Source organism: Pseudomonas pergaminensis, assembly GCF_024112395.2.
Taxonomy (GTDB): domain Bacteria; phylum Pseudomonadota; class Gammaproteobacteria; order Pseudomonadales; family Pseudomonadaceae; genus Aquipseudomonas; species Aquipseudomonas pergaminensis.
The window spans coordinates 6,181,672-6,237,355 of the sequence record NZ_CP078013.2 but is presented as its reverse complement, the minus strand read 5'-3'; the positions used below and the strand labels follow the sequence as shown (position 1 = coordinate 6,237,355).

55 protein-coding genes (1 of these 55 cut by a window edge) are annotated in these 55,684 nt (G+C 61.8%); 24 read left to right on the top strand and 31 right to left on the bottom strand.

Annotation, left to right across the window (positions count from 1 at the left end):
• Positions 1–14: 14 nt before the first annotated feature.
• On the top strand, positions 15–527 hold the full coding sequence (locus KUA23_RS28480; protein ID WP_252993191.1) for a dihydrofolate reductase: 513 nt from the start codon (positions 15–17) through the stop codon (positions 525–527).
• 77 nt (positions 528–604) lie between these two features.
• Here KUA23_RS28480 and KUA23_RS28475 read toward each other — a convergent pair whose 3' ends face one another.
• Positions 605–1,996, bottom strand: coding sequence for an L-cystine transporter (locus KUA23_RS28475; RefSeq protein ID WP_078050588.1), 1,392 nt, complete (start codon positions 1,994–1,996; stop codon positions 605–607).
• A gap of 241 nt (positions 1,997–2,237) precedes the next feature.
• On the opposite strand from KUA23_RS28475, the gene KUA23_RS28470 reads away from it, so the two are divergent.
• The 4 genes from KUA23_RS28470 (at position 2,238) to KUA23_RS28455 (ending at position 7,545) form a co-directional block, all read left to right on the top strand.
• Positions 2,238–3,296: an HAD family hydrolase gene (locus KUA23_RS28470; RefSeq protein WP_099493137.1), complete on the top strand. Its 1,059-nt coding sequence runs from the start codon at positions 2,238–2,240 to the stop codon at positions 3,294–3,296.
• Between the two features lie 192 nt (positions 3,297–3,488).
• A complete protein-coding gene (locus tag KUA23_RS28465) occupies positions 3,489–4,022 on the top strand; it encodes an RNA polymerase sigma factor (RefSeq protein WP_252993190.1) in 534 nt (177 codons plus the stop codon).
• Positions 4,019–4,966, top strand: a complete 948-nt coding sequence (locus tag KUA23_RS28460; RefSeq protein WP_099493136.1) for a FecR family protein — start codon at positions 4,019–4,021, stop codon at positions 4,964–4,966. The genes KUA23_RS28465 and KUA23_RS28460 overlap by 4 nt, the downstream gene beginning before the upstream one ends.
• Before the next feature lie 131 nt (positions 4,967–5,097).
• On the top strand, positions 5,098–7,545 hold the full coding sequence (locus KUA23_RS28455; RefSeq protein WP_252993189.1) for a TonB-dependent siderophore receptor: 2,448 nt from the start codon (positions 5,098–5,100) through the stop codon (positions 7,543–7,545).
• A 189-nt stretch (positions 7,546–7,734) separates the two neighbouring features.
• On the opposite strand, the gene ilvD is transcribed toward KUA23_RS28455, so the two are convergent.
• The 3 genes from ilvD to KUA23_RS28440 form a co-directional block, all read right to left on the bottom strand.
• Positions 7,735–9,576, bottom strand: a complete 1,842-nt coding sequence (ilvD, locus tag KUA23_RS28450) for a dihydroxy-acid dehydratase (protein ID WP_078050582.1) — start codon at positions 9,574–9,576, stop codon at positions 7,735–7,737.
• A gap of 290 nt (positions 9,577–9,866) precedes the next feature.
• The gene (locus tag KUA23_RS28445; protein ID WP_252993188.1) at positions 9,867–11,027 is read right to left on the bottom strand and encodes an MFS transporter; all 1,161 of its coding nucleotides are present in this window, start codon (positions 11,025–11,027) and stop codon (positions 9,867–9,869) included.
• Positions 11,028–11,275: 248 nt separating this feature from the next.
• Positions 11,276–12,472 carry a class I SAM-dependent rRNA methyltransferase gene (locus tag KUA23_RS28440; protein WP_003195152.1) on the bottom strand — a complete coding sequence of 399 codons (1,197 nt, stop codon included), beginning with the start codon at positions 12,470–12,472 and terminating at the stop codon, positions 11,276–11,278.
• Between the two features lie 278 nt (positions 12,473–12,750).
• Here KUA23_RS28440 and KUA23_RS28435 point away from each other — a divergent pair, with 278 nt between their 5' ends.
• Both KUA23_RS28435 and mutM read left to right on the top strand, forming a co-directional pair.
• Entirely contained in the window at positions 12,751–13,563 is an 813-nt protein-coding gene (locus KUA23_RS28435) for an HDOD domain-containing protein (RefSeq protein WP_177409538.1), read from the top strand.
• 21 nt (positions 13,564–13,584) lie between these two features.
• The gene (gene mutM, locus KUA23_RS28430; protein WP_028618324.1) at positions 13,585–14,397 is read left to right on the top strand and encodes a bifunctional DNA-formamidopyrimidine glycosylase/DNA-(apurinic or apyrimidinic site) lyase; all 813 of its coding nucleotides are present in this window, start codon (positions 13,585–13,587) and stop codon (positions 14,395–14,397) included.
• A gap of 113 nt (positions 14,398–14,510) precedes the next feature.
• Here mutM and KUA23_RS28425 read toward each other — a convergent pair whose 3' ends face one another.
• From KUA23_RS28425 to KUA23_RS28405, 5 genes are all read right to left on the bottom strand, one after another.
• Entirely contained in the window at positions 14,511–14,762 is a 252-nt protein-coding gene (locus KUA23_RS28425) for a YfhL family 4Fe-4S dicluster ferredoxin (protein WP_003195146.1), read from the bottom strand.
• 102 nt (positions 14,763–14,864) lie between these two features.
• Positions 14,865–15,344 carry a pantetheine-phosphate adenylyltransferase gene (gene coaD / locus KUA23_RS28420; RefSeq protein WP_003176711.1) on the bottom strand — a complete coding sequence of 160 codons (480 nt, stop codon included), beginning with the start codon at positions 15,342–15,344 and terminating at the stop codon, positions 14,865–14,867.
• Between the two features lie 114 nt (positions 15,345–15,458).
• Positions 15,459–17,054: a GMC family oxidoreductase gene (locus KUA23_RS28415; RefSeq protein ID WP_078050579.1), complete on the bottom strand. Its 1,596-nt coding sequence runs from the start codon at positions 17,052–17,054 to the stop codon at positions 15,459–15,461.
• Positions 17,055–17,202: 148 nt separating this feature from the next.
• Complete coding sequence (locus KUA23_RS28410) at positions 17,203–17,748, bottom strand: twin-arginine translocation pathway signal protein (protein WP_078050578.1); 546 nt, start codon at positions 17,746–17,748, stop codon at positions 17,203–17,205.
• Positions 17,749–17,776: 28 nt separating this feature from the next.
• Positions 17,777–19,204, bottom strand: a complete 1,428-nt coding sequence (locus KUA23_RS28405; RefSeq protein ID WP_252993187.1) for a coniferyl aldehyde dehydrogenase — start codon at positions 19,202–19,204, stop codon at positions 17,777–17,779.
• 146 nt (positions 19,205–19,350) lie between these two features.
• Here KUA23_RS28405 and KUA23_RS28400 point away from each other — a divergent pair, with 146 nt between their 5' ends.
• Together KUA23_RS28400 and KUA23_RS28395 are read left to right on the top strand one after the other, a co-directional pair.
• Positions 19,351–20,022, top strand: a complete 672-nt coding sequence (locus tag KUA23_RS28400) for a TetR/AcrR family transcriptional regulator (RefSeq protein ID WP_016976019.1) — start codon at positions 19,351–19,353, stop codon at positions 20,020–20,022.
• Positions 20,023–20,054: 32 nt separating this feature from the next.
• Entirely contained in the window at positions 20,055–20,909 is an 855-nt protein-coding gene (locus KUA23_RS28395) for a sulfurtransferase (protein WP_099493130.1), read from the top strand.
• Positions 20,910–20,945: 36 nt separating this feature from the next.
• On the opposite strand, the gene KUA23_RS28390 is transcribed toward KUA23_RS28395, so the two are convergent.
• The 4 genes from KUA23_RS28390 to KUA23_RS28375 all read right to left on the bottom strand — a co-directional run bounded on the left by KUA23_RS28390 (position 20,946) and on the right by KUA23_RS28375 (position 25,499).
• Positions 20,946–21,950: a hydrolase gene (locus KUA23_RS28390; RefSeq protein ID WP_252993186.1), complete on the bottom strand. Its 1,005-nt coding sequence runs from the start codon at positions 21,948–21,950 to the stop codon at positions 20,946–20,948.
• Between the two features lie 102 nt (positions 21,951–22,052).
• Positions 22,053–22,661, bottom strand: a complete 609-nt coding sequence (rsmD, locus tag KUA23_RS28385) for a 16S rRNA (guanine(966)-N(2))-methyltransferase RsmD (RefSeq protein ID WP_100491942.1) — start codon at positions 22,659–22,661, stop codon at positions 22,053–22,055.
• Positions 22,661–24,151 (bottom strand): M16 family metallopeptidase, encoded by a 1,491-nt coding sequence (locus KUA23_RS28380; protein ID WP_078050573.1) that lies wholly within the window; start codon positions 24,149–24,151, stop codon positions 22,661–22,663. Before KUA23_RS28380 ends, rsmD begins: the two co-directional genes overlap by 1 nt.
• Complete coding sequence (locus KUA23_RS28375) at positions 24,144–25,499, bottom strand: M16 family metallopeptidase (protein ID WP_078050572.1); 1,356 nt, start codon at positions 25,497–25,499, stop codon at positions 24,144–24,146. Before KUA23_RS28375 ends, KUA23_RS28380 begins: the two co-directional genes overlap by 8 nt.
• Positions 25,500–25,730: 231 nt before the next feature.
• On the opposite strand from KUA23_RS28375, the gene ftsY reads away from it, so the two are divergent.
• The 4 genes from ftsY (at position 25,731) to rpoH (ending at position 29,784) form a co-directional block, all read left to right on the top strand.
• Complete coding sequence (ftsY, locus tag KUA23_RS28370) at positions 25,731–27,110, top strand: signal recognition particle-docking protein FtsY (protein ID WP_078050571.1); 1,380 nt, start codon at positions 25,731–25,733, stop codon at positions 27,108–27,110.
• A complete protein-coding gene (ftsE, locus tag KUA23_RS28365) occupies positions 27,107–27,778 on the top strand; it encodes a cell division ATP-binding protein FtsE (protein WP_003234627.1) in 672 nt (223 codons plus the stop codon). The genes ftsY and ftsE overlap by 4 nt, the downstream gene beginning before the upstream one ends.
• Positions 27,775–28,800: a permease-like cell division protein FtsX gene (gene ftsX, locus KUA23_RS28360; RefSeq protein WP_078050570.1), complete on the top strand. Its 1,026-nt coding sequence runs from the start codon at positions 27,775–27,777 to the stop codon at positions 28,798–28,800. Before ftsE ends, ftsX begins: the two co-directional genes overlap by 4 nt.
• A gap of 129 nt (positions 28,801–28,929) precedes the next feature.
• Positions 28,930–29,784, top strand: a complete 855-nt coding sequence (gene rpoH / locus KUA23_RS28355; RefSeq protein WP_003176698.1) for an RNA polymerase sigma factor RpoH — start codon at positions 28,930–28,932, stop codon at positions 29,782–29,784.
• Positions 29,785–29,977: 193 nt separating this feature from the next.
• Here the strand turns inward: rpoH and mtgA are convergent, their stop codons facing one another.
• Positions 29,978–30,700, bottom strand: a complete 723-nt coding sequence (gene mtgA, locus KUA23_RS28350; protein WP_016976027.1) for a monofunctional biosynthetic peptidoglycan transglycosylase — start codon at positions 30,698–30,700, stop codon at positions 29,978–29,980.
• Positions 30,701–30,774: 74 nt separating this feature from the next.
• Between mtgA and KUA23_RS28345 the strand changes: the two genes are divergently transcribed.
• The 4 genes from KUA23_RS28345 (at position 30,775) to trmB (ending at position 33,009) form a co-directional block, all read left to right on the top strand.
• Positions 30,775–31,155: a DUF423 domain-containing protein gene (locus tag KUA23_RS28345; protein WP_252993185.1), complete on the top strand. Its 381-nt coding sequence runs from the start codon at positions 30,775–30,777 to the stop codon at positions 31,153–31,155.
• 71 nt (positions 31,156–31,226) lie between these two features.
• Positions 31,227–31,427, top strand: a complete 201-nt coding sequence (thiS, locus tag KUA23_RS28340; protein ID WP_177409485.1) for a sulfur carrier protein ThiS — start codon at positions 31,227–31,229, stop codon at positions 31,425–31,427.
• A 52-nt stretch (positions 31,428–31,479) separates the two neighbouring features.
• The gene (locus KUA23_RS28335; protein ID WP_078050567.1) at positions 31,480–32,274 is read left to right on the top strand and encodes a thiazole synthase; all 795 of its coding nucleotides are present in this window, start codon (positions 31,480–31,482) and stop codon (positions 32,272–32,274) included.
• Between the two features lie 9 nt (positions 32,275–32,283).
• Positions 32,284–33,009 (top strand): tRNA (guanosine(46)-N7)-methyltransferase TrmB, encoded by a 726-nt coding sequence (gene trmB / locus KUA23_RS28330; RefSeq protein ID WP_100491945.1) that lies wholly within the window; start codon positions 32,284–32,286, stop codon positions 33,007–33,009.
• 144 nt (positions 33,010–33,153) lie between these two features.
• Here trmB and KUA23_RS28325 read toward each other — a convergent pair whose 3' ends face one another.
• The 9 genes from KUA23_RS28325 to KUA23_RS28285 form a co-directional block, all read right to left on the bottom strand.
• Positions 33,154–33,477, bottom strand: coding sequence for a DUF3392 domain-containing protein (locus KUA23_RS28325; protein ID WP_058426549.1), 324 nt, complete (start codon positions 33,475–33,477; stop codon positions 33,154–33,156).
• Between the two features lie 17 nt (positions 33,478–33,494).
• Positions 33,495–34,697 carry a radical SAM family heme chaperone HemW gene (gene hemW / locus KUA23_RS28320; RefSeq protein ID WP_078050565.1) on the bottom strand — a complete coding sequence of 401 codons (1,203 nt, stop codon included), beginning with the start codon at positions 34,695–34,697 and terminating at the stop codon, positions 33,495–33,497.
• Positions 34,694–35,290: an RdgB/HAM1 family non-canonical purine NTP pyrophosphatase gene (gene rdgB, locus KUA23_RS28315; RefSeq protein ID WP_252993184.1), complete on the bottom strand. Its 597-nt coding sequence runs from the start codon at positions 35,288–35,290 to the stop codon at positions 34,694–34,696. Before rdgB ends, hemW begins: the two co-directional genes overlap by 4 nt.
• Complete coding sequence (locus KUA23_RS28310) at positions 35,287–35,721, bottom strand: DUF4426 domain-containing protein (protein ID WP_078050563.1); 435 nt, start codon at positions 35,719–35,721, stop codon at positions 35,287–35,289. Before KUA23_RS28310 ends, rdgB begins: the two co-directional genes overlap by 4 nt.
• Positions 35,722–35,742: 21 nt before the next feature.
• Complete coding sequence (gene metW, locus KUA23_RS28305) at positions 35,743–36,363, bottom strand: methionine biosynthesis protein MetW (protein ID WP_078050562.1); 621 nt, start codon at positions 36,361–36,363, stop codon at positions 35,743–35,745.
• A gap of 7 nt (positions 36,364–36,370) precedes the next feature.
• Complete coding sequence (gene metX, locus KUA23_RS28300) at positions 36,371–37,510, bottom strand: homoserine O-succinyltransferase MetX (protein WP_078050561.1); 1,140 nt, start codon at positions 37,508–37,510, stop codon at positions 36,371–36,373.
• 207 nt (positions 37,511–37,717) lie between these two features.
• A complete protein-coding gene (locus KUA23_RS28295) occupies positions 37,718–38,308 on the bottom strand; it encodes a YggT family protein (RefSeq protein ID WP_058426554.1) in 591 nt (196 codons plus the stop codon).
• A 9-nt stretch (positions 38,309–38,317) separates the two neighbouring features.
• On the bottom strand, positions 38,318–39,136 hold the full coding sequence (gene proC, locus KUA23_RS28290) for a pyrroline-5-carboxylate reductase (protein WP_078050560.1): 819 nt from the start codon (positions 39,134–39,136) through the stop codon (positions 38,318–38,320).
• 33 nt (positions 39,137–39,169) lie between these two features.
• Positions 39,170–39,856 carry a YggS family pyridoxal phosphate-dependent enzyme gene (locus tag KUA23_RS28285; protein ID WP_252993183.1) on the bottom strand — a complete coding sequence of 229 codons (687 nt, stop codon included), beginning with the start codon at positions 39,854–39,856 and terminating at the stop codon, positions 39,170–39,172.
• Between the two features lie 57 nt (positions 39,857–39,913).
• Here KUA23_RS28285 and KUA23_RS28280 point away from each other — a divergent pair, with 57 nt between their 5' ends.
• The gene (locus tag KUA23_RS28280) at positions 39,914–40,948 is read left to right on the top strand and encodes a type IV pilus twitching motility protein PilT (RefSeq protein WP_252993182.1); all 1,035 of its coding nucleotides are present in this window, start codon (positions 39,914–39,916) and stop codon (positions 40,946–40,948) included.
• A gap of 139 nt (positions 40,949–41,087) precedes the next feature.
• On the opposite strand, the gene KUA23_RS28275 is transcribed toward KUA23_RS28280, so the two are convergent.
• Complete coding sequence (locus KUA23_RS28275) at positions 41,088–41,726, bottom strand: C40 family peptidase (RefSeq protein WP_033897060.1); 639 nt, start codon at positions 41,724–41,726, stop codon at positions 41,088–41,090.
• Positions 41,727–41,994: 268 nt separating this feature from the next.
• On the opposite strand from KUA23_RS28275, the gene KUA23_RS28270 reads away from it, so the two are divergent.
• Positions 41,995–42,405 (top strand): NINE protein, encoded by a 411-nt coding sequence (locus KUA23_RS28270; RefSeq protein ID WP_178076816.1) that lies wholly within the window; start codon positions 41,995–41,997, stop codon positions 42,403–42,405.
• 149 nt (positions 42,406–42,554) lie between these two features.
• Here KUA23_RS28270 and KUA23_RS28265 read toward each other — a convergent pair whose 3' ends face one another.
• From KUA23_RS28265 to gshB, 7 genes are all read right to left on the bottom strand, one after another.
• Entirely contained in the window at positions 42,555–43,826 is a 1,272-nt protein-coding gene (locus tag KUA23_RS28265) for a dihydroorotase (RefSeq protein WP_252993181.1), read from the bottom strand.
• Positions 43,823–44,827, bottom strand: coding sequence for an aspartate carbamoyltransferase catalytic subunit (locus KUA23_RS28260; protein WP_025857712.1), 1,005 nt, complete (start codon positions 44,825–44,827; stop codon positions 43,823–43,825). Before KUA23_RS28260 ends, KUA23_RS28265 begins: the two co-directional genes overlap by 4 nt.
• A 24-nt stretch (positions 44,828–44,851) precedes the next feature.
• Entirely contained in the window at positions 44,852–45,358 is a 507-nt protein-coding gene (gene pyrR, locus KUA23_RS28255) for a bifunctional pyr operon transcriptional regulator/uracil phosphoribosyltransferase PyrR (RefSeq protein WP_016976043.1), read from the bottom strand.
• Between the two features lie 72 nt (positions 45,359–45,430).
• Positions 45,431–45,868, bottom strand: coding sequence for a Holliday junction resolvase RuvX (gene ruvX / locus KUA23_RS28250; protein WP_005792259.1), 438 nt, complete (start codon positions 45,866–45,868; stop codon positions 45,431–45,433).
• Positions 45,868–46,437 carry a YqgE/AlgH family protein gene (locus KUA23_RS28245; RefSeq protein ID WP_078050554.1) on the bottom strand — a complete coding sequence of 190 codons (570 nt, stop codon included), beginning with the start codon at positions 46,435–46,437 and terminating at the stop codon, positions 45,868–45,870. Before KUA23_RS28245 ends, ruvX begins: the two co-directional genes overlap by 1 nt.
• 102 nt (positions 46,438–46,539) lie before the next feature.
• Entirely contained in the window at positions 46,540–47,445 is a 906-nt protein-coding gene (locus KUA23_RS28240) for an energy transducer TonB (RefSeq protein WP_078050553.1), read from the bottom strand.
• A gap of 77 nt (positions 47,446–47,522) precedes the next feature.
• Entirely contained in the window at positions 47,523–48,476 is a 954-nt protein-coding gene (gene gshB / locus KUA23_RS28235; protein ID WP_100491949.1) for a glutathione synthase, read from the bottom strand.
• 239 nt (positions 48,477–48,715) lie between these two features.
• Here gshB and pilG point away from each other — a divergent pair, with 239 nt between their 5' ends.
• From pilG to KUA23_RS28210, 5 genes are all read left to right on the top strand, one after another.
• Positions 48,716–49,123, top strand: coding sequence for a twitching motility response regulator PilG (gene pilG / locus KUA23_RS28230; protein WP_010564379.1), 408 nt, complete (start codon positions 48,716–48,718; stop codon positions 49,121–49,123).
• A 46-nt stretch (positions 49,124–49,169) separates the two neighbouring features.
• On the top strand, positions 49,170–49,535 hold the full coding sequence (pilH, locus tag KUA23_RS28225) for a twitching motility response regulator PilH (RefSeq protein WP_014720320.1): 366 nt from the start codon (positions 49,170–49,172) through the stop codon (positions 49,533–49,535).
• A gap of 12 nt (positions 49,536–49,547) precedes the next feature.
• Positions 49,548–50,072, top strand: a complete 525-nt coding sequence (locus KUA23_RS28220; RefSeq protein ID WP_078050551.1) for a chemotaxis protein CheW — start codon at positions 49,548–49,550, stop codon at positions 50,070–50,072.
• Positions 50,069–52,120 carry a methyl-accepting chemotaxis protein gene (locus KUA23_RS28215; protein WP_078050550.1) on the top strand — a complete coding sequence of 684 codons (2,052 nt, stop codon included), beginning with the start codon at positions 50,069–50,071 and terminating at the stop codon, positions 52,118–52,120. The genes KUA23_RS28220 and KUA23_RS28215 overlap by 4 nt, the downstream gene beginning before the upstream one ends.
• Positions 52,121–52,289: 169 nt before the next feature.
• Positions 52,290–55,684 carry the 5' portion of an Hpt domain-containing protein gene (locus tag KUA23_RS28210; protein WP_252993180.1) on the top strand. The gene runs 2,425 nt beyond the window's last position, so only the first 3,395 of its 5,820 coding nucleotides appear in the window; it begins with the start codon at positions 52,290–52,292; its stop codon lies off the right edge, out of view.

The window sequence follows — 55,684 nt, the reverse complement described above, 5'->3', positions numbered from 1 at the left end:
GTATTCTCGTCGCCATGAAAAAAACTCTCCCTTTAAGCCTGATCGCAGCCCTCGGTGAAAACCGTGTGATCGGCGTCGACAACAGCATGCCCTGGCATTTGCCGGGGGATTTCAAATATTTCAAGGCCACCACGCTTGGCAAGCCGATCATCATGGGGCGCAAGACCTGGGATTCCCTGGGCCGACCGTTGCCGGGGCGCTTGAACATCGTGGTTAGCCGTCAGACCGATCTGGCGCTTGAAGGTGCGGAAGTTTTTCCGTCACTGGACGCGGCGGTAGCGCGCGCTGAGGAATGGGCCAAGGCGCAAGGCGTGGACGAGCTGATGCTGATCGGCGGTGCGCAATTGTATGCGCAGGGGCTGGAGCAGGCGGATCGCCTGTATTTGACGCGGGTGGCGTTGAGTCCGGAAGGGGATGCTTGGTTTCCGGAGTTTGATGCGGGCCAGTGGAAGCTGGTGTCGAATGTCGAGAATGCGGCTGAGGGAGATAAGCCGGCGTATAACTTCGAGGTTTGGAAAAAGGCCTAGGAGCATCGCCGGCAAGCCGGCTCCTACAGTTGATTGCGTTACCCTGTAGGAGCCGGCTTGCCGGCGATAGCGGTCTATCAAGCCTGCGCTAACTCCGCATGCTCATCCGCATTCAACAACGCCTTATCCGTCTGCCCCATGACCTGGCTGGTGATCGCACCGGCGGTCATCGAGCCATTCACGTTCAATGCCGTGCGGCCCATGTCGATCAGTGGCTCCACGGAAATCAGCAGCGCCACCAGTGACACCGGCAAGCCCATGGCCGGCAGCACGATCAGCGCGGCGAAGGTCGCACCGCCACCCACGCCGGCAACGCCTGCCGAACTCAAGGTCACAATCGCCACCAAGGTCGCGATCCACAGCGGGTCCAGTGGGTTGATGCCCACGGTCGGCGCGACCATCACCGCCAACATTGCAGGGTAGAGACCGGCGCAGCCGTTCTGGCCGATGGTCGCGCCAAACGATGCGGCGAACCCGGCGATGGATTGCGGAATGCCCAGGCGACGGGTCTGCGCCTCAATGCTCAGCGGGATCGCCGCCGCGCTGGAGCGGCTGGTGAAGGCAAAGGTCAGCACCGGCCACACCTTGCGGAAGAAACGCAGCGGGTTGATCCCGGCCAGGGACAGCAGCAGGCCGTGCACCACAAACATCAGGCCCAGGGCCAGGTACGAGACCACGACAAAACTGCCGAGCTTGATGATGTCTTGCAGGTTGGAACCGGCGACCACTTTGGTCATCAGCGCCAATACGCCGTACGGGGTCAGCTTCATCACCAGGCGCACCAGGCGCATCACCCAGGCTTGCAGGGTGTCGATGGCGTTGAGGACTTTCTGGCCTTTTTCCACGTCATCCTTGAGCAGTTGCAGCGCGGCAACCCCCAGGAAGGCGGCGAAAATCACCACGCTGATGATCGAGGTCGGCTTGGCCCGGGCCAGGTCGGCAAACGGGTTGGCCGGCACGAACGACAGCAGCAGTTGCGGGATATTCAGGTCGGCAACCTTGCCGGCGTAATCACTCTGGATCACCTGCAGGCGCGCCATTTCCTGGGTGCCGGCCACCAGGCCTTCGGCGGTGAGGCCGAACAGGTTGGTCAGGCCGATACCGATCAACGCCGCAATTGCGGTGGTGAACAGCAGCGTGCCGATGGTCAGGAAGCTGATCTTGCCCAGGGACGAGGCATTGTGCAGGCGCGCCACGGCGCTGAGGATCGAGGCGAACACCAACGGGATCACGATCATTTGCAGCAGTTGCACGTAGCCGTTGCCGACCAGGTCGAACCAGCCAATGGAGGCTTTGAGCACTGGGTTGCCGTCGCCGTAGATCGTGTGCAAGACAGTGCCAAACACCACGCCGAGTACGAGGGCAACCAGCACCTTCTTGGCGAGGCTCCAGTGTGTGCGACGAGTTTGTGCCAGGCCCAGCAGCAGGGCCACGAACACCAGTAGGTTGAGAATCAGGGGCAGATTCATTGAAGCTCCGTTGAGAAGGCAGCCAATCGCGAGAGCCTGCGATTGCGAACCGGAAAGCCTAACAGCTTGAAATATATTGATTTAATACCGATATGGAATGGTGACTGTCGTTTTTGGAATAAGCATCTGACGCGCATGCACATGCCTTTGGCGCGATCACGACGCAAGCGGTCGCGCCCGGGCGGTAACTGTCACAGGGATTTGTTAGCGTCGATGTTTTTAACTCAGGGAGAAAACGCATATGAAGCTCGCTTCTAGATTGTTTGCCGCCGCGCTGTGTCTGGGCCTTGCCGGACAAACCATGGCCGCCACCGAGTTGAAACACTGGCCGGCACCGGCCGCCGAGCAACTGAACAAAATGATCGCCGCCAACGCCAACAAGGGTAATTACGCGGTGTTCGACATGGACAACACCAGCTACCGCTACGACCTCGAAGAATCCCTGCTGCCCTACATGGAAAACAAGGGCCTGATCACCCGCGACAGCCTTGATCCGTCGCTCAAGCTTATGCCGTTCAAAGACACCGCTGACCATAAGGAAAGTCTGTTCAGTTACTACTATCGCCTCTGCGAAGTGGACGACATGGTCTGCTACCCGTGGGTTGCCCAGGTGTTCTCCGGTTTCACCCTCAAGGAACTCAAAGTGCAGGTCGATGAGCTGATGGCCTCCGGCAAGCCCGTGCCGGTCAGCTATTTTGAAGGCGACGTGGTGAAGCAGTCTGAGGTGCAGCCGCCGAAAGTCTTCACCGGACAGGCCGAGCTGTACAACAAGCTGATGGAAAACGGCATCGAGGTGTATGTGATGACCGCCGCTTCGGAAGAGCTGGTGCGCATGGTCGCCGCCGATCCGAAGTACGGCTACAACGTCAAACCCGAGAACGTCATCGGCGTAAGCACCTTGCTCAAGGACCGCAAGACCGGCGAGCTGACCACCGCGCGCAAGCAGATCAGCGCCGGCAAATATGACGAGAAGGCCAACCTCGGCCTGGAGCTGACCCCGTACCTGTGGACCCCGGCCACCTGGATGGCGGGCAAGCACGCAGCCATCCTCACTTACATCGACGAATGGAAAAAACCGGTGATCGTCGGCGGCGACACACCGACCAGCGATGGCTACATGCTGTTCCACGATGTGGACGTGGCCAAGGGCGGCATCCACCTGTGGATCAACCGCAAAGATAAATACATGACCCAACTGAACGGCATGATCGCCAAGCATGCGGCGGCGCAGGCCAAGGAAGGGTTGCCAGTGACGGCGGACAAGAACTGGGTGATCGTCAAGCCTGACGAAATCCAGTAGCCCGACGCAACCTTGTAGGAGCCCGGCTTGCCGGCGATGGCGTCAGTGAGATCAATGCAAGACTCAAGGCCGTCATCGCCGGCGAGCCGGCTCCTACCGAGGTCGGCAAAAATAGATATCAATTGCGAACCAATCTCATCCTCTGCTAGCGTGCGCACTTCCTGAACCCTCCGTTCTTCTCAAGGTAGTGCTGTGCCCTCCTGGAATTCGCAGATCGCGCGCCTGTTCGCGGAGCAGAAGAAAGCCCTCGAAGCCTTCGTCACTCGCCGCACCGGCAGCGCCCAGGTGGCCGCCGACCTGACCCAGGAGTCGTTCCTGCGCCTGGCGCGGCTGGACTCCGGCGAGAAGATCGACAACCTCCCAGCCTTCCTCTTTACCATCGCCAGCAACCTGGTGCGCGATCACCAGCGCCAGGCCATCCGCCGCGAGCGTCTGGATGCCGGCGAGCCCAGCGAAGAGCTGCCGTGTGGCAACCCAGGTGCTGACGAGCAACTGGCCGCCTACCAGCAGGAGCAACTCATGCAGGACGCTATCCTGTCGCTGCCCGAAGCGACTCGGCAGATCTTCCTGCTTTATCATGTCGACGAACTTTCCTACCGCGAGATTGGCGATCGCCTATCGATCAGCCCGCGCAGCGTGGAATACCAACTGCGTCGCGCCTTGATTGAATGCCGCGCCTATATCAAGACGCGGCTCGCCTGCGACACTCGAGGACGTCGGTCATGACTGCTTTACCCACTGGCGACGCGTTGTTCGAAGAAGCGTCCGCCTGGTACTTCCGCCTGCAGGCCGAGGACGTGACACCTGCCGAATTGGACGCCTTCGCCGCCTGGCTGGGGCAGGGCCAGGCCCAGGACGATGCCTGGCAGGAAGTGCAGGCGATGCTGGGTGGTTTGCGAGAACCGGCCCGGGTCATCCGCCGCGCCGAGCAGGCCGCCTGGCGCAAGCCCGCGCGACGTTGGGCCTGCGCCGCCGCGGTGCTGCTGGCGGTGGGGTTGACCGTGCAGAACACGCCTTGGCTCGACCGCCTGCGCGCGGACTACGCCACGGGCACCGGCGAATCGCGCACCGTCGAATTGGCCGACGGCTCACAGTTGCAACTCAATACTGACAGCGCCGTGCAAGTGCGCATAAGCGGCGGTGAGCGTCAGATTCGTCTATTGCGCGGTGAAGGTTTTTTCAACGTGACCAAAGATCCGGCGCGACCCTTCGTGGTGCAGTCCGGGGATGGCTGGGTCAAGGTAGTCGGCACCCAATTCAGCGTCGCGCGGCGTGATGCGCAGACACGGGTGCAGGTGGCGCAGGGCAAGGTACAGGTCAGTGCGGGCAGTGGTGAGCCGGTGTACCTGGAGCCGGGGCGGGCGGTGGAGTATCAGGCGCAGCGGCTGGCCGATGTCCACGGTTTTGATCCGGCGAGCGGCTTTGCCTGGCGGCAACGGCAACTGGTGTTTCGCCAGCAACCGCTGTCGGAAGTGGTCAGCGAGTTGAATCGCTACTGGCCCGGCAAGACTCTGGTGCTGGGCGAGGCGCTGCGCAATCGCGTGGTGTCCGGCGTGTTCGAGATCGACAAACCCGACGCCGTGATCAAGGCGTTGGAATACACCCTCAACCTGCACGCCGAGCATTACACCCCGTATTTACTGGTGCTGCGCGAAGGCAAAGCGTCCTGACTGCAACTTTCTCAAAATAGTTTCAGGGTTTCTCCGCAAGCCATCGTCCTTGATCACTGAGGCGTAAATAGTAAGCACTCTCAAGTAGTGCGGCGCCGATCACAGACTTTTTGCACCGGGGAGCACCATCCATGGCACACCGATTCGCCGCACAGCCCTTGCTGGCACTGGCCATTTCCTTGGCCTGCGGCACCGCACCGCTGTACTTGCAGGCCGCCGAGACCACTCAGGCACAGACCTACCGTTTTGATATTCCAGGGCAGAGCCTGGACGGTGCGCTGGCGGCGTTTTCGGCGGTGACGCGGGTGCAGGTGTTGGTGAGTGGTGAATTGACCCAAGGGGTGGTGTCGCCGGGGGTGAGTGGCAATCTGGGCCAACGTGAAGCCTTGGGGCAACTGCTCGGCGGCACTGGGCTGAGCGCGGCGTTTATCAACGCCGATACCGTCACCCTGGAAAAACGCGTGGACACCGGTGGCGCCCTCGAAGTCGGTGCCACCACCATCAGCGCTGAACGCTTGGGGGCGACCACCGAAGGCACCGGCTCCTACACCACCGGTGCCGTGACCCTCGGCAAAGGCGAGCAAAAGCTCAAGGACATCCCGCAATCGGTCAGCGTCATGACCCGCAAGCAGATGGACGACCAGAACACCACCAAGTTGTCCGAAGTGGTCAAGCGCACCCCCGGCCTGACGGCGACCAAGTCCCCTGGCCCTGGCATGTTTATCTTCTCCCGTGGTTTTGAGGTCGGCACCCTGCAGTACGACGGCGTCGGCATCCCGCGCAACACCTACGCGCTGGGCAGCTACCTCACCGAAAACATGGCGATCTATGATCGCGTGGAAACCCTGCGTGGGCCGGCCGCCTTGCTGCAGGGCGCGAACAGCCCCGGTGGCACGATGAACCTGGTGCGCAAGCGCGGGCAACAGGCGCCGACTGTCACCATCACTGCCAAGGCCGGTTCCTGGGACCACTACGGCACACAAGTGGATGCGGGTGGCCCGCTCAATACCGAAGGCACCTTGCGCGGCCGTTTTGTGGCGGACTACGACACGACCGATTCTTTTGTCGATTACGCCGGCGGTTGGAACCAGACGGTCTATGCCGCGGTGGACTACGACTTCACGCCAGACACCACCGTCGGCGTGGGCATCAGCAACCAGAAAGGGCACTCGCGGCCCAACTTCATGTCGCTGCCCCGGTACGCCAACGGCAGCGATATCGGCCTGTCGCGCTCGACCTTTGTCGGCGCCAGTTGGAACCGCAACGTCAATAACCAGACCCAGGTATTTGCCGATATCGAGCATCGCTTCAACGATGACTGGAAAGTGAAGGCCGCTCTGGTGGCCATGGATGAACACAACGACGCGACCTACCAGGCCACGTGGGACACCATCCCCAATCCCGGTGACACCGGCACCGTGCGCTACGTGGACTGGGTCACTGACTTCAATACCAAGAGTCGCGGTGTGGACGTGTATGTCGACGGCAAGTTCGAAGGCCTGGGGTTGCGGCAGGAGATGGTGCTGGGCGCCAACTATTCCAAACTCACCACGGATGATTTCTGGGCGCGCGCGGCGACGCCGGGGGCGGATATCTTCAACATCGACCACAACCGTCCGCAGCGCGACAAGAACCAGTTGTTCCAGGCAGGGAATGCGACGAAGAGCTGGTATGACATTCGCCAGAAGGGGATTTATGGCACCTGGCGCGTCCAAGTACTGGACCCGCTGACGTTGATCCTCGGTGCGCGCACCAGTTGGTATGACTATTCCTATCAGGACGAGAGCGGTGCCAGGGGGGTGTACGGCGAGCCGACCAGCAGCACCACGCAAAGCAATGGTCACGTCACGCCCTACGCCGGTCTGGTTTATGCGCTCAACGAGCAATGGTCGGCCTATGCCAGCTATACCGACGCCTTTGAGCCCCAAACCAACCTGACCACCTCATTGACCGTGCTCAAGCCCATTGAGGGCCAGAACTACGAGCTGGGCCTGAAGGGCGAACTGGCGGATGGCCGCCTCAATACTTCGTTTGCTGTCTTCCGCTATGACCAGGAAAACCGTGCGGCTCAAGATCTGCAAGGCGGCAAGGTTTGTGGCGGCTGGTACTGCTCGCTCGCGTCCGGCAAGGTTCGCAGCCAGGGCTTCGAGGCCACCTTGAGCGGTGAGGTGCTGCCGGGCCTGCAACTGGTTTCCAGCTACACCTACAACACCACCAAATTCATCAAGGACGACACCTACGAAGGCAAGATCTTCAGCACCTGGACGCCCAAGCACCTGCTCAAGGTCTGGGGTGACTACCAGTTGCCGGGGGACTGGAGCAACGTCAGTGTCGGCGCCGGTGTGACCGCGCAAAGCAGCACCGTCGCCTATGACCGCACATTCAGCGTGCCCGGCAATGCCCTCTGGGATTCGCGGGTGGCCTACAAGATCAACCAGGAATTCACCGTCGCGGCGAACCTGAACAATATGTTCGACAAGAAGTACTACATCCCGGCTTACAACGCGAACTGGGGCAGCAACTACTATGGCGACCCGCGCAATGTGATGTTCACCATGACCTACACCCCCCAATTCTGAGCCATTACGCATAGCCTTATGTGGGAGCGGGCTTGCTCGCGAATGCGTTGGATCAGTCAATGAAGCGTCAACTGACACTGCGCATTCGCGAGCAAGCCCGCTCCCACATTTTGATCTTGAGTGCCCTGAAGGTTTTGATCAGGCAAAAAAATGCCCCGCACTTGGCGGGGCATTTTTTATGCGCGAGGCTTACAGGCCGTCGAGCATCGCTTTGTTGCGCACAGCACCCTTGTCGGCACTGGTGGCCAGCAGGGCATAGGCCTTCAACGCAGTGGTGACTTTGCGCGGACGCTTCTCGACCGGCTTCCAGCCTTTCTTGTCCTGCTCAACCCGGCGCGCGGCCAGTTCTTCATCGCTGATCAACAGGTTGATCGAACGGTTCGGAATGTCGATCAGCACCTTGTCACCATCCTGCACCAGGCCAATCGCGCCGCCGGCAGCGGCTTCTGGCGAAGCGTGGCCGATGGACAGGCCCGACGTACCACCGGAGAAACGGCCGTCGGTCAGCAGAGCGCAAGCTTTGCCCAGCCCCTTGGATTTCAGGTAGGACGTCGGGTACAGCATCTCCTGCATACCCGGGCCGCCTTTCGGGCCTTCGTAGCGGATGATCACGATGTCGCCTTCCTTCACTTCATCAGCGAGGATGCCGCGAACCGAGCTGTCCTGGCTTTCGTAGATCTTGGCGCGGCCTTCAAAGACGTGGATGGACTCATCCACACCGGCGGTTTTCACCACGCAGCCATCCAGGGCGATGTTGCCGTACAGCACGGCCAGGCCGCCTTCTTGGGAGTAGGCGTGCTCGACACTGCGGATGCAGCCGTTTTCACGGTCGTCGTCCAGGGTGTCCCAACGGGTCGACTGGCTGAACGCAGTTTGCGTAGGGATACCCGCTGGGCCTGCCTTGAAGAAGGTGTGCACGGCTTCGTCGTCAGTCTGGGTGATGTCCCACTTGGCGATGCCTTCGGCGATGGACTTGCTGTGCACGGTCGGCAGGTCGGTGTGCAGCAGGCCGCCACGGGCCAGCGAACCGAGGATCGAGAAGATCCCGCCGGCGCGGTGCACGTCTTCCATGTGGTACTTCTGGATATTCGGCGCGACTTTGCACAGTTGCGGCACATGACGGGACAGGCGGTCGATGTCGCGCAGGTCGAAATCGATCTCGGCTTCCTGGGCCGCGGCCAGCAAGTGCAGGATGGTGTTGGTGGAACCGCCCATGGCGATGTCCAGGGTCATGGCGTTCTCGAACGCCTTGAAGTTGGCGATATTGCGCGGCAACACCGACTCATCGTTTTCGCCGTAGTAACGCTTGCACAACTCGACGATGGTGCGGCCGGCCTGCAGGAACAGCTGCTCGCGGTCACTGTGGGTGGCCAGGGTGGAACCGTTGCCCGGCAAGGCCAGGCCCAGGGCTTCCACCAGGCAGTTCATCGAGTTGGCGGTGAACATGCCGGAGCACGAACCGCACGTTGGGCAAGCGCTGCGCTCGTATTCCGCGACCTTCTCGTCAGAAGCGCTGGAATCGGCGGCGATGACCATGGCGTCGACCAGGTCGAGGCCGTGGGAGGCGAGCTTGGTCTTGCCGGCTTCCATCGGGCCGCCGGACACGAAGATCACCGGGATGTTCAGGCGCAGGGAGGCCATCAGCATGCCGGGAGTGATCTTGTCGCAGTTGGAGATGCAGACGATGGCGTCGGCGCAGTGGGCGTTGACCATGTACTCCACGGAGTCGGCGATGATCTCGCGGCTCGGCAGGGAATACAGCATGCCGTCATGGCCCATGGCGATGCCATCATCCACGGCGATGGTGTTGAATTCCTTGGCGACACCGCCGGCGCGTTCGATCTCGCGGGCGACCAGTTGGCCCAGGTCCTTGAGGTGGACGTGGCCGGGTACGAACTGGGTGAATGAGTTGGCAATCGCGATGATCGGCTTCTTGAAGTCGTCATCTTTCATCCCCGTGGCACGCCACAGTGCGCGCGCGCCGGCCATGTTGCGGCCGTGGGTGGATGTTTTCGAGCGGTAATCAGGCATTGGAGCACTCCGGGCGGCTAATCGGTATCAATGGGGAGTGAGCTTCTATTGACGTCTGGAACACTCAGAAATGGCCGTGTGTCCGGAAGTTGCCACTCGCGTCGCGGGATCGCCGCGTGCTTGGGCCTCGAGCTCATAAACCCGCCGGGGGATGACTGGCGATGAATAGCGTCGATTCTACACCGCTGGCGGCGAGAGGGAATGGCCGCAACCGTGAAGATAGCGCTTACGGGACGTGCGGGAGGCGCACGACCCACGGTAGGAACCGGCAAGCGGGGTCCTACAGTCGCTTAGCGTCCAGTTCGGGCATTGGTCAGCCAACCCCACAGGCTAAAGACGATGAAGCTCATGGCGATGGTGATCAATAGGTTGGACCCGGTTTGCGCCAGGACGGCACTGCTGACTGCGGCGGTCAGGAACATGATGCTGTTGCCCGCCGAGGCAGCAGTACCTGCACTGCTTGAGAACAGCAACATTGCCGCAGAAATCGCCGCCGGACGAACCAGGGTCACGGCCAGGGCGCTGATTAGCATCGGGATGAGCAACGTCACAGGGGTGATGGCATCCAGGCTGACGATCAGTGTTAACGGCACGCCCGCGACGAGCAGCAGCCCCAGGCCGATATTGATTTGCCGGGACAGCGAAATCCGCTTTTGCAGGTACGAGGCCGCAACGCCGCCAAGCAAGTAGGCCACGCCATAGACCATCAACACCAACGCGTACTGGTATTCGGAGAGCTTCAGCGCGTCCATGAAAATCAGCGGTGTCACGCTGATCAAGGCGAAGTAGCAGGCGAATACCAGTGCGGCGATCCACCAGTAGCGCAGGAAGTCGCGATTACGGGCGACGGCTTTCAGTGTGCCGATGATCGACACCGGCGTGCGGTGTGGGCTGGCGGACTTGGACGGCAGGATGCAGAGGGCGTGGATCAACATGCCCAGTGCCATTACGGCGAACCCATAAAAGCTGCCTTGCCAGTCGAAGGTGGTTTGCAGCCAGGAGCCGATCAACGGCGACAGCGCAACGAATGAACCGCTCAGGGTCATGTAGTAAAGGCGCACGCGAGCGCGGTCTTGCTCCTCGAACAGGTCTTCCACCAGTGCGTGGCCCAGTACGAAGAACCCGCAACCCATGGCCTGGACACTGCGAAACAGCAGGAAGGTCAGGTAGTCCGTCGCCAGTGCGCAACCGAGGGCACCCAGGATCGACAGCGTAATGCACCCGAGCAGGACTTCCTTGCGCCCCCATTTGTCCGACAGCGGGCCGGTGATCAGTTGAGAAATGGAAAAGACCAGGGTGAACAGGCTGATGGACAGCGCGACGTCTGCGCTTGGCGTGTCGAATCGGGCCGCCAGGGCAGGGAATGAGGGCAGGAGAATATTGATCGGAAAGAAACTGATCAATGAAATGCAGGTGATGAGGATGAAGCGGGAGAGGTAGGGCCGAGACATTGTTTTTGTTTTCCGGAGTAAAACCAGAAACGGATACTAGTCTGCGAAAAGTGGAATTCAATCAAAAGCGTTGAGAGAAACTTCCTGAATTGACGTGGCTTGCTTGGGTAGGAAAGCCTTTACGGCAACCACCAAACAAATGTGGGAGGGGGCTTGCCCCCGATTGCGTAGTGTCAGCCCCATATTAGCTGGCTGACACACGGCTATCGGGGGCAAGCCCCCTCCCACATTTTTATCTGTGCTTGGCTTTAGCTGTTTGGCAACAACCGGCACGTAATGCTCTTGATGTAACGCGTCTCTGCAATCGCCGGGTGCACCGGATGATCCGGACCCTGGCCGCCACGCTCCAGCATCTGGATATTGCGATCCAAATGACGGGCGCTGGTCAGCAGGATGTTTTGCAGGTCGTCTTCCGGCAGGTGCATGGAGCACGACGCGCTGACCAGGATGCCGTCCTTGCTGAGCAGGCGCATGGCTTGCTCGTTGAGGCGGCGGTAGGCGCCTTCGCCGTTCTTCATGTCTTTTTTGCGTTTGATGAAGGCCGGTGGGTCGGCGACGATCACGTCGAAGCGTTCTTCGCTGGCTTTCAGTTCTTTCAAGGCTTCAAACACGTCGCCTTCGATGCAGGTCATCTTCTCGGCAAAGCCGTTCAGCGCGGCATTGCGCTCCACGCCGTCGAGGGCGAAGGCGGAGGCGTCGACGCAGAACACTTCACTGGCGCCGAAGGCCGCGGCTTGCACGCCCCAGCCGCCGATGTAGCTGTAGAGGTCCAGCACGCGTTTGCCTTTGGCATACGGGGCCAGGCGTGCGCGGTTCATGCGGTGGTCGTAGAACCAGCCGGTTTTCTGGCCCTGGATCACCGGGGCTTCGAATTTCACGCCGTTTTCTTCCAGCGCAACCCACTCCGGCACCAGGCCGAACACGGTTTCGACGTAGCGGTTGAGGCCTTCGGCGTCGCGCGCGGCGGAGTCGTTCTTGAACAGGATGCCGCTCGGCTTGAGCACTTGGGTCAGGGCGGCGATCACGTCTTCTTTATGCGCCTCCATGGTCGCCGAGGCGATCTGCACCACCAGGATGTCGCCGAAACGGTCGACCACCAGGCCTGGCAGCAGGTCGGAATCGCCGTAGACCAGGCGGTAGAACGGCTTGTCGAACAGGCGGTCGCGCAGGGACAGGGCGACGTTCAGGCGGTGCACCAGCAGCGACTTGTCCAACGGCAACTTGATGTCGCGCGACAGCAGGCGCGCGCAGATCAGGTTGTTCGGGCTCATGGCCACGATGCCCAGGGTCTTGCCGCCGGCCGCTTCGAGGATGGCCTGGTCGCCCGCCTGGAAGCCGTGAAGTGGGGTGGCGGCCACGTCGATTTCGTTGCTATAGACCCACAGGTGGCCGTTGCGCAAACGACGATCGGCGTTGGCTTTGAGACGCAGGCTTGGCAGGGACATGACGTCGCTCCGGAAAAAAGAGCGGGAGTATACCTGTTGCGGCGCGGTTCATGTGGGAGTGGGCTTGCCCGCGATGCAGGCGGCGTGGTGTATCTGACGTACGGCGGTGATGCAATCGGGGGGCAAGCCCCCTCCCACATTTAGTCCGATTTCAATCGGGCATTTGGGTGTCGGTCAGGTTTGCTTAGGGGTTAGAATCCCCGCCTAGCCCAGAGTATGTACTTATGTCCCAAGAGCTTTCTTCCGAACAGATCCAACAGGCCCTGCAAGGCATCAGCGTGCCGCCCCAGCCGCAAATCATGGTGGATTTGCAGATGGAGCAATACATGCCCGACCCGGACCTGGAAGTGATCGCCCGGTTGATCTCCCAGGATCCGGGCCTCTCCGGTGCGCTGCTGAAGATCGTCAACTCGTCGTATTACGGGCTGAGCAACAAGATTGCCTCGATCCAGCGTGCCGTGAACCTGTTGGGCAGCCGCTCGATCATCAACCTGATCAACGCGCTGTCGATCAAGGGCGAAATGAGCGACGACACCATCGTCACCCTCAACCGCTTCTGGGACACCGCGCAGGATGTGGCGATGACCTGCCTCACCCTGGCCAAGCGTACCGGCGCCCAGGCGGTGGACGAGGCTTATGCCCTGGGCCTGTTCCACGATTGCGGCGTGCCGCTGATGCTCAAGCGTTTCCCCAATTACATGTCGGTACTGGAGCAGGCCTACGCCAACGCCGGCCCCGACTGCCGCGTGGTCGACACCGAGAACAACGCGTTCAACACCAACCATGCCGTGGTGGGTTACTACACCGCCAAGTCCTGGCGCCTACCGGAGCATGTGACCGACGCCATCGCCAACCACCACAACGCCCTGGCGGTGTTCAGCGATGAGTCGTCGCGCAATTCGCAGCTCAAGAACCTGCTGGCGATCCTGAAAATGGCCGAGCACATCTGCTCGTCCTATCGCGTGCTGGGCAACCAGGCGGTGGACCATGAGTGGAATGCCATCGGCCATCTGGTGCTGGACTACGTGGGCCTGTCGGACTACGACTTCGAAAGCATGAAGTTGTCGATCCGCGAGCTGGGCGCCCACTGACCCTTTCTTCAAGAGGTACACATGCCCGAGTTGCCAGAAGTCGAAACCACCCGGCGCGGAATCGCGCCGCACCTGGAAGGCCAGCGGGTCAGCCGTGTGGTAGTGCGTGAACGGCGCCTGCGCTGGCCGATTCCGGAAGACCTCGATGTGCGCCTGTCCGGCCAGCGCATCGTGCTGGTGGAGCGGCGGGCCAAGTACCTGTTGATCAATGCCGAAGTAGGCACCTTGATCAGCCATTTAGGCATGTCGGGCAACTTGCGACTGGTGGAGGTCGGCATGCCGGCGGCCAAACACGAGCATGTGGATATCGAGCTGGAATCGGGCATGGCCCTGCGCTACACCGACCCGCGGCGTTTCGGCGCCATGCTCTGGAGCCAGGACCCGCACAACCACGAGCTGTTGCTACGCCTGGGGCCGGAGCCGTTGACCGACCTGTTTGATGGCGAGCGCCTGTTCCAACTGTCCCGTGGCAAGTCGATGGCGGTGAAGCCGTTCATCATGGACAACGCGGTGGTGGTGGGCGTGGGCAATATCTATGCGACGGAAGCGCTGTTTGCGGCGGGGATTGATCCGCGTCGGGCTGCGGGCGGCATTTCGCGCGGGCGTTACTTGAAGCTGGCGATTGAGATCAAACGCGTGCTGGCCGCTGCCATCGAGCGCGGCGGTACCACGTTGCGGGACTTTATCGGTGGCGACGGGCAACCGGGGTATTTCCAGCAGGAATTGTTCGTCTATGGCCGTGGTGGCGAGGCGTGCAAGGTTTGCGGGAGCGAGTTGCGCAATGTGGTGCTGGGGCAACGGGCGAGTGTGTTTTGCCCCAAGTGCCAGAGCTGATCTTGTGTGATGGCTGATGCCGCCTTCGCGAGCAAGCCCGCTCCCACATTCGACCGCATTCTCATATTGGAACTCGGTCAACTGTGGGAGCGGGCTTGCTCGCGAAGAGGCCCTTAAGCCTTGCCGGTAATCTTGCGGTACTTCTCCATCAACTGCTCTTCCGTCTCCGGATGGGCTTCATCCAGCGGAATGCAATCCACCGGGCACACCTGTTGGCACTGCGGCTCGTCATAGTGGCCGACACATTGGGTGCACAGGTTGGGGTCGATCACGTAGATCTCTTCGCCTTGGGAAATCGCGGCGTTCGGGCACTCGGGTTCGCAGACGTCGCAGTTGATGCAATCGTCGGTGATGATCAGGGACATGGAAACTCCTGCCAGGGCTGTCAGCCAAGGCATCTGAAAACTAATGCGCGCAATTGTGCCGCATTGGCGCCCGCAGTGCGAGCAGGCGCCGATTGAACGGTGTTACTTCTTGAAGCGCAGCGTCAGTGCATCTGCTACAGCCGGATGCACGAACTTGGTGATATCTCCGCCCAAAGCGGCGATCTCACGGACCAACGTCGAGGAAATGAACGAGTAACGTTCCGACGGGGTGAGGAACAGGCTCTCCACGTCCGGCGCCAGTTGGCGGTTCATGTTGGCCAGCTGGAATTCGTATTCGAAATCCGACACCGCGCGCAGGCCGCGCAGGAATACATTGGCGTTCTGCTCTTTGGCGAAATGCGCCAGCAGCGTGGAAAAACCGACCACTTCCACGTTGGGCAGGTGTTTGGTGACCTCACGCGCCAGCTCCACGCGCTGTTCCAGGGGAAACAGCGGGTTTTTCTTGGGGCTGGCTGCGACCGCGATGATCACATGGTCGAACAAGCGTGAGGCACGTTCGACCAGATCGCCATGGCCTTTGGTAATCGGGTCGAAGGTACCTGGGTACAACACTCGGTTCATCGCGTCGTCCTGGCGGAGTCCGTTGGGGAACCGGATGGTATCGCAGCCATCCCGGTCGGGAAAGTCAACTTATGCAGAAGAAAGCAGTATAGACATGGCGAATACCGTGTTTTTTCATGCTGTTTTCAGACGTTCGGCCAATGCTGTCGCCAGTTGGGCAGTCAAACCGTACACCGATAATTGTGGGTTGGCCCCAATGCTGGTGGGGAATAAAGAGCCATCGTGGATCGACAGGTTGCGCAGTTGGTGGTGCCGACCGAGGCTGTCGGCCACTGCGTTTTTCGGGTCGTCACCCATGGCACAACCGCCCATCACATGGGCACTGCCCAGGCACGTGCGATGCAGTTCCAGGTTCAGGTCGTCAATCATCGTGCGGGCTTCACCCAGGGTTTTGACGTAGCGCGCATCGTGATGCAGCGGCTTGACCGACTTGGCGCCCGCCGCGAACTGGATCTCGGCCATGCTGTGGAACGCACGGCGCAAGCCATCCCAGGCGTAGTCCGACACCTGGTAGTCGAGCACCGGCGTGCCATCGCCGCGCAACTCCACACTGCCGCCCGGGCTGTCGGGGTGGAAGCCGTCGCGCAGCAGCGCCAGCATCGCGTGGGTGTTGGGCAACTGGCTCATGTCCAGGGCGTTCTGGGTGCCGTAGCCGCCGAGCAGGGTGCTGGCCAACGCCGGGTGCAGGGGCGGGGCCTCCAGCTTGTACGACATTTTGCCCGTGGTGCCGTCCTGCCACTGGAAATGGTCGGAATAGATCGACTGCGGCGCGCCGTAGAACGGGTTGATCACCTCGTCGAACAACCCGGCGGAGAAATTCACCAGGTGCAGGAAGGTGCGTTTGCCCAGCCGCGAATGTGGGTCGGGCGCGTCTGAGCGCATCAGCAGCGCCGGGCTGTTGATGCCGCCGCCCGAGAGCACGTAATGCTTGGCCTTCACCGTGATCTTGCGTCCGGTCGGCGCTACGCACAGGGTGTCCATGGCCACGCATTCCAGGCTGTTGATGGTGTCGCCGCTGTAGTTGAGGCGTTCGGCGCGGGCCAGGTAGAGCAGTTCGCCGCCCTTTTCCAGGGTGGAGGGAATGGTGGTCACCAGCATCGACTGCTTGGCGTTGACCGGGCAGCCCATGCCGCAGTAACCCAGGTTGAAACAGCCGCGCACGTTCCGTGGGATCACGTGCCAACTGTAACCGAGCTTCTCGCAGCCTTTGCGGATCACATCGTTGTTGGGGTTGGGCGGCAGGGCCCAGGGCGCGATGCCCAGGCGTTGCTCCATTTTTTCGAACCAGGGCGCCATCTCCGCGCTGCTGTGGCCCTTCACGGCGTATTCGCTGGCCCAATGGGCGAGGGTGGCGTCCGGGGTACGAAAGCTCGATGTCCAGTTGATCAGCGTGGTGCCGCCCACGGCCCGGCCCTGCAGGATGGTGATCGCGCCATCCTTGCTCATGCGGCCGATGCCCTCCTGGTACAAGCTGGTATAGGCCTCGTCTTCGAGCAACTTGAAATCGCTGCTGGTCTTGAGCGGGCCTTCTTCGATCAGCAGCACTTTGTAGCCCGCGGCACTGAGAATTTCAGCAGTGGTACCGCCTCCGGCGCCGCTGCCGATGATCACGACGTCGGCCTCCAGGGTCAGGTCGTTGTCGAGGGCGGCGCCATTGTGGGTTTTCCAGCCACGGGCCATGCCGTCGCGGAACAGGTCGGGTACGGGCATAGGAGTGCACTCTTATTTTTGTACGAAGTTGTGGTCGATGTGGGAGCGGGCGTGCTCGCGAATGCAACGTGTCAGTCGATAAAGGTGTGGCTGATCCACCGCTTTCGCGAGCAAGCCCGCTCCCACATTTTTGATCGGGTTATCAAGGCTAGATCTTCGGTGGCCCGGGGTAGCCGCAATGGGCCCAGGACGCGGGCTGGAAGTACCAGGCCATGATCACCAGCTTGAGCAGCGAGCCCTGGCCCATGCGCAGCAGGTTCAGGTAGCTGTTTTCCCAGCGGTGCAGGAAGTTACCGATCTGTTCGCTGCTGGCGTTTTCCCAACTGCCCCAGATACCGGTCAGCGGGCCTCGGGTGATGCCCATGCCGAGTACGTCGAACAACTGCTGGGTGAGCTTGAACATCTCCGGCGACAGGCGTTGCAGGCTGAAGTCGAGCTTTTTAAGGGTGCCTTCAATCCCACTGGCGACTTCCTGGGCGCTGGCCACGCCTTCGAGCAACACCGGGATCACAGCGCGCAAGAACGGCAGGTCACTGCTGCGCAACATGGCAAAACCGCTGGCCGGGGTGCTGCTGGAGCAACCGCTCAGGCTGGCGCCCAACCCGGCGGTGGCCAGGAAGGCGCTGGCGCACAGGCCGATTTTCAAGACGCCGCGCCGCGACAGCGCAGGTGTTTCAGTCAGGCTAGGGTTCATTGTTATTGTTATCCCGTGGGTGGCGGTGTCAGCGGACAAACAGCTTCTGGATCAACTTCTGGATGGCTTTGCCGTAGGGCGGATAGATCAGCTTCGCAGCGTTCAGGCGCTGTTTCACCAGTACGCCCTTGGCTTTGCTGAAGGTGAGGAAGCCTTCGTGGCCGTGGTAGTGACCCATGCCCGACGGGCCGATGCCGCCAAATGGCATGTCGTCCTGGGCCACATGCAGCAGCGTGTCGTTCAGGCACACACCGCCGGAATGGGTTTCGTGGAGCACACGATCCTGCTCGCCCTTGTTGTAGCCGAAGTAATACAGGGCCAGTGGGCGAGGGCGTTGGTTGATGTAGGCAAAGGCTTGGTCGATGCCGCGATAGGGCACGATCGGCAGCACCGGGCCGAAGATTTCGTCCTGCATCACGGTCATGTCATCGCTGACATTCAATAACAGGCTATGGGCCATGCGCCGCGCCTGGCCTTGGTCGTACAGCGGAATCAGGGTGGCGCCTTTGTCGGTAGCGTCCTTGACGTAGGCGTTGAGCCGGGCCAGTTGTCGTTCGTTGATGATCGCCGTGTAGTCCGGGTTGTCGACCAGGCTTGGATAAAACCCGCGAACGGCCTGGGTGTAGGCTTCGACAAAACCTTCGACGCGATCCTCCGGCACCAGCACGTAGTCGGGTGCCACGCAGGTTTGCCCAGCGTTCAGCGCTTTTCCGAAGGCGATACGTTCGGCGGCGTCCTTGAGCGGCACGTCGGCAGACACGATGGCGGGCGACTTGCCGCCCAACTCCAGGGTGACCGGGGTGAGGTGTTCGGCCGCCGCACGCATCACGTGCTTGCCGATGCTGGTGGCGCCGGTAAATAACAGGTGATCGAAGGGCAGCTTGGAGAAGGCCATGCCGACTTCGGCTTCACCCAGCACCACGCACACCAGGTCCTCGGGGAAGATCTTCGCCAGCAACGCTTTGAGTAACTCGCCCGTGGCGGGGGTGGATTCGCTGAGCTTGAGCATCACCCGGTTACCGGCGGCGAGTGCGCCGACCAGTGGGCCGATGGCCAGGTACAGTGGGTAGTTCCAGGGCACGATCACCCCGACCACGCCCAAGGGTTGGTAGATGACTTTGGCCGAGGCGGGTTGGAAGGCAATGCCGACAGCGCGTCGTGAAGGTTTCATCCAGCCCTTGAGGTGTTTGCTGGCATAGTGAATGCCATGCAGGCTGGGCATCAGTTCGGCGAACAGGGTTTCGTCAGCGCTACGGTGGCTGAAGTCTTGGCTGATCGCGTTGATCAGCGCCTGGCGCTCGTCGCTGAGCAGGTCGCGCAGGGCCTTGAGCCATTGCTGACGCTGGGCCGCCGGCGGCATCGGGTTGGCCGCGTAGGCACGGCGCTGGGTGTCGAACAGGTCTTGGAGTTGATCCAGCGCCTGGGAATCTTGCAGGTAGGCAACGTTGGCAGACATGGCGGCGTTCCCGATTGTTATTGGTCTGCCTGGATTTTTAGAGTCATTACTCTAAATTGTCAAATGTCATTACGCCTACGTGCGGATTTATCCCTGCAAGAATAGTCCGTAAGATGCCCCATCACGTGTACAGAAGCTGATTCCCTATGGCACCACGAGTAAAGACCAGCGAGCGCATTGTGCAAACCAGCCTGGAGCTTTTTAACCAGCAGGGCGAGCGCAGTGTGAGCACCAACCACATTGCCGCCCATATGGAAATTTCGCCGGGCAACCTGTACTACCACTTCCCCAATAAGCAGGCGATCATCGCCGTACTGTTTCGTGAATACGAAGCCCTGGTGGACAGTTTCCTGCGCCCACCCCAAGGCCGCGCTGTTACGGTCGAAGACAAACGCTTCTACCTGCAGGCCGTGTTGGCTGGCATGTGGCGCTACCGTTTCCTGCACCGCGACCTCGAACACCTGCTGGAAAGCGACCCGGAACTGGCCACCGGCTACCGGCGTTTTTCCCAGCGCTGCCTGACCCAGGGTGGGGCTATCTACCAAGGGTTTGTTGACGCCGGCATCCTCAATATGGACCCGGTGCAAACCGAAGCCCTGACCCTCAATGCCTGGATCATCCTCACCTCTTGGGTGCGGTTTTTGTGCACCACCAATGAGAACTCGGCCCACCTGAGCGCCGAGGCGATCAAGCGCGGTGTGTATCAGGTGCTGGTGCTGGAGGCGGGTTTTGTCACGCCCCAGGCAAAAGAAGCAGTGGATGCTTTGTTCAAGGAATTTTACGTGCCTTTAAATCAGGCATTGGAAGAAGTGAAGTAGGACCTTTCCCGAATCGTTCATAGGAGTCCGTCATGCCGCTTGCCCAATTGATCAGCCCCCAGCAACTGGCCGAGCGCCAGAAGGCCGATGGGGTGGTGGTCCTGGATTGCCGTTTTGCCCTGGAAGACCCGGATTACGGACTCTGCAGCTATGCCGAAGGGCATATCGAGGGCGCGCAGTATGCCGACCTGGAACGCCACCTCAGCGGGCCGGTGACCAAGGGCGTGACTGGCCGTCACCCGTTGCCGGACGCCAACACCTTCGCCGAGCAATTACGGGCCTGGGGCGTCAATGCCGACACCGACGTGGTGCTCTACGACGACGGCCCCGGAGCTTATGCCGCGCGTGCCTGGTGGTTGCTGGCCTGGCTGGGCAAGCGTGACGGCGTGTTTATCCTGGATGGCGGCCTCAAGGCCTGGCATGCGGCGGGGTTTCCGTTGAGCCTGGACGCGCCGGTGGTTGAGCCGGGTACATTTATCGGCACGCCGGACAATCGCCTGGTGCTGGACGCTGAACACCTGCAAAAACGCCTGGGCCAACCCGGGCTGACCCTCATCGATGCCCGCGCCCAGCCGCGCTTTCGCGGTGACGTGGAGCCCATCGACCCGATTGCCGGGCACATCCCGGGTGCGCAGTGCGCGGCGTTCAATGAAAACCTCGGCACTGACGGCCGCTTCCTGCCGGCTGAGCAGCTCAAGCAACGTTTCGCCGCCCAATTGCAGGGGCGCTCACCGGAAGATCTGGTGGCGTATTGCGGTTCGGGCGTGACGGCGTGCCACAACCTGTTTGCCCTGAGCCTGGCGGGTTACCCATTGGGTAAATTGTATGCAGGGTCGTGGAGTGAGTGGATTACCGATCCACAGCGTGAAATCGCCACGGGCGACTGAACACACAACCCCTGTAGGCGCCGGCAAGCCGTGCTCCTACAGGTGCGGTGTGGTTTGCGTCAGCAGCCAGGCGGGAATCCGGCGTTCCAGGTAATAGCTTGGCTGTTTGAGAGAACCGTCGACAAAACCTACATGCCCACCTTTGGCTGTCAGCTCAAACTCAGTGCACGCCGACAGTTCACTCGCCTCAGGTAGGCTATGGGCAAACACAAACGGGTCATCAGCCGCCTGGATGATCAAGGTGGGCGTTTGGATGCCGCCCAGGTAATAGCGGCTCGACGCGCGGCGGTAATAGTCCTCGGCACTCAAGAAACCATGCAACGGCGCAGTGACCCGGCCATCGAAGTCCCAGAACGTGCGCATTTTCTCCAATGAGCCAAGGGCTTCCAGGGTTTTCAGCCCGTCCGCCCGACCATCCTGCAGAAAGCGGCTTTGCTTGACGCGGATATACGCCACCATTTCGCGCATGAAATGCTTCTGGTAAACCCGCGAAAAGCCCAGGCCGATACGGTCCGCGCATTGGTCCAAACGAAACGGCACCGACACCGCCGCGGCGCCTTGCAGCCCCGATGCCGCGCCGGTTTCCCCCAAATGCTTGAGCAGCACATTGCCGCCCAGTGAGTAACCCACGGCATACAACGGCGCCAACGGTCGCTTGGCCCGCAGGTGGGCAATGGCCGCTGCCAGGTCTTCGCTCGCGCCGGAGTGATAGCTGCGCGCTAACAGGTTCGGTTCGCCCGAGCATCCACGCCAGTTCAACGCGGCGCTGGCCCAGCCTTGCGCGGCAAGGGCTTTTTGCAGGCCGGCCACATAGGGCGAGTTGGAGGAACCGGTCAGCCCATGCAGCACCAGCACCAAGGGTGCTTGCGCGTCATGTGGGCCGTGCCAGTCGAGATCGAGGAAGTCGCCATCTTTCAGCCACAGGCGTTCGCGTTGGCGTTCGATATGGGTAGTTGGGCGCCACAGCGGCCCCCACAGCGTTTGCAGGTGAGGGTTGCCGAGACCGAAGGCGGGAGTGAACAGGTGGGTAGAAGGCTTCATGAAACTCTCTGTGGCGAGCGCACTTAATTGTGGTGAGCGGGCAGTGCGACGATTCGACAAGCCCGCTCACTACAACACAAGCCCTGCTGCCACGTCCGGAGGTCAGGCGACGCTACGGTGCCACAACGCGTAATACACCCGTCCGGACTTCTGTTCCCGGTGCAGGCGCCACGCTGCTGGCAAGCCGAGGGTAGAGGGCGCTGACTCGCTTTCAGTGTAGATCCACGCATCCGGTGCCAGCCATTGGCGTTCTTCCAGCAGTGCGCACACGGTTGGCAGCAGGTTCTGGTTGAACGGCGGGTCGAGGAACACCACGTCGTATTCACTGGCTGGCTGTGTCTCGAGGTAGCGCAGCGCGTCGGCGGTTTGCACTTGGCCGGTGGTGCAGCGCAGGGTGCCCAGGTGTTCCTTGAGGCTGGACACCGCCACATTGCTGGCGTCCAGCGCCTGGCCCAGGGCGGCGCCACGGGACAACGCCTCCAGGAACAACGCGCCACTGCCGGCAAACGGATCCAGCACCTTGGCGCCCGCGATGTACGGTGCAAGCCAGTTGAACAGGGTTTCACGCACGCGGTCCGGCGTCGGGCGCAGGCCCACGACGTCGGGGAAGCTCAGCTTGCGGCTGCGCCATTCGCCGCCAATGATGCGCAGTTGGCCCACACCGTTATGGACGTTGTGGACAGGTTTTTTCGGGCGAGATGAACTGGCCATTAATGCTCCGGAACCCCGAGCGGCTGCTCGGCGGGTTTATCAGTGGGGGGCGGTAGTGGCTTTTGCGCAATCGTCGGGCCGGCGGTCACGATGACCATCTTGTCGGCGCTCAAGTGTTTGTTCATTGCAGCCTTGACCTGCTCTACGGTCAGGGCCTGGGATTGTTTCATGAAATCTTCCAGATAGCTCAGCGGCAGGTTGTAGAAACCCATGGCGCCCAGCTGCCCGACGATGTCGGCGTTGCTCGCGGTCGACAGCGGGAAGCTGCCGGCCAGCTCGCGCTTGGCGTCATCGAGTTCTTTTTGCGTTGGGCCGGTCTTGAGGTAGTCGGCTACCACATCCTCGACCAGGCGCAGGGTGCCGCCGCTCATTTCCGCGCGGGTCTGCAGGTTGATCATGAACGGGCCACGCACCTGCATCGGCGAGAAGCCGGAGTAAACGCCATAGGTCAGGCCGCGTTTTTCGCGCACTTCGCTCATCAAGCGGGTGCCGAAACCACCGCCGCCGAGGATCTGGTTACCCAGTGACAAGGCAGCGTAGTCCGGGTCGGCACGGTCGATGCCCAGTTGCGCGAACAGCAGGTGCGTCTGCTTGGACGGGAACTCGATACGGCTCAAACCCGGTTTGGGTTCGGTCGGCTGGGCGATTTTTGGCAGGGCGGGGCCCTTGGGCAGCGACGCGGAGACCTTGGCGGTCATGGCTTCGGCTTCGGCGCGGGTGAGGTCGCCGACCACTGCAATCACCGCGTTGCCCGCTGCGTAAGCCTTGGCGTGGAACGCCTGCAACTGCGCGACGGTAATCTTCGGGACGCTCTCCGGTGTGCCTTCGCTTGGGTGCGCGTAAGGATGGTCGCCGTACAGGCGCTTGAACAGCTCAAGGCTCGCCAGCTTGCCGGGGTTCTGCTTCTGGTATTCGAAGCCGGCCAGGATCTGGTTCTTGATCCGCGCCAGGGAGTCGGCCGGGAAGGTCGGCTTGCCAATCACCTGGTCAAACAGGCTCAGGGCGGCGTCGCGTTTATTGCTGTCGCTGAGGCTGCGCAGGGACACCAGCGCCATGTCGCGGTACGCGCCATTGCCAAAGTCCGCACCCAGGCCTTCGAAGTCGCGGGCGATCTGGCTCACATCCTTGCCCGGCACGCCTTCGTTGAGCATGGCGTTGGTCATCAGCGCCAGGCCCGGTACGTTGCCGTCCTGGCTGCTGCCGGCGGCGAACAGGATGCGCACGTCGAACATCGGCAGTTCATGGGCTTCGACGAACAGCACCTTGGCGCCTTCGGCGGTGGTCCAGGTTTGCACGTCGAGCTTGCGGTTGGTCGGCGCCTTGCCGTCCAGTTCCGCCAGGGATTGCAGTGTGTTGCTCGATTGGGCTTTTTCCAATGCCGGGCTGGCCACGGAGTCGCTCGGGCGCAGGAAGTACACGGCGCTGGCGGCGATCAGGGTGACGACGACCAGGCCGGGGAAGAACAGGCGGCTGCTTTTGCGATCACTCATGAGCGGTCTCCTGAGGCAGAACATGGGCGACGCTGAGACGTTCGCGAGTGAAATAGGTGCGCGCGGCTTTCTGGATATCTTCCGGGGTCACGCTTTGCAGGTCGGCCAGTTCGGTGTCCATCAACTTCCAGGACAGGCCAACGGTCTCCAGGGAGCCAATGGCCGTGGCCTGGCTGGTGATGGAGTCACGCTGGTAGACCAGGCCGGCAATGACCTGGGCGCGGATGCGTTCCAGCTCTTCGGCGGTCGGTGGCTTGGCCTTCAGCTCTTCCAGCAGGCGCCACAGGCCGGCTTCGGCTTGGGCGACGGTCTTTTTCTTCTGCTGGTTCGGCGTGGCGGACAGCATGAACAGGGTGTCACCGCGGGTATAGGCGTCATAGTTGGTCGACGCGGCAGAGACCAGCTCTTCACCGCGCTCCAACTGCTCGGAGATACGAGCGCTGTAGCCGCCGTCCAGCAGGGCCGAGATCAGGCGCAGGGCTTGCACCGAACGCTTGTCTTCGGCGGTGGCCAGGCCAGGGACGTTGAAGCCCAGCATTACGCTCGGCAGTTGGGTTTGCACATGCAGGGTCAGCAGGCGCTCGCCGGGCTCGGCCAGTTCCATTGGGATCTTCGCCGGTGGCACGTCGCGCTTGGGGATAGGGCCGAAGTAGCGATTGGCCAGGTTCTTCACCTCGTCCGGGGTGACATCGCCGACCACCACCAGGGTGGCGTTGTTCGGGACGTACCAGGATTGGTACCAGTGGCGCAGCTCTTCGACTTTCATGCGGTCCAGGTCGGCCATCCAGCCGATGGTCGGCGTGTGGTAGCCACTGGCCGGGAATGCCATGGCCTTGAAGCGCTCGTAGGCCTTGGACATCGGGTTGTCGTCGGTGCGCAGGCGGCGCTCTTCCTTGATTACCTCGATCTCGCGGCTGAATTCATCGGCGGGCAGGCGCAGGCTGGCCATGCGGTCGGCTTCCAGCTCGAAGGCAACGCCCAGGCGGTCGCGGGCCAGCACCTGGTAGTAAGCGGTGTAGTCATCGCTGGTGAAGGCGTTCTCTTCCGCGCCCAGGTCGCGCAGGATCAGCGAGGCTTCGCCGGGGCCGACCTTGGCGCTGCCCTTGAACATCATGTGCTCCAGGGCGTGGGACAAACCGGTCTGGCCCGGGGTTTCGTAGCTCGAACCGACCTTGTACCAGACCTGGGAAACCACCACCGGCGCGCGATGATCTTCGCGCACGACGACCTTGAGGCCGTTGTCCAGGGTGAATTCGTGGGTGGGTTGTGGGTCGGCAGCCAGAGCTGAAAGAGGCAGACAAACTGTGCTGAACAGCAGGCCTGCGGCGCGGCGGGCTAGAGCATTCATTCGTTTTTAAACCTGTTGGGCTGCCCGCTTGGTCTTAGCGTCGGCGGGCGAGGAGGTGCTAGGATACTGATCGGATTTAAGGACGGCCACTGCGGCAGTCGTGTTGAGGCCGTTTTAGGCCTTACGAAATGTTGCGCATGAACGAGCTGGCTAAAAAACAGTCTGTTACGCATCGAATTTTATTTACCGGCGCGCCCCTTGGTGCGTCGCTACCTTGAGATAGCCGTCTCCATGTTTGGTTCCAACGACGACAAGAAGACCCCAGCTGCGGCTGGCGAGAAAAAAGGCCTGTTCGGATGGCTGCGCAAAAAGCCGCAGGAAACCGTCGACGAACAGCCACAGGTTCAAGCCGAACCGATCCCCGAGCCTATAGTAGAAGCCGAAACCCCGGCACCCGTGGTGTTGCCGATGGCCGAACCGGTTTTGCAGCCGGTCGCCGAGGTTGAGCCTGAACCCGAGCCGCAGCCCGAGCACAAGCCGTGGCCGGAACTGCCGGTGGCCGAAGAGCCCGTGGCACTGGTTGAAGATGTGCAGGCCGAGCACGTGGTGCCGCCGATTCCGGTGGTCATTGAGCCGCAGCCGGTGGTCGTTGAAGCGCCAGCTCCCGCACCGGTGGCGATCGAGCCAGTAATAGCCGCTCCCGCCGTTATCGAAGAACCTGTCGCGCCTGCCGAGACCAGCAAGACCGGCTTCTTCGCCCGCCTCAAGCAAGGCCTGAGCAAGACCAGCGCCAGTATCGGCGAAGGCATGGCCAGCCTGTTCCTGGGCAAAAAGGTCATCGACGACGAACTGCTGGAAGACATCGAAACCCGCCTGCTTACCGCCGACGTGGGCGTTGAAGCCACCGCAGTGATCATCCAGAGCCTCACCCAGAAGGTCGCGCGCAAGCAGTTGACCGACGCTGACGCGTTGTACAAATCCCTGCAGGCCGAGTTGGCCGCCATGCTCAAGCCGGTGGAAGCACCCCTGGTGATCACGCCGAAGAAGCCATTCGTGATCCTGGTGGTGGGCGTCAACGGCGCCGGCAAGACCACCACCATCGGCAAGCTGGCCAAAAAGCTGCAGTCCGAAGGCAAGAAGGTCATGCTGGCGGCGGGTGACACCTTCCGTGCCGCCGCAGTTGAACAACTGCAGGTCTGGGGCGAGCGCAACAAGATCCCGGTCATCGCCCAGCACACCGGCGCCGATTCCGCCTCGGTGATCTTCGATGCAGTGCAAGCCGCCAAGGCCCGCAACATTGATGTGCTGATCGCCGATACCGCCGGTCGCCTGCACACCAAAGACAACCTGATGGAAGAGCTGAAGAAAGTCCGTCGCGTGATCGGCAAGCTCGACGCAGACGCTCCGCACGAGGTTCTGTTGGTGCTGGACGCCGGTACGGGCCAGAACGCTATCAGCCAGGCCAAACAATTCAACCAGACGGTGCAACTGACCGGCCTGGCATTGACTAAGCTCGACGGCACGGCCAAGGGCGGTGTGATTTTCGCCCTGGCCAAACAGTTCGGGTTGCCGATTCGTTATATCGGCGTCGGTGAAGGCATCGACGACCTGCGCACCTTTGAAGCCGAACCCTTTGTACAGGCACTGTTTGCCGAGCGGGAGCGTTCATGATTCGATTCGAACAGGTCGGTAAACGCTATGCCAACGGGCATGTCGGCTTGCATGAGCTGAGCTTTCGAGTGCGGCGGGGCGAGTTCTTGTTTGTCACCGGCCATTCGGGTGCCGGTAAAAGTACGTTGCTGCGCCTGCTGCTGGCCATGGAACGCCCGACCACCGGCAAACTGCTGCTGGCCGGGCAGGACCTGGCAACCATCAGCAATGCGCAGATCCCGTTCCTGCGCCGGCAGATCGGCGTGGTGTTCCAGAATCACCAACTGCTGTTTGATCGCACCGTGTTCAACAACGTGGCGCTGCCGTTGCAGATCCTCGGGCTGTCCAAGGCCGAGATCGTCAAGCGCGTGGATTCGGCCTTGGAGCGCGTGGCGCTGTCGGACAAGACCGACCTGTACCCCGGCGACCTCTCCACTGGCCAGCAACAGCGCGTTGGCATCGCCCGCGCCATCGTCCACCGCCCGGCCTTGCTGCTGGCGGACGAACCTACCGGTAACCTCGACCCGCGCCTGGCGGCCGAGATCATGGGCGTGTTCGAAGACATCAACCGCCTGGGCACCAGCGTGCTGATCGCCAGTCACGACCTGGCGCTGATCGCCCGCATGCGCCATCGCATGCTGACCCTGCAGCGCGGCCGCCTGATCGGTGACGGGGAGGCCGGCGTATGAGTGCTACACGCAGCCCTAAAGTCTCCGAGCGCGTGGCGCCGAAACCGGCCGACCCGCAACCGCAGAAGAAAAAACACGATCATGATGACGACGGCCCGGACTTCAGCACCTTGCTGCGCGCCTGGATCGAAAGCCATCGCGCCAGCCTGCTCGACAGCCTGCGCCGCCTGGGCAAGCAACCGATCGGCAGCTTTTTCACCTGCCTGGTGATGGCAGTGGCCTTGAGCCTGCCGATGGGCCTGTCGCTGCTGCTTAATAATGTGGAGCGCCTGGGCGGTTCCTGGCAGCGTGCAGCGCAGATCTCGCTGTACCTGAACATCGACGCCAGCGCCAAAGACGGCGAAGCGCTGCGCGACGACATCAAGAACATCCCAGGTGTGGCGGATGCCGAGTACATCAGCCGCGACCAGGCCCTTGAAGAGTTCCAGCAACAATCCGGCCTGGGCGAGGCGCTTAAAGAGCTGCCGCAGAACCCGCTGCCGGGCGTGGTACTGGTGACGCCGAATGAAGTCGACAAGCCGGCGCTGGAAGCCCTGCGACAAAAACTCGCAGAGATGCCCAAGGTGCAGCAGGCGCAACTTGATCTAGTCTGGGTAGAGCGCCTGGCGGCGATCCTCAAGCTGGGCGACCGGTTTGTGTTCGGTTTGACCGTGCTGTTGGTGTCTGCATTACTTTTGGTGATAGGTAATACCATTCGTCTTCATATTGAAAACCGTCGCACCGAGATAGAAGTGATTAAACTGGTCGGCGGCACGGACAGCTATGTGCGTCGTCCTTTTCTGTACATGGGCGCGCTTTATGGCTTCGGTGCCGGGGTTTTGTCCTGGGGCGTGCTGGCATTTGGCCTAGACTGGCTGAACGACGCGGTTGTCGGGCTGGCCGGACTCTACGGCAGTGATTTCGCGCTGGCCGGTGTGCCGGTAGCCGATGGTCTGAGTCTCTTGCTTGGCGCGGTGTTGTTGGGGTATATCGGTGCTTGGATTGCGGTCGCACGGCATTTACGTGAGCTGGCACCGAAGTAGTTAATGTCAGATTAATGTGGTTTCGTTTGTATTGACCGTATCGGTGGTTTAGGGAACTTGTCCTACGGTTCCCGGTCAATTTTCGCAGTGCTTCACTGCACGAGTTATGTGAGTCGGAGGTTTTTTCGTATGACCACTTCTTTGCAACCTGCTTATGCCTTGGTCCCGGGTGCGAACCTGGAAGCCTATGTGCACACGGTAAACAGCATTCCATTGCTGACGCCCGAGCAGGAGCGTGAACTGGCCGAGAGTCTCTACTATGAGCAGGATTTGGGGGCGGCTCGGCAGATGGTGCTCGCCCACCTGCGTTTTGTTGTACATATTGCCCGTAGCTACAGCGGCTACGGCCTGGCCCAGGCTGACCTGATCCAGGAAGGCAACGTCGGCCTGATGAAGGCGGTAAAGCGCTTCAACCCTGAAATGGGTGTGCGCTTGGTGTCGTTTGCCGTGCACTGGATCAAGGCGGAAATCCACGAGTTCATCCTGCGCAACTGGCGCATTGTGAAAGTCGCGACCACCAAGGCCCAGCGCAAGCTGTTCTTCAACCTGCGCAGCCAGAAAAAACGCCTGGCGTGGCTGAATAACGAGGAAGTTCACCGTGTAGCCGAAAGCCTGGGCGTGGAACCTCGTGAAGTGCGCGAGATGGAAAGCCGCCTGACTGGCCATGACATGGCCTTCGACCCGGCCGCCGAAGCGGACGACGACAGCGCCTTCCAATCGCCGGCCAACTACCTGGAAGACCACCGGTACGACCCGGCGCGTCAACTGGAAGACGCCGACTGGAGCGACAACTCCAACCACAACCTGCATGAAGCGCTGGAAGTGCTGGACGACCGCAGCCGTGACATCCTCTACCAGCGCTGGCTGGCAGAAGAAAAAGCCACGCTGCACGACCTGGCGCAGAAGTACAACGTGTCGGCCGAGCGGATTCGTCAGCTCGAGAAAAGCGCGATGAACAAGCTGAAATTGTCGATCGCCGCCTAAAACGCTGCGAAAAGATAAAAAAATGCCCCGATCGGAAGATCGGGGCATTTTTGTTTGTGCTCAAAGAGTCTCAGGTCAACTCGATTTAAGGTGGGAGCTGGCTTGCCTGCGATGAGGCCGTGTCAGCCAAAACAATTGTTGACTGACCCACCGCTATCGCAGGCAAGCCGGCTCCCACAGGAACCGCGGGGAGTCAGTCGGACCAGGGTGCTTTGCGTGAGTTGTTCAGCTCAACCAGATACCCATCCCCACCCAACTGGCTCATCTGCTGGCGAATCCAAGCCGCTCGCCTCGCCACATACGCCGTCGGGTGACTGGCGCTCCACACCCTCGGGTTAGGCAGTACAGCAGCCAAATAGCTGGCCTGCTGTCGCGATAATCCCTTGGCACTCACCCCAAAGTGATGCCGCGCCGCCGCTTCCGCGCCGAACACACCTTCATCCCACTCCACGCTGTTGAGGTACACCTCAAGGATCCGTTGCTTGGGCCACAGCACCTCGATCAACCCGGTGAACCACGCCTCCAGGCCTTTGCGCAAATAACTGCGGCCGGCCCACAGGAACAGGTTTTTCGACACCTGCTGGCTCAATGTACTGGCGCCGCGAATCGAGCCGCCGCGCTCGTTGTGCAGGATGGCGGCCTGGATTGCGCCGAAGTCAAAACCCCAATGCTGCGGGAAACGCTGGTCTTCACCGGCCATCACCGCCACTTTGAGGTCATCGGAGATCTCGTCCCACGGCACCCAGCTGCGCTGCAGGTCAATGGGTTCGCCGTCGAACCAGGATTCGACCTTGCGCTCCACCATCAGCGCGGTGAAGGGCGGCGGGACGACACGAAACAGCAGCACCAGCAGCACACTGCCGATGGCAAACCATTTCACGACGTTGAGAAAGCGTTTGAAGAGGAGACGCAGCATAGAGATGGCTTGGCCGAACCCGTTGAGCGGGCCATTATACAGACCCGGCCCTTTGAGTCTGACTGGAGTTCCTCATGCTGCGAAGCTTTCTGATGCTGGCCGCGTTTTTCGGCTTTACCGGTGTTGCCCTCGGCGCTTTTGCCGCCCACGGCCTGAAAAACCGCCTCAGCGCCGACTACCTGGCGATCTTTCACACCGGCGTGACCTACCAACTGGTGCACACCCTGGCGCTGTTTGGCGTGGCGCTGCTGGCAGCGCATATTCCTGGTCGGTTGGTCAGCTGGGCGGGTATTTCGTTTACCGTCGGCATCCTGCTGTTCTCCGGTAGCCTGTACGTGCTGACCATGACCGGCATCAGCAAACTCGGGATCATCACGCCATTTGGCGGCCTGGCGTTCCTGCTTGGTTGGTTTTTCCTCGGCCTTGCTGCCTGGCGCTTGCAGCTGACCGCTTGACGCTTGGAGCTGACCTTTAGGTCCCAATCGAGCTAGAATGCTGGCCCCTTAAAACGATGGCGGCCCGTGGCATGCGCATTCAGTTGAACGGCGAATCCTTTGAACTGCCCGACGGTGAAACCGTTGCGGCCCTGCTGACCCGCCTGGACTTGACCGAGCGTCGCGTTGCAGTGGAGCTCAACCTGGATATCGTCCCGCGTAGCCAGCACGCCGAGACCGCGCTCACCGAAGGTGATCAGGTCGAAGTGGTCCACGCCATTGGCGGCGGCTGATCGCGCAGCTTCCTGAATTCTGCAGAACCTCACCCCATTTCGAGGATTTCCCATGAGCATCGTTCGTAACGACAAGCCCTTCGTCCTGGCCGGTCGTACCTACCAGTCCCGTCTGCTGGTCGGCACCGGCAAGTACCGCGACATGGAAGAAACCCGCCTGGCTATCGAAGCCTCGGGCGCCGAGATCGTCACCTTCGCCGTGCGCCGCACCAACCTGGGCCAGATCGAAGGCGAGCCGAACCTGCTCGAAGTGCTGTCGCCGGATCGCTACACCTTCCTGCCGAACACTGCGGGTTGCTACGACGCCATCGAAGCCGTGCGCACCTGCCGCCTGGCCCGTGAGCTGCTCGACGGCCACAACTTGGTGAAGCTGGAAGTGCTCGCCGACCAGAAAACCCTGTTCCCCAACGTGATCGAAACTCTCAAGGCCGCCGAAACCCTGGTCAAGGAAGGCTTCGACGTGATGGTCTACACCAGCGATGACCCAATCATTGCGCGCCAATTGGCGGAAATCGGTTGCATCGCCGTGATGCCGCTGGCCGGCCTGATCGGTTCCGGCCTGGGTATCTGCAACCCGTACAACCTGCAGATCATCCTCGAAGAAGCCAAGATCCCGGTGCTGGTGGATGCGGGCGTGGGCACGGCCTCCGACGCAACCATCGCCATGGAGCTGGGCTGCGACGCAGTGCTGATGAACTCGGCCATCGCCCATGCCCAGCAACCGATCATGATGGCCGAAGCCATGAACCACGCCATCGTCGCGGGCCGCCTGGCCTACCTCGCCGGTCGCATGCCGAAAAAACTCTACGCCAGCGCCTCTTCGCCGCTGGATGGTCTGATCAAGTAAGAGCCATTGATGACTGAATCAAACGAAACGCCGAACACCCTGGAAGCAGGCGACGAGTCCAAGCACCGCCGCATCAAGAGTTTTGTGATGCGCGCCGGTCGCATGACCGAAGGCCAGCAAAAGGGCCTGGAGCAAGGTACGCCGCTGTTCGTGCTGCCATTGGCCGATGCGCCGGTGGATTACGACCAGGTGTTCGGCCGTTCGGCCCCGCGCTCCCTGGAAATCGGCTTTGGCATGGGCAACTCCTTGCTGGAAATGGCCGCCGCCGCGCCGGACCAGGATTTCATCGGCGTGGAAGTCCACCGCCCCGGTGTCGGCGCGCTGCTCAACGGTGTGTTGACCCAAGGGCTGACCAACCTGCGTGTGTATGACTGCGACGCGATTGAAGTGCTCAACCGCTGTATCGCCGACAACAGCCTCGACCGCCTGATGCTGTTCTTCCCAGACCCATGGCACAAAGCCCGTCACCACAAGCGCCGCATCGTCCGGGCCTCCTTCGCGGAGCTGGTGCGCAGCAAGCTCAAGGTGGGCGGCATCCTGCACATGGCTACCGACTGGGAACCCTACGCGGAATACATGCTGGAAGTGATGAACGTCGCCCCCGGCTACCGCAACCTCGCCGAAGACGGCAAATGCGTACCACGCCCGGCTGAGCGCCCGATTACCAAGTTCGAACGCCGCGGCGAGCGCTTGGGGCATGGGGTGTGGGATCTGAAGTTTGAGAAGGTTGACTGACAAACCGTTGGTTTGGAATGCGGTCAAAAATGTGGGAGCGGGCTTGCTCGCGAATGGGGTCGATCAGTCAATATCTCCAGTGACTGACACTCCGCATTCGCGAGCAAGCCCGCTCCCACATGTGTATCTGCGTTGGCGTGGGAGTCAGCGGCGGTCTGCGACGACGCCAATCAATACAAGCACCACGATCAACACCGGCGCCAGGCTGTAGTTATTGAACTGGCTCAACCCCCGCACAATCCACGGCGTGGCATAGATCAACGCCGCGCCGCTGCCGATCATGCACACCAACGCCATCAGCGGCACGCGCAACGCGCCTGCGATGCTGCCCAGGCGTGCTTCGATCCACCCCTTGATATCGGCGCCGAACAGCACCAGCAGGCAGCCCACAAGGGCAAGGGAGATTTCCGACAGGTTGCTGCGGCTCCAGCGGGATACGGTGGCGAGCAGGTCGAGTACCAAATCCATTCGATTTCCTTAGAGCGTCAGCTCAAAAACTTCTGCAACAGGTCATTGAGAAAGAGTTGCCCGCGGTCGGTCGCCGCCAGGCGTGACGGTTCGACCTGCATTAAGCCACTTTGTTCTGCCTCGCGGCGGCCTTCATCGAGGCTCGCTAGGTCGAGGCCGGTACGCTCGGCGTAGAGCCTGGCGTCGACACCTTCGGTGAGGCGCAGGGCGTTCATCAGGAACTCGAATGGCAGTTCTTCGTTGGTCAGTTCTTTCGCGCCGGCCTGGAAGCTTTTGGCCGGGTTGAGGTAGTCCTTCGGCGCCCGGGTCTTCCAGGTGCGCACGATGCGTCCGTCCGGGTGGCTGAGCTTGCCGTGGGCGCCGGCGCCGATGCCAATGAAGTCACCGAAGCTCCAGTAATTGAGGTTATGCCGCGCCGGTCGACCCGCTTGGGCATAGGCCGACACTTCATATTGCGCATAACCGTGTTCAGCGAGCAGCGCCTGGCCGGCTTCCTGAATGTCCCATAACGTATCGTCTTCCGGCAGCGCAGGCGGCTGGTTCCAGAACACGGTGTTGGGTTCCAGGGTCAGCTGGTACCAGGACAAGTGCGTCGGCTTCAGCGCGATGGCTTGGCGCAAGTCGCCGAGGGCGTCGTCCAGGGACTGATCGGGCAAACCGTGCATCAGGTCCAGGTTGAAGTTATCAAAGCCGGCCTGGCGTGCCATGCCGGCAGCGCGCACGGCCTCATCGCCGTTGTGGATGCGGCCCAGGGCCTGGAGCTTTTCCTGCTGGAAACTCTGGATGCCAATGGACAGGCGGTTGATGCCCAGCTTGCGGTATGCGACGAATTTTTCTTGCTCGAACGTCCCGGGGTTGGCTTCCAGGGTGATCTCGATATCGCTGGCAAACGGGATACGCGCTTCCACGCCCTGGAGCAGGCGGCCCAGCGCAGCGGCGCTGAACAGGCTTGGCGTACCGCCACCAAAGAAGATCGAGCTCAGCTCGCGGCCGTAAACCGCATGCAGGTCCTGATCGAGGTCGGCCAACAGGGCGTCCACATACTCTTCTTCCGGCAGTACTTTACTGGCGGTGTGGGAGTTGAAGTCGCAATAGGGGCATTTGCGCACGCACCACGGGATGTGGATATACAGCGCCAAGGGCGGCAGCACAGGCAAGGCCGCCCGAGGTGTTTGCGCGCCACCGTGGATCAGTGGCTGCGCAGAGGTGTTCTGGGTCATTTCAGGCTCAGGCGTTGGCGCAGCAAATCCATTGCGCGGGCGCGGTGACTGATCTGGTTCTTGTCGGCGGGGCTCAGTTCGGCGCTGGAAACGTTACGCTCAGGCACCCAAAACAGCGGGTCATAGCCAAACCCATGCTCACCGCTGGCCGCATGCAGGATGCGCCCGTGCCACAGGCCTTCGCAGAGGATCGGCAGTGGGTCATCGGCATGCCGCACCAGGGCCAGCACGCAGACGAACTGCGCGCCGCGCTCGGCGTCGGGCACGTCCTTGAGCGCATCCAGCAGCTTGGCGTTGTTGGCGGCGTCGCCCTGGCCATCGGCGTAGCGCGCCGAGTAGATACCCGGCGCACCACCGAGATAGTCGACCGCCAGGCCCGAGTCATCCGCCAGCGCCGGCAGGCCGGAGAGGCGTGCAGCATTACGCGCCTTGAGGATGGCGTTTTCGACGAACGACAGGCCGGTCTCTTCCGGCTCCACCTGGCTGAACTCGCCAATCGAGCGCAACTGCACGGCGTCGCCGAGCATGGCTTGCAGTTCTTTGAGTTTGCCGGCGTTATGGCTGGCGAGTACGAGTTGGGTAAGGTTCATCATTCCGCCGGAAACAGTTCCTGGTTGAATTGGAAGCTATGGGCTTTGCCGCCGGTTTCAACGTTGATGGTAAAGGTCTTGTATTCCCGCTGGGTCACGGCGTAGGGCGCGAGATAATTGATGCCACCTTTTTCGTTGATTTGCTTGAAGGTGAGGATCTCGCTCTTGCCGCCCAGATCCTTGATGGTGCCCGTCACTTGCGCGGCCACCGGGGTTACGCCCTTGATCACGGTCACGTTGATCAGGCCCTTCTCCTTGCTGCGTACCACGCCGACTGCCTGGGCAGTTTCCGGTTGCAGGAAGCTGGAGGTGAACGTGTTGTAGTGCACGGTGATGTCACCGAAGTCTTTCTTGCGGTTAGCGTCTATTGCGTCTGCGGCCACGGCGCTGGCGCCCAGGCAGGCGGTCAATAGAAAAATAGCCAAACGACTCATGAGCGTCCCTCTTGAAGATGATTAGACGGCAATCTTGTGGTCGGTCAGGCCAGGACTGCTGACCCGGTAAATACCAATTTCGCCCAACAGGTTGGGCCATAGTTTACTCGCCCAGCCATGGCGGTGCTGTTGATCGACGGCAAGGCGGTTGATCACCTTGGCTTCACGCTCACTGCACAGGGCTTCGAAGTCTTCGAAGGTGCAGAAGTGGATGTTCGGCGTGTTGTACCACGTGTACGGCAGGAAGTCCGACACCGGCATGCGACCCTTGGTGGCCAGGTACCAGCGGCAGCGCCAGTGGCCGAAGTTGGGGAAGGTGATGATGCACTGGCGGCCGACGCGCAGCATTTCGTCGAGGATGCGGTCCGGGTAGTGCACCGCCTGCAGGGCCTGGGTCATCACCACGATGTCGAAGCTGTTGCTGGCAAAGTTGCCCAGGCCCTTGTCCAGGTCCTGTTCGATCACGTTGATGCCCTTGGCCACGCACTGGGCGATGTTGTCCGGGTCGTTTTCCAGGCCATAGCCGGTGACTTGCTTGTTGTCGCGCAGCCAGCTCAGCAGTTCGCCATCGCCGCAGCCCAGGTCGAGCACGCGGCTGCCGGCGGGGATCCATTCTTGGATGATTTCCAGGTCGGCTCTCATGGCGTTCTCACACAGTAATCCGGTTCATGTAATTGCCGAACGCCTGCAAGTAACGCGGGATCGGAATCAGGAAGGCATCGTGGCCTTGCGGAGCATCGATCTCCAGGTAGCAGACATCTTTGCGCGCGGCCATCAGCGCATCCACCAGCTCGCGCGAACGCGCCGGCGAGAAACGCCAGTCGGTGGTGAATGACATCACGCAGAACTTGGCCGTGGCGCCTTCGAAGGTTTTTGCCAGGTCATCGTCGTGGTTGGCGGCCGGGTCGAAATAATCCAGGGCCTTGGTCATCAGCAAATAGGTGTTGGCGTCAAAACGCCCGGAGAACTCCTCGCCCTGATAACGCAGGTAGCTTTCCACCTGGAACTCGACGCTGTGGAAGTCGTAGTTGAGCTTTTCACTCTTGAGGCCACGGCCGAATTTCTCGCCCATGGAGTCATCGGACAGGTAGGTGATGTGCCCGACCATCCGCGCCAGCATCAGGCCGCGCTTGGGGATCACACCGGCTTCCTGGAACGAACCACCGTGGAACTCCGGGTCGGTCAGGATTGCCTGGCGCGCCACTTCGTTGAAGGCGATGTTCTGCGCCGACAGCTTGGGGGCCGAGGCGATGGCCAGGCAATGGCGCACACGGTCCGGGTAAGTGATGGTCCATTGCAGGGCTTGCATCCCGCCCAGGCTGCCGCCGATCACGGCGGCCCACTGCTGGATGCCGAGCAAGTCGGCGAGGCGGGCCTGGCTGTGCACCCAGTCTTCCACGGTCAGTACCGGGAAATCTGCGCCGAACGGCTTGCCGGTTTCCGGGTTGATACTGCTCGGGCCGGTGGAACCGTTGCAGCCGCCGAGGTTGTTCAGGCTGACCACGAAGAACTTGTTGGTGTCGATGGGCTTGCCGGGGCCGATGCAACTGTCCCACCAGCCGGGCTTGCGGTCGTCGACCGAGTGAAAACCGGCGGCATGATGATGGCCGGACAAAGCGTGGCAGATCAGCACGGCGTTGCTCGCCGTGGCGTTCAGTTGGCCGTAGGTTTCATAGATCAGGTCGTAGGCGGGCAGCGAACGGCCGCAGGCCAGGGCCAGCGGTTCGCTGAAGTGCGCCACTTGGGGCACGACCAGTCCAACAGAATCGGGGGGAAAGGCAGCTGGCATCGACCCTGCTCTCGTTTAAATGAGGCGTAAGTCTAAAGAGCGGGAACCCCAGCGGCAAGCAAAGGCCTGCGCGGATTGAATTCAACACACAGATACAAAATGTGGGAGCTGGCTTGCCTGCGATGGCGGTGTGCCAATCGACCCGTTCGTCGACTAATACACCGCTATCGCAGGCAAGCCAGCTCCCACACGATACTGCGCCAAACGTTAGATCAGCAGGCGCAGAATGTCCGGCATCATGGTCATTGCCGCCAGGTTGTTGATCACCAGCATGTCCAGCAACTTGAGCACCATGAACGCCAGGATCGGCGAGATATCCAGGCCTCCCAGGTTCGGCAGCAGGCGGCGGAACGGCGCCAGGGCCGGTTCGCAGATCTGGTTCACCAGCTCGGCGCCAGGGTTGTGGCTACCCGGGGCGACCCAGGACAGGATTACGCTGATGATCAAGGCGAAGAAGAAGATCTTCAGGAACAGCGCGGTCACGCCGATGATGGCCCAGATCAGCAGTTGTACGAAGTTGCCGGTGGTGCCGTAGGTCAGCAGCAGGGTCAGCGCCATCAAGGCCAACTGCACCAGGATCGCCAGCACCAGCGATGACATGTCCAGGCCGAACAGGCTCGGGATGATCCGGCGCAACGGCTTGAGCAGCGGCTGGGTAGCCTTGACGATGAACTGGCACAGCGGGTTGTAGAAGTTCGCGCGCACCAGTTGCAGCACGAAACGCATCAGTACGATCAGCAGGTACAGGCTGCCGAGGGTTTGCAGCACGTAGACGGCTGCGGTATTCAAACCAATCATGTTGGCTCCTTATTTGCCCAGTTGTTCGGCGAGTTCCGCCGAGCGGTGCGCAGCGGCACCCAATGCTTTTTCCACCAGGGCTTCAAAGCCCCCGGCCTGGAACGACTCGATGGCCGCCTGCGTGGTGCCGCCGGGGGAGGTCACGCGACGGCGCAACTCGGCCGCGTCCACGTCGCTGGCAACCGCCATATGTGCGGCGCCCAGGGCGGTCTGCTCGGCCAGTTGCTCGGCCACGTCCTTGGGCAGGCCCAGTTTCACGCCGGCGGCGGTCATGGCTTCGATCAGCAGGAAGAAATACGCCGGGCCGCTGCCGGACACGGCGGTGACCGCGTCCAGTTGCTGCTCCTGCTCCAGCCACAGGGCGATGCCCACGGCGGACAGCAGCTCTTGCGCCTGGTCGCGTTGTTCGGCGCTCACTTCGTTGGTGGCATACAGGCCACTCACGCCTTGGCTGACCAGGGCGGGGGTATTGGGCATGCAACGCACGATCGGCTGGGCGCCCAGCCAGTTCTTCATGCTGGCGCAGGTAATGCCGGCGGCGATGGACACCACCAACTGCTGCGGCTGCAGGCTCGGGCGCAGGCTTTCGCACACGGCCTTCATGGCCTGCGGCTTCACTGCCAGCACGATCACATCGACGCCACGGATGGCCTCGGCGTTGTCGGCAAAGGTTTCAATGCCGTGCTCGGCGCTGACGCGGGCACGGGTGTCGGCACCCGGGTCGCTGGCGCGGATCTGCGCGGCGTCCAGGCCCTTGGCCCGCAGGCCACCGATCAGGCTGGCCGCCATGTTACCGGCGCCGATAAAGGCAATACGCGTGTTGCTCATGACAGGTCCTTACTCAGAGGGAAGTCAGCCATTTCATGGCTGGCCGTAGTCGCGGGCGCCAAACAGGGCGGTACCGATCCGCACCCAGGTGGCGCCTTGGGCGATGGCCGACTCAAGGTCATGGCTCATGCCCATGGAAAGTGTGTCCAACGGCAGGTTCAGGCTGTTTTGCAGGTCGCGTACAGCGGCGAACGCTGCGTCTTGTGCGGCACGATCTTCGGTCGGCTCGGGAATGGCCATCAGGCCACGCAGCTTCAGGCGCGGCAGGGCGCTGATGGCGTTTGCCAATGCCGGCAGGTCGGCAGGTGTACAGCCGGACTTGCTGGCTTCGCCACTGACATTGACCTGAATGCAGATGTTCAGCGGTGGCAGGTCGTCCGGGCGTTGTTCGGACAGGCGTTGTGCAATTTTGAGGCGGTCCACGGAATGCACCCAAGCGAAGTTCTCGGCGATAGCGCGCGTCTTGTTCGATTGAATGGGGCCGATGAAGTGCCAACTCAAGGGCAGGTCGGTTAATTCGGCCTGTTTGCCCAGGGCTTCCTGCAGATAGTTCTCGCCAAAGTCGCGCATGCCGGCGGCATAGGCTTCGCGCACCGCCTGCGCGGGTTTGGTCTTACTCACGGCCAGCAGGTGGATGCTGCTTGCGTCACGTTGCACGGCGTCGGCAGCGGCGCGGATGCGCTGGCTAACCTGGCCGATGTTGTCTGCTATCGTCGACATTCAAGATGCGCCCGTGGATATGGAGTCCGCGGCATTCTACTGGAAATGGAAAGCCCTATGGATATCACTGAATTACTCACGGCCAGTGTGCGCCGTGGCGCTTCCGACCTGCACTTGTCGGCCGGCCTGGCGCCGATGCTGCGCGTGGATGGCGAGGTCTGGCCGCTGGATTGGCCGGTGCTTTCACCGTCGCAAGTGGCGGACTTATTGAGCCCGTTGCTCAATCAGTACCAACAAAAAGATTTCGAAACATCTCTAGAAACAGATTTCGCCTTCGAACTGCCCGGCGTAGCGCGATTCCGGGCCAACGTGTTCCAACAGAATCGCGGCATGGGCGCGGTATTTCGCACCATCCCGTCCGAGGTCCGGAGCCTGGAGAGCCTTGGCCCTGGCGAGGTGTTCCGGCGTATCGCCCAATTGCCACGGGGCTTGGTACTGGTTACCGGCCCGACCGGCTCGGGCAAGTCCACCACCCTGGCGGCGATGATCGATTATCTCAATCAGCATCGGCGCCAGCACATCCTCACCCTCGAAGACCCCATCGAATTTATCCACACCCCCAAGACCGCCCTGATCAATCAGCGCCAGGTGCACCGGGATACCCATGACTTTTCCACCGCCCTGCGCTCCGCCCTTCGGGAAGACCCTGATGTGATCCTGGTGGGCGAACTGCGCGACCTGGACACCATCCGCCTCGCGTTGACGGCGGCTGAAACGGGGCACCTGGTGTTTGGCACGCTGCACACCAGTTCAGCGGCAAAGACCGTAGACCGGCTGGTGGACGTGTTTCCGGCTGGGGAAAAGGCCATGGTCCGCTCGATGTTGTCGGAGTCGTTGCAGGCGGTGGTGTCCCAAGTGCTGGTAAAGAAGATCGGCGGCGGACGCGTGGCGGCCCATGAAATCATGCTGGGCACGCCGGCCATTCGGAACTTGATCCGGGAGGACAAGGTGGCGCAGATGGTTTCAGCGATACAGACGGGTGGGGCGTTGGGGATGAAGACGCTGGATATGAGTTTGAAGGGTTTGGTCGGAGAGGGGGTGATCAGCCGGGAAGAGGCGCGGGAGAACGCGAGGGTGCCAGCAGACCTATGAGGCATTAAGAGCGATGTAAATCAAATGTGGGAGCAGGCTTGCTCGCGAATGCGGAGTGTCAGTCAACAAATAATCGACTGATCCACCGCTTTCGCGAGCAAGCCCGCTCCCACATTGGGTACTGCATTTCAGTCTGAAATCAGCGCTGAACGACCCGCAAGTTATTCTGCTCTTTTGGGAGTACCCGCTTGGCAATCACGTAGTTCTTGTCCCAGAACGGTTTCTTCAGGGTGTCGATGCTCACCGACTTGCCACGACGCGGCGCGTGGATGAAACGGTCGTTACCCAGGTAGATGGCAACGTGGTTCACCTGGCGGCTCTTCAGTTTGAAGAACAGCAGGTCGCCGGGTTTCAGGTCCTTGCGATCAACCTTCTGCCCGTGGCCGGCGGCCATGGCGTTGGAGGTGCGCGGCAAATCCACGGCTGCTACGTCGTTAAACGCATATTTTACCAAGCCACTGCAGTCGAACCCTTTACTTGGGCTGCTGCCGCCCCAACGATAAGGAGTACCGAGCACGTTGACGGCGCGGCTGAGGACGGTGCTGCTCTGCTTGGTGTTGACGCCAACCAGGCCCGGAACTGCTTTACCGTTATGGGCCTTGCTCAGTTGAGTCGGGCGGTTGACGGTCAGCTTGACCGACTTGGCGGTGCTTGGCGTGCTGTGGACTTTAGGGGTGAAACCGTTAACGTTAGGAAGTCGTTGCTCACGATTGGTGGCGTGGGCGGCCAGTGGCATTAATAGGCAAATGGTTAGCCATGTCTTGAAAAATGGTCGCATTAGGCGTGGCTCTTATGGGTTTGCGCGCAACTTTATAACAGCTTTTTGTGTCGTTCTCAGGCCGTTTGTCGACTGAACCTTGACGTCAAATTCAGGAAAAACGCGACGATTCGCCGCAATTGTCCTACACAAGTCAGGTGGCATAAGGCTTTCAGGGCAGGGAAGATACCATTTGCCGTACGTCGGGCGCCTGTAAAAAAGTCACAAAGAAAGTGAAAAAATTTATCTATCGAGGCAAAAGAGGTACGCGATGAACACCTATCAACAGATTGGTTCGCAGCAAGACACCCACAGCAAGGTGATCGGTTACCTGCTGTGGATTTTCGGTTTTACCGGGGCGCATCGCTTCTATTACGGCAAGCCAGTGACCGGCACGATCTGGTTTTTCACCTTTGGCTTGCTGGGTATCGGCTGGCTGATCGACCTGTTCCTGATCCCGGCCATGGACCGTGAAGCGGACCTGCGTTTTACCGCCGGGCCGATCGAATACAACGTGGCCTGGATTCTGTTGGCGTTTCTCGGGGTGTTTGGCGTGCACCGCATGTACCAGGGCAAATGGATCACCGGCCTGATCTACCTGCTGACCGGCGGCTTGTTCCTGGTGGGCGTGCTGTATGACTTCTGGACGTTGAATACGCAGATTTCGATCCGCAATGCCGAGCGCAACGCCGGACGGTAAGCCTGCACACAATCCAATATGGATGCTGGCTTGTGTGGGAGCTGGCTTGCCTGCGATGCAGACACCTCGGTCTTTCAGCTAAACCGAGGTGATGCTATCGCAGGCAAGCCAGCTCCCACATGGGCCTTGTCCACATCAGGCGTGTTTTATCAGGCCTGGTAACTGATACGTCCGTCAACCAGGGTGTAGCGCACCGTCGCCGGCAGGCTATGGCCGATGAACGGGCAGTTTTCACCCTTGGACAGCCACTGCTCCCCGGCAACCGTGGAGCTGGCCGGGTCGAACAGCACCAGGTCCGCCGGCGAACCCACCGCCAACTTGCCCGCCGGCAGGCGCAAGGCCTCGGCCGGGCCGCTGCTCAGGCGTGCCAGCAGCGTCGGCAAGTCCAGCAACCCATCCTCTACCAACGTCATTGCCAGCGGCAGCAACAGTTCGACACTGCTGATGCCCGGCTCAGTCGCGCCGAACGGTGCCAGCTTGGCATCGCGCTCATGGGGCTGGTGGTGGCTGGAAATCGCCGAGACCACACCGGACTTGACCGCCGCACGCAAACCTTCGCGGTCGGCCAGGGTGCGCAGTGGCGGTTGCACGTGGTACAGGCTGGAGAAGTCGATCAGCGCCTCGGCCGTCAGGATCAGCTGATACAGCGCCACATCTGCGGTGACCGGCAAGCCACGGGCCTGGGCCTGGGCGATCAAGGCGACACCTCGTGCACTGGTCAGTTGGCTGAAGTGCGCACGCACACCGCTTTGTTCCACCAGCAGCAGGTCACGGGCCAGGGCCACGGTCTCGGCGGTTTCCGGAATGCCCGGCAGGCCAAGGAAGCTGGCCACGGCGCCTTCATGGGCCAGGCCGCCTTCGGCCAGGTCGCGGTCCTGGGAGTGGAAGATCACCGTCAAATCGAAGGTGGCCGCGTATTCCAGGGCGCGGCACAGCGTGCGGCTGCTGCGGAAGCTGTCCAGGCCATTGCCGAAGGCCACGCAACCGGCGTCACGCAGGGCGATCAGTTCGGCGAGTTGTTCGCCTTCCAAACCTTTGCTCAAAGCGCCGATAGGGAACACCTTGCAGTTGCCGGCCTCACGGGCGCGGTCGAGGATCAACTCGGTCACGGCCGAGGTGTCCAGCACCGGCTTGGTGTGCGGCGGGCAGCACAGGCTGGTCACGCCACCGGCTGCGGCGGCGCGGGTTTCGCTGATGATGTTGCCCTTGCGGCTGTAACCCGGCTCGCGCAGGGCGACGTTCAGGTCGACCAGGCCGGGCGCGGCCACCAGGCCTTTGGCATCAATGGTCTCGCTGGCGCTGAAGCCTGCGGGCGCGGCACCGATGGCGATGATCTTGCCGGCCTCCAGATGAAGGTCGGTGACGTGATCCAGGCCACTGGCCGGATCGATGACTCGGGCGCCGAGAATGCTGAGCTTCACTGGGCGTTCTCCTGCTCGAATTGACGTTGTGCGGTTTGCCCGCTCATGGCCATGGACAACACCGCCATGCGCACGGCGATGCCGTAGGTCACCTGGTTGAGGATCACCGACTGGTTGCCGTCGGCCACCGCCGATTCAATCTCCACGCCACGGTTGATCGGGCCGGGGTGCATCACGATGGCGTCCGGCTTGGCACCGGCCAGGCGCGCGGTGGTGAGGCCGAACAGGCGGTAGAACTCGCCTTCACTTGGCAGCAGGCCGCCGGCCATGCGTTCACGCTGCAGGCGCAGCATGATCACCACGTCCACGTCCTTGAGGCCTTCGGTCATGTCGGTGTAGACCTTCACGCCGTACTGCTCGATGCCGATCGGCAGCAGGGTTTTTGGTGCGATCACGCGGATGTCCGGGCAACCCAGGGTTTTCAGGGCCAGCATGTTCGAGCGCGCGACCCGCGAGTGCAGGATGTCGCCGACGATGGCCACCGAGAGGTTTTCAAAGCTGCCCTTGTGCCGACGAATGGTGAGCATGTCGAGCATGCCCTGGGTCGGGTGAGCGTGACGGCCATCGCCGCCGTTGATGATCGCCACCTGCGGGCACACGTGTTCGGCGATGAAGTGCGCGGCGCCGGAGTCGCCGTGGCGTACCACGAACATGTCGGCGGCCATGGCTTCGAGATTGCGCAGGGTGTCGAGTAAGGTTTCGCCCTTGCTTGCCGACGAGGTGGACACGTTCAGCGTGATCACATCGGCCGACAGCCGCTGGGCCGCCAGTTCAAAGGTGGTGCGGGTGCGGGTGGAGTTCTCGAAGAACACATTGCAGATGGTCTTGCCGCGCAGCAGCGGGACCTTCTTCACCGCGCGGCCTCCGACTTCGAGGAACGAGTCGGCGGTGTCGAGGATTTCGGTGAGCAGTTCGCGGGGCAAACCGTCGAGGGACAAGAAGTGTTGCAACTGACCCTGAGCATTGAGCTGCAGCGGGCGCTTGGCATCTAGAGGCGTCATCGCGGGGACTCTTTACAAGGCGGTTTAAAGGGCGAGGTCTTGCAGTTCGAGTTCGAGCGGCGTGGGACCGGACAATTTTACCCGTTGGTGGGCTTGCAGCGACAGTGTGGCGCCGACCACATCCGGGCTGATCGGCAATTCGCCGGCGTCCAGGTCCAGCAGGCACACCAGGGTCACGCTGGCCGGGCGGCCGTAGTCGAACAGTTCGTTCATGGCGGCGCGGATGGTGCGGCCGCTCATCAGCACGTCGTCGATCAGCACCAGGTGCTGGCCTTCGATCTCGAACGGCAGCGCCGACGGGCGCACTTGTGGATGCAGGCCGTTCTGGCTGAAATCATCGCGGTAGAAGGACACATCCAGGGTGCCAAGGGGCGAGTCGCTGCCCAGTGCTTCCAGCAATGCCTGGGCCACCCACACACCACCGGTGCGAATGCCGATGAAGCGCGGCTCGCTGATGTTGCGGTGTTGCAGATGGGCCGTGAGGCTTGTGGCCATCTGGCTGATCAGTTCGGCGGGATTGGGCAGGCTCATGGGTGCTCCTTCTAGGCCTCGCGCAGGCAAGGTCCGGGCTCAAACGTAAAAAGACGCGGCAAGCCGCGTCAGTCAGGATTCAAATAAGGCAGTGTTCTCATCCAGCCAGCCCTGCAACAGCAGCGCGGCGGCGATGGCGTCCACGGGGTTGTCGCGGTAGCTGCCTTTCTGGCCACCACGGTCGCGACGCTCACCCTTGGCTTCAAAGGTGGTCAGGCGTTCATCGTGGGTATAGAAGGGCAGGTTGTAGCGGCCATTGAGGCGGCGGGCGAATTTTTCGGCGCGCAGGCACATGTCGCTGGGGGTGCCGTCCATGTTCAGGGGCAGGCCGACCACCACGGCATCGGGCTTCCATTCCTTGATGAGGGCTTCGACCTGGTTCCAGTCCGGTATGCCGTTCTGCGCCTTCAGGGTGCACAGCTCGCGCGCCTGGCCGGTAATCACCTGGCCGACGGCTACGCCGATCTGTTTGGTGCCGTAATCAAAACCAAGGATCAGACGCAAAGCCATCAGGCGTGCCCCGCCTGGCTGGTCAGCAGGCTGAGGTTCACCCGCAGCTTGGCCGCAGCGGCTTCCAGGCGCAGTTCGCTGGGGGTGTTGAACAGGATTTCGGCGTCGAAGGGGCAGGTCAGCCAGGCATTGCTGGCCAGTTCGGCTTCCAACTGCCCGGCTTCCCAGCCCGCATAGCCGAGTGTGATCACGCTTTGCTCAGGGCCCACGCCGTCCGCGATGGCGAACAGCACGTCCTGGGACGTGGACAGCGACACGCCTTCCAAGTCGACCGTGGCCTGGAACTTCGGCCCGGTGGGGTGCAGCACAAAGCCGCGATCAGTCTGCACCGGGCCGCCGATGTAGATCGGCACGCCCTGGCAACGGGCGGGCGGGTCGATCTCGGGGCGCAGTTGCTCAAGGATGTCCGCCAGGTTCAGCTCTTGCGGGCGGTTGATGACCAACCCCATGGCACCCTTGGCGGTGTGCTCGACGATGTAGGTCAAGGTCTGCGCAAAGTTCGGGTCGGCCATATGGGGCATGGCGATCAGGAATTGGTGCTTGAGGTAGGTCGGGCTGACATTTTTCATGTCCGCTAGTGTGGCGGCGGAGGGGCGAACTGACAAGCTGGTGATGCACGACAAGGCTACCTTTCATGTCGAACACCCTGCCTGTAGGAGCCGGCAGGTGTATCAGTTGCTGGACAGCCGGTCGCCCCTGGCGAACTTCCAGGTGCGGATGATTTCCAGGCGATCGACGTCATTCAAGTCGCCGCTGAACGGCGCAAAGGGGGCGGCCAGGCGCACGATGCGCTGGGCGGCCTGGTCCAGCAAAGGCTGGCCGGACGACTCCAGCACCTGCACCTCATATAACGTGCCGTCGCGGTTGATCGACACCAGTAAGCGCAAATTGCCATAAATCTGCTGGCGGCGTGCCTCATCCGGGTAGTTGAGGTTGCCGATACGTTCGACCTTCTTGCGCCACTCGTCCTTATACCAGGCACCTTTGTCGCGCATGGTCGAGGCGGCGTTCAGCCGGTAGATGCGCGGGCGCTTGGCGTACAGCTGCTGTTCGTTGGCCAGTTCGGCTTCCAGGCTGGAGATTTCATCGGTCAGCGTCGAGCTGTCGAAGGTCGGCGCCGGCTTCACGGGCTCGGGCACGGGCTCGGTCTTGGTTTTTTCACGCTGGGTCGGGGCTTTTTGCGGTTTGGGCGCGACGGTGGTCACGGCGGCCTTGGGCGCTGCCTGCTTGACCTCGGGCTTGGGGGCCGGTGGCGGCGTGACTTTGTTGACCTTGTTGTCCTGGAACGGCGCCACCTCGGTGGTCTTGGGCACGGCTTTCTTGTCGAGGGTGCCGCTGCCTTGCTGGTTGTCCTGGGCGAGAAAGTCAGCCTTCTCGGGCTTCTTTTCGCTCTTGAACGTGGCGAGGGTGATTTCCAGGGTTTTGCTGATCTGCTTGGGTTCAACCATTGTGAACCCAACGCCGAGGATCACGGCCAGGTGAATCAGTGCAGCGAGGAAAAGGGTAAATCCGAGCCGATCAGCCGGGCGCACGCCGCTGTGGGAGAGTTCGGGGGGCAGTTCGGACGGGAGTGTCATGACAAAAAAACCAACATCGCGCGTTTCACAGGTGGCGCATGATAACGCAATGTTGGTGTGTGTCCGGCTGTTCTATGTCACTTGGCTTGTAGCTTGCGCTCAATGGCAGCCATCAACATTTCGCCGATGTTCGTGCCAAATGCGTTGTCGATCTCGCGGATGCAGGTAGGGCTGGTGACGTTGATTTCGGTGAGATTCTCGCCAATCACATCCAACCCCACGAACAGCAGGCCTTTTTCGCGCAGGGTCGGGCCAACCTGGGCGGCAATCCAACGGTCCTTGTCCGACAGAGGGCGGGCTTCACCACGACCACCGGCCGCCAGGTTGCCGCGGGTCTCGCCGGCTGCCGGGATGCGCGCCAGGCAGTAATCCACCGGCTCGCCGTCGATCATCAGGATGCGCTTGTCGCCGTCCTTGATCGCCGGCAGGTAGGCCTGGCCCATGATCTGCTGGGTGCCCAGGGCCGTCAGGGTCTCCAGGATCACCGACAGGTTCGGGTCGCCGGCGCGGTGGCGGAAGATCGAGGTACCGCCCATGCCGTCCAGCGGCTTGAGGATCACATCGCCGTGCTTGGCAGCGAATTCACGCAGCACATCGGCGCGGCGGCTGACCACGGTGGGCGGGGTGCACTGCGGGAAGAGGGTGGCGAACAGCTTTTCATTGCAGTCGCGCAGGCTCTGCGGCTTGTTGACGATCAACACGCCGGCGCGTTCGGCCTGTTCCAGCAGGTAGGTGGAGTAGACGAACTCCATGTCGAACGGCGGGTCCTTGCGCATCAGGATCACGTCCAGATCGCTCAGCGGGCTGTCGATTTCGTCCGACAGCTCGAACCACTTCTGCGGGTTGGCAAACACCTGCAGCGGACGCATGCGTGCGCGGGCCTCGCCGTCACCCTGGTAAAGGTCGCGCTGCTCCATATAGAACAGCGTCCAGCCGCGGGCCTGGGCGGCCAGGAGCATGGCCAGCGAGCTGTCCTTTTTATAGGAGATGCTGGCGATAGGGTCCATGACAATGCCGACGCGAACGCTCATGGGGGATTTCCTCTAGCAAATTAGGGCGCATAAAAGTGGCGTCAGAGTGGCGCTGTGGCTGTTGTGGGTCAAGGAAAAACCACCTGGCCGGTTGCTCGATAGATTGCGTCCGGAGACTGTGCTAAAAAGACTGCCACGGCGTAGCAGCCCTTGAATTCCAAGGCTTGCGGCGCTCATCCTGTGCAACATCAGGCAGTACACACCGAAAACCGATTCGCGGTGGCGATGGCAGAGCAGATATGGAACAGCATTCCAACGCCTTGAGAGTGATGGTGATCGACGATTCGAAGACGATCCGCCGCACCGCTGAAACCTTGTTGAAGAATGTGGGGTGCGATGTCATCACGGCCATCGACGGTTTCGATGCCCTGGCCCGGATTGTTGATCATCACCCGCACATTATTTTTGTCGACATCATGATGCCGCGCCTGGATGGCTATCAGACCTGCGCGCTGGTGAAGAACAACCCGGCGTTCAAGTCGATCCCGGTGATCATGCTGTCGTCAAAGGATGGCCTGTTCGACAAGGCCAAGGGGCGCATCGTCGGTGTCGATCAGTTTTTGACCAAGCCTTTCAGCAAGGAAGAACTGCTGGGCGCGATCAAGGCCTACGTGCCGGGGTTCGCCGCAGTAGAACAAGCACACTGACACCGCCTCACAAGGGCTGGCGTCCACCTATGTAGTGGGGAAAACCATGGCACGTGTTCTGATCGTCGACGATTCGCCGACCGAAATGTACAAACTGACCGGCATGCTGGAAAAGCATGGCCACCAGGTCCTCAAGGCCGAAAACGGCGCGGACGGCGTGGCCCTGGCCCGCCAGGAAAAACCCGATGCCGTGTTGATGGACATCGTGATGCCGGGCCTCAATGGCTTCCAGGCCACGCGCCAGCTGTCCAAAGAGCCCGAAACCAACGGCATCCCGATCATCATCATCACCACCAAAGACCAGGAAACCGACAAGATCTGGGGCGCGCGCCAGGGCGCCAAGGATTACCTGACCAAGCCGGTGGACGAAGAAACGCTGATCGCCACCCTGAACAAGGTGCTGGCCGGCTGACGGTTCGCCATCATGACCGAGTCGCAAACCGCCTTCGAGTTGCTGCTGGACATCGATCGGCGCTGCCGCCTGCTGGCCGCTGACCTGCCATCCCAGGAAACCCGCCTGCAACGCTGGAGCGGGATTGGCTTTCGCCTGGGCCAGCACTGGTATGTGGCGCCCATGGGCGAAGTCGCCGAAGTCCTGCATGAGCCGCGCTGCACCTTGATGCCCGGGGTCAAACCGTGGGTCAAGGGCGTGGCCAACCTGCGTGGGCGTTTGCTGCCGGTGATGGACCTCGGCGGGTTTCTCGGCCTGGAACTGTCCAAGGCGCGTAAGCAGCGGCGTGTATTGGTGGTGGAATTCAACGACTTGTTTGTCGGGCTGCTGGTCGATGAGGTGGTGGGAATGCAGCATTTCGCACAAGACGCACTGCTGGCGAGCGCCGCGCCCGGTGCGCCGTTTATCCAGGGCCAGTTCGACAGCGACCAGCAATGGCAGGTCTTCAGCCCCTTCGCCCTGGCCCAGGCCCCAGGCTTCATGGATGTTGCCGCATGACCACCGTTACCCCGCCAAAACCCCAGGCCGGCTCACGCAGCCGCTCGCAGATCATCGTGCTGTTCATCGCACTCATCGTGTTCATCATGTTGCTGTTCGCCAACTTTGCGTACCTCAACACCCAGTCCACCTATGACAAACAGTACATCGGTCACGCCGGTGAGCTGCGCGTGCTGTCCCAGCGTATCGCCAAGAACGCCACCGAAGCCGCCGCCGGCAAGGCTGCGGCGTTCAAGCTGCTGGGCGATGCGCGCAACGATTTCGCCCAGCGTTGGGGCTACCTGAAAAAAGGTGACCCGGAAACCGGCCTGCCTGCCGCACCCAACGCGGTGCGCGCCGAAATGCGCGCGGTGCAGACCGACTGGGAAGCGCTGCTGAAAAATACCGACGCGATCCTCGCCAGCGAACAGACCGTGCTGTCCTTGCATCAGGTCGCCGCGACGTTGGCCGAAACCGTGCCGCAGTTGCAGATGGAATCGGAAAAGGTCGTCGACATCCTCCTGCAGCGCGGCGCTCCGGCCAGCCAGGTGGCGCTGGCCCAGCGTCAGTCACTGTTGGCCGAACGTATCCTTGGCGCGGTGAACACCGTACTCGCCGGCGACGAAACCGCCGTGCAGGCCGCCGATGCCTTTGGCCGTGACGCCAACCGCTTCGGCCAGGTGCTCAACGGCATGCTCCAGGGCAACCCCGGCCTGCGCATCACCCAGGTCGAAGACCGCGACGCCCGCGCGCGTTTGGCGGAAATCGCCGAGCTGTTCGAGTTTGTCTCCGGCTCCGTGGACGAGATCCTCGAGACCTCGCCACAGTTGTTCCAGGTGCGCGCCTCGGCGAGCAATATCTTCAACCTGTCGCAAACCCTGCTCGATGAAGCCTCGCACCTGGCCACCGGGTTCGAAAACCTGGCCAGCGGGCGAAGCTTCGACACCATCGGCGGCTATGTGCTGGGCTTGCTGGCGCTGACCTCGATCATCCTGATCGGCCTGGTGATGGTGCGCGAGACCAACCGCCAACTGCACGAGACCGCCGAGAAGAACGAGCGCAACCAGAATGCGATCATGCGCCTGCTGGATGAAATCGAAGACCTGGCCGACGGCGACCTCACCGTGACGGCCTCGGTGACCGAAGACTTCACCGGCACCATCGCCGACTCCATCAACTATTCCGTCGACCAGTTGCGCGACCTGGTCGCCACCATCAACCTCACCGCCGGGCAAGTCGCCGGCGCCGTGCAGGACACCCAGGCCACCGCCATGCACCTGGCCCAAGCGTCGGAGCACCAGGCCCAGCAGATTGCCGAAGCCTCCACGGCGATCAACCAGATGGCCCAGTCCATCGACCAGGTTTCGGCCAACGCTGCCGAGTCCTCGGCGGTGGCAGAGCGCTCGGTGGAAATCGCCAACAAGGGCAACGAGGTGGTGCATAACACCATCCACGGCATGGACAACATTCGCGAGCAGATCCAGGACACTGCCAAGCGCATCAAGCGCCTGGGTGAGTCGTCCCAGGAGATCGGCGATATCGTCAGCCTGATCGACGACATTGCCGACCAGACCAACATCCTCGCCCTCAACGCCGCGATCCAGGCGAGCATGGCCGGTGACGCCGGACGCGGCTTTGCGGTGGTGGCCGATGAAGTGCAGCGTCTGGCCGAACGTTCGTCTGCGGCCACCCGGCAGATCGAAACGCTGGTGCGGGCGATCCAGGCCGACACCAACGAAGCGGTCATCTCCATGGAGCAGACCACCACCGAAGTGGTGCGCGGCGCGCGGCTGGCCCAGGACGCCGGGGTGGCGTTGGAAGAGATCGAAGGCGTGTCGAAGACCCTGGCGGCGCTGATCCAGAGCATCTCCAACGCAGCGCAGCAACAGACTTCATCGGCCGGGCAGATATCGCTGACCATGAACGTGATCCAACAGATCACCACCCAGACCTCGTCGGGCTCCACGGCCACCGCCGAAAGCATCGGCAACCTGGCAAAAATGGCCAGCCAACTGCGCCGGTCGGTGTCGGGTTTCACACTTCCACCTGCCAAGCAGCCGGAAGATTGAAATGCTATCCAAATGTGGGAGCGGGCTTGCTCGCGAATGCGGTGTATCAGTCACCTACTCTATTAACTGACCCACCGCATTCGCGAGCAAGCCCGCTCCCACATTAGATATCCATTGGTTTTGGTATATCTGCAACATCAGCAACCCATGAATTCTAAGCGGAGCAGTTATGGTTGATCGGCACGACTACGTGGCCCTCGAATGGGTCAAGGGCGACATTGCCGAAACCCTGAAACAGGCCCGTTCGGCGCTGGACGCCTACGTCGAAACCGGCGACAGCGATGCCATCAGCGAGTGCCTGGGCGCTATCCACCAAGTGCATGGCGCGTTGCAAATGGTCGAGTTCTACGGCGCGGCCCTGCTCGCCGAGGAAGTCGAAGAACTGGCCCTGGCCCTGCAAGCCGGTCATGTGAGCCAGCGCGACGAAGGCATCCGTCTGCTGCAACAGGCCCTCAACCAATTGCCGCTCTACCTGGACCGTGTGCACAGCGCCCGCCGTGACCTGCCGCTGGTGGTGTTGCCGCTGCTCAACGACCTGCGCAGTGCCCGTGGTGAAAGCCTGCTGTCGGAGACCAGCCTGTTCAGTCCCCAACTGCTGGCGATTGCGCCGCTGCTCGATGAAGTCCTGGCCCAACGCGCGGCGCCCGACCTGAAAGAGCAATTGCGCCAGTGGCACCAACTGCTGCAACAAGCGCTCGCCGGGCTGCTGCGCGAAGACCATGGCCCCAGCAACCTGGAAGACATGGCGCGGGTGTTCGCGCGCCTCGAAGCCTTGTGCCAGGGCGCACCGTTGTTGCCGTTGTGGCAAGTCACCTCGGCGCTGGTCGAAGGCATGCTGACTGGCGTGATCGCCAACAGCCCGGCGCTGCGCAGCCTGCTCAAGGCCAGTGACAAGCAACTCAAACGCCTGCTGGCCCAGGGCATCGGCGGGATCAACCAGCCGGCGCCGGATGAATTGCTTAAGAGCCTGCTGTTCTATGTGGCCAAGGTCACCCGGCCGACGCCGCGCATGCAAAGCCTCAAGGAACGCTACGGCCTGGATGAAGCCTTGCCCGACAGCGCGGTGGTCGATGCCGAACGCGCACGCCTGGCCGGACCGGACCGCAACGCCATGGGCTCGGTGCTGGGGGCGTTGTGTGAAGAACTGGTGCGGGTCAAGGAGCGTCTCGACTTGTTCGTACGCAGCGACCGTCAGCACACCCGCGACCTTGATGCACTGCTGGCACCGCTGCGGCAGATCGCCGACACCCTGGCGGTACTTGGCTTCGGCCAGCCGCGTAAAGTCATCATCGACCAGCTTGCCGTGGTGCTGAGCCTGGCCCAGGGCCAACGCGAGCCGAACGATGCGGTGCTGATGGACGTCGCCGGCGCGTTGCTCTACGTCGAGGCCACACTGGCGGGCATGGTCGGCACCGTCGAGCCGGAAAGCCGCGAAGACAGCCGCCTGCCCACCACCGACCTGACCCAGATCCACCAACTGGTGATCCGCGAATCCTGCCAGTGCCTCAAGCCAGCCAAAGAACTGGTGATCGACTGTATTGAAGCCGACTGGGACCGCCAGCGGCTCGAGTCCCTGCCGGAGCTGCTGAGCCAAGTACGTGGCGCCCTGGCGATGATCCCTTTGCCCCGCGCGGCAAGCCTGATGCGTGGTTGTACGGACTACGTCGACGAACAGTTGATGGGCAGCGACGCGCCGCCGTCCGAGATGCAGCTGGCGCATTTCGCCGACGTGATTAGCAGCCTGGAGTATTACCTCGAACGCATGCTCCAAGACCCCGATGCCGCAGGTGAACGGGTGCTGGAACTGGCCACCCAAGGCCTGGCGGCGCTGGGTTACCTGCCTGCCGAGAAACCCTGGCGCCAAGCCCTGGTTGCACCGGATGGAGCATTGGCGGCGGAGGTCGCGCCGAGCCAGTCGCAGTTCGATGCGCTGGCCAGCCCCACGTCGCGGCTAAACCCGCCGGCCTTGCAGCGCCCTGGCAGCCTGCTGCCGCCACCGGCCAACGAAGAGCCCATCGACGATGAACTGCGCGAGGTCTTCCTCGAAGAGACCGACGAGGTCCTAGAGGTGCTGCACCGGCACCTGCCCAACAGCGCGGACAAAACCGCTCAGGGCGAAATGCGCCGTGCCTTCCACACCCTCAAGGGTAGCGGCCGCATGGTCCGCGCCCTGGTCCTGGCCGAGCTGGCCTGGGCGGTGGAAAACCTGCTCAACCGCGTACTGGAACGCAGCGTGGCCCTGGGCCCCGAGGTGCAACAGGTGCTGGATGAAGCGGTGGCCCTGCTGCCGGAGCTGATCGCCGACTTCGCCACCGACGACCAGCGCCAGCGCGATGAGGTCGATGCCCTGGCAGCCCGTGCCCACGCTTTGGCCAGCGGTACACAGGTAGCGGCCGTTGAGCCTCATGACCCGATGCTCCTGGAGATCTTCCGCAACGAAGCCCAAAGCCATCTGGACAGCCTCAATCACTTCCTGCAACAGGCCGCCGAGCATGTGCCGCTGCAAGTCAGCGATGAACTGCAACGCGCCCTGCACACCCTCAAGGGCAGCGCCTACATGGCTGGCGTGCTGCCCATTGCCGAGCTGGCGCGCCCGCTCGACCACCTGACCCGCGAGTACAAGGCCCATCGCCTGCCGCTCGACCTGGACGAAGTGGAGTTGCTGCTCGAAGCCGAGGGCCTGTTCCAGCGCGGGCTGCGTGACCTGGATGGCGACCCCCTGGCGCCCATCAGGGGCGCACAGGACCTGATCAACCGTACCCAAAGCCTGCTGGACGACCAGCTTGAAGCCTTGCTCGACGCCCCGAACACCGGCCTGCGCATCAAGCGCGACCCGCAACTGATCGCCAACTTCCTGGCCCAGGGCATGGACATTCTGCTCGACGCCGAAAGCCTGTTGCGCCGCTGGCAACAGCATCCCGGCGAACGCCAGGAGCTCACCGCGCTGCTCGACGAATTGACCACCCTGGGGGAAGGCGCGCACGTCGCCGACCTGCACGCCATCGACGAACTCTGCGAAGCCCTGCTCGACCTCTATGGCGCGGTGGAGGAGAGCAGCCTGGCAGTGAGCGAGCGGTTTTTCCATGAGGCCGAACACGCCCATGAAGCACTGATCAGCATGCTCGACCAACTGGCCGCTGGCCAGGAAGTCAGCCCCGCGCCGGCACGGGTCGACGCCCTGCGCGAACTGCTGGATGAAGCCCTCGACCCGTCCGCCACCGGCCTGATCAAAAGCGACGGCAGCCGGGTGCTGAGCATTTCCGAGCTGGGCGCCGCCACACAGCAGTTGGATCAGGCCACCGCGATGGACGACGAGATCGTCGAGATCTTCCTCGAAGAGGCCGTGGACATCCTCGACAGCGCCGGGCAATCGCTCAAGCGCTGGTTGCTGGAGCCCGACAACGCCGCGCCGTTGTCATCATTGCAGCGCGATCTGCACACCCTCAAGGGCGGTGCGCGCATGGCCGAAATCGGCCCGATTGGCGACTTGGCCCATGAGTTGGAATGCCTGTACGAAGGGTTGGTGGACCGCCGCTACAGTTACTCCGCCGAACTGTCCCTGGT

Excerpts from the sequence above, each read along its gene's own strand:
- KUA23_RS28480 (WP_252993191.1), top strand. The coding sequence starts at position 15 with ATGAAAAAAACTCTCCCTTTAAGCCTGATCGCAGCCCTCGGTGAAAAC.
- KUA23_RS28475 (WP_078050588.1), bottom strand. The coding sequence starts at position 1,996 with ATGAATCTGCCCCTGATTCTCAACCTACTGGTGTTCGTGGCCCTGCTG.
- KUA23_RS28470 (WP_099493137.1), top strand. The coding sequence starts at position 2,238 with ATGAAGCTCGCTTCTAGATTGTTTGCCGCCGCGCTGTGTCTGGGCCTT.
- KUA23_RS28460 (WP_099493136.1), top strand. The coding sequence starts at position 4,019 with ATGACTGCTTTACCCACTGGCGACGCGTTGTTCGAAGAAGCGTCCGCC.
- KUA23_RS28455 (WP_252993189.1), top strand. The coding sequence starts at position 5,098 with ATGGCACACCGATTCGCCGCACAGCCCTTGCTGGCACTGGCCATTTCC.
- ilvD (WP_078050582.1), bottom strand. The coding sequence starts at position 9,576 with ATGCCTGATTACCGCTCGAAAACATCCACCCACGGCCGCAACATGGCC.
- KUA23_RS28445 (WP_252993188.1), bottom strand. The coding sequence starts at position 11,027 with ATGTCTCGGCCCTACCTCTCCCGCTTCATCCTCATCACCTGCATTTCA.
- KUA23_RS28440 (WP_003195152.1), bottom strand. The coding sequence starts at position 12,472 with ATGTCCCTGCCAAGCCTGCGTCTCAAAGCCAACGCCGATCGTCGTTTG.
- mutM (WP_028618324.1), top strand. The coding sequence starts at position 13,585 with ATGCCCGAGTTGCCAGAAGTCGAAACCACCCGGCGCGGAATCGCGCCG.
- KUA23_RS28425 (WP_003195146.1), bottom strand. The coding sequence starts at position 14,762 with ATGTCCCTGATCATCACCGACGATTGCATCAACTGCGACGTCTGCGAA.
- coaD (WP_003176711.1), bottom strand. The coding sequence starts at position 15,344 with ATGAACCGAGTGTTGTACCCAGGTACCTTCGACCCGATTACCAAAGGC.
- KUA23_RS28415 (WP_078050579.1), bottom strand. The coding sequence starts at position 17,054 with ATGCCCGTACCCGACCTGTTCCGCGACGGCATGGCCCGTGGCTGGAAA.
- KUA23_RS28410 (WP_078050578.1), bottom strand. The coding sequence starts at position 17,748 with ATGAACCCTAGCCTGACTGAAACACCTGCGCTGTCGCGGCGCGGCGTC.
- KUA23_RS28405 (WP_252993187.1), bottom strand. The coding sequence starts at position 19,204 with ATGTCTGCCAACGTTGCCTACCTGCAAGATTCCCAGGCGCTGGATCAA.
- KUA23_RS28400 (WP_016976019.1), top strand. The coding sequence starts at position 19,351 with ATGGCACCACGAGTAAAGACCAGCGAGCGCATTGTGCAAACCAGCCTG.
- KUA23_RS28395 (WP_099493130.1), top strand. The coding sequence starts at position 20,055 with ATGCCGCTTGCCCAATTGATCAGCCCCCAGCAACTGGCCGAGCGCCAG.
- KUA23_RS28390 (WP_252993186.1), bottom strand. The coding sequence starts at position 21,950 with ATGAAGCCTTCTACCCACCTGTTCACTCCCGCCTTCGGTCTCGGCAAC.
- rsmD (WP_100491942.1), bottom strand. The coding sequence starts at position 22,661 with ATGGCCAGTTCATCTCGCCCGAAAAAACCTGTCCACAACGTCCATAAC.
- KUA23_RS28380 (WP_078050573.1), bottom strand. The coding sequence starts at position 24,151 with ATGAGTGATCGCAAAAGCAGCCGCCTGTTCTTCCCCGGCCTGGTCGTC.
- KUA23_RS28375 (WP_078050572.1), bottom strand. The coding sequence starts at position 25,499 with ATGAATGCTCTAGCCCGCCGCGCCGCAGGCCTGCTGTTCAGCACAGTT.
- ftsY (WP_078050571.1), top strand. The coding sequence starts at position 25,731 with ATGTTTGGTTCCAACGACGACAAGAAGACCCCAGCTGCGGCTGGCGAG.
- ftsE (WP_003234627.1), top strand. The coding sequence starts at position 27,107 with ATGATTCGATTCGAACAGGTCGGTAAACGCTATGCCAACGGGCATGTC.
- ftsX (WP_078050570.1), top strand. The coding sequence starts at position 27,775 with ATGAGTGCTACACGCAGCCCTAAAGTCTCCGAGCGCGTGGCGCCGAAA.
- rpoH (WP_003176698.1), top strand. The coding sequence starts at position 28,930 with ATGACCACTTCTTTGCAACCTGCTTATGCCTTGGTCCCGGGTGCGAAC.
- mtgA (WP_016976027.1), bottom strand. The coding sequence starts at position 30,700 with ATGCTGCGTCTCCTCTTCAAACGCTTTCTCAACGTCGTGAAATGGTTT.
- KUA23_RS28345 (WP_252993185.1), top strand. The coding sequence starts at position 30,775 with ATGCTGCGAAGCTTTCTGATGCTGGCCGCGTTTTTCGGCTTTACCGGT.
- thiS (WP_177409485.1), top strand. The coding sequence starts at position 31,227 with ATGCGCATTCAGTTGAACGGCGAATCCTTTGAACTGCCCGACGGTGAA.
- KUA23_RS28335 (WP_078050567.1), top strand. The coding sequence starts at position 31,480 with ATGAGCATCGTTCGTAACGACAAGCCCTTCGTCCTGGCCGGTCGTACC.
- trmB (WP_100491945.1), top strand. The coding sequence starts at position 32,284 with ATGACTGAATCAAACGAAACGCCGAACACCCTGGAAGCAGGCGACGAG.
- KUA23_RS28325 (WP_058426549.1), bottom strand. The coding sequence starts at position 33,477 with ATGGATTTGGTACTCGACCTGCTCGCCACCGTATCCCGCTGGAGCCGC.
- hemW (WP_078050565.1), bottom strand. The coding sequence starts at position 34,697 with ATGACCCAGAACACCTCTGCGCAGCCACTGATCCACGGTGGCGCGCAA.
- rdgB (WP_252993184.1), bottom strand. The coding sequence starts at position 35,290 with ATGATGAACCTTACCCAACTCGTACTCGCCAGCCATAACGCCGGCAAA.
- KUA23_RS28310 (WP_078050563.1), bottom strand. The coding sequence starts at position 35,721 with ATGAGTCGTTTGGCTATTTTTCTATTGACCGCCTGCCTGGGCGCCAGC.
- metW (WP_078050562.1), bottom strand. The coding sequence starts at position 36,363 with ATGAGAGCCGACCTGGAAATCATCCAAGAATGGATCCCCGCCGGCAGC.
- metX (WP_078050561.1), bottom strand. The coding sequence starts at position 37,510 with ATGCCAGCTGCCTTTCCCCCCGATTCTGTTGGACTGGTCGTGCCCCAA.
- KUA23_RS28295 (WP_058426554.1), bottom strand. The coding sequence starts at position 38,308 with ATGATTGGTTTGAATACCGCAGCCGTCTACGTGCTGCAAACCCTCGGC.
- proC (WP_078050560.1), bottom strand. The coding sequence starts at position 39,136 with ATGAGCAACACGCGTATTGCCTTTATCGGCGCCGGTAACATGGCGGCC.
- KUA23_RS28285 (WP_252993183.1), bottom strand. The coding sequence starts at position 39,856 with ATGTCGACGATAGCAGACAACATCGGCCAGGTTAGCCAGCGCATCCGC.
- KUA23_RS28280 (WP_252993182.1), top strand. The coding sequence starts at position 39,914 with ATGGATATCACTGAATTACTCACGGCCAGTGTGCGCCGTGGCGCTTCC.
- KUA23_RS28275 (WP_033897060.1), bottom strand. The coding sequence starts at position 41,726 with ATGCGACCATTTTTCAAGACATGGCTAACCATTTGCCTATTAATGCCA.
- KUA23_RS28260 (WP_025857712.1), bottom strand. The coding sequence starts at position 44,827 with ATGACGCCTCTAGATGCCAAGCGCCCGCTGCAGCTCAATGCTCAGGGT.
- pyrR (WP_016976043.1), bottom strand. The coding sequence starts at position 45,358 with ATGAGCCTGCCCAATCCCGCCGAACTGATCAGCCAGATGGCCACAAGC.
- ruvX (WP_005792259.1), bottom strand. The coding sequence starts at position 45,868 with ATGGCTTTGCGTCTGATCCTTGGTTTTGATTACGGCACCAAACAGATC.
- KUA23_RS28245 (WP_078050554.1), bottom strand. The coding sequence starts at position 46,437 with ATGAAAAATGTCAGCCCGACCTACCTCAAGCACCAATTCCTGATCGCC.
- KUA23_RS28240 (WP_078050553.1), bottom strand. The coding sequence starts at position 47,445 with ATGACACTCCCGTCCGAACTGCCCCCCGAACTCTCCCACAGCGGCGTG.
- gshB (WP_100491949.1), bottom strand. The coding sequence starts at position 48,476 with ATGAGCGTTCGCGTCGGCATTGTCATGGACCCTATCGCCAGCATCTCC.
- pilG (WP_010564379.1), top strand. The coding sequence starts at position 48,716 with ATGGAACAGCATTCCAACGCCTTGAGAGTGATGGTGATCGACGATTCG.
- pilH (WP_014720320.1), top strand. The coding sequence starts at position 49,170 with ATGGCACGTGTTCTGATCGTCGACGATTCGCCGACCGAAATGTACAAA.
- KUA23_RS28220 (WP_078050551.1), top strand. The coding sequence starts at position 49,548 with ATGACCGAGTCGCAAACCGCCTTCGAGTTGCTGCTGGACATCGATCGG.
- KUA23_RS28215 (WP_078050550.1), top strand. The coding sequence starts at position 50,069 with ATGACCACCGTTACCCCGCCAAAACCCCAGGCCGGCTCACGCAGCCGC.